Origin of the sequence: Prevotella sp. SGI.167 (genome assembly GCF_050313615.1) — a bacterium.
GTDB lineage: Bacteria > Bacteroidota > Bacteroidia > Bacteroidales > Bacteroidaceae > Prevotella.
Window position 1 is genome coordinate 1 of sequence record NZ_JBNPLT010000026.1, and the last position, 48,784, is coordinate 48,784.

The following is a 48,784-nucleotide window of genomic DNA, read 5'->3' on the forward strand; positions in this document are numbered from 1 at the left end:
TATAAGTGATAAAAATATGGCAACTATTATTCGTCAATCATATATCGACAAGATAGAAAAGTATCTTGGTAAGGAGACTATCATCGTATTAGTAGGTCAACGTCGTGTAGGTAAAAGCTGCATGATGAAAATGATTCGTGACCGCAAGAAGGCAGATGACTGCAACAATATCATCTTTATAGATAAGGAGAAAAGAGAGTTTGACAACATTCAGACCTATCAAGATCTCAACGACTATATCGGAGAGCACTTTTTATCTGATAAACATAACTATATCCTTATCGATGAGATACAAGACATCAGGGAATTTGAACGCTCCATTCGAAGTTATCGCACAGAACCCAACACCGACATTATCATCACAGGTAGCAATGCTCGCATGCTGAGCAATGAACTGAGCACACTCATCGGTGGCAGATATAAGGAAATCTATATCCAATCGCTGAGCTATAACGAGTTTCTGGAATTTCATCAACTATCAGATAATGACGAAGCACTTGCTCTGTACATTCAGTATGGTGGCCTGCCTGGTCTGGCAAAGATAGGGCTTGAAGAGGATGATGCACGTGAATATCAAATGGATATTTACCATACCGTCTTACTTAAGGATGTCATTATGCGCAACCAGATAAGAAACGTGCCATTCTTAGAGAATTTAGTACGTTTCCTCGCAGACAACACCGGTAAGTTGATTTCCGCCAACAGTATCGCCAAATATATGAAATCACAAGGCGAATCTATAACGTCCACAGCTATCATCAATTACATATCCTTCCTTTGTGAAGCCTATATCCTGCACAAGGTGAACCGCTATGACATCCACGGCAAACGTATCTTTGAAACCAACGATAAGTTTTATTTTGAAGACAACGGCATTAGAAATGCCATTGCCGGGGGAACACGTGAAGGAGACATCGAGAAAGTGATAGAGAATATCATATATCAGAACCTCATACGCTTGGGCTATCAAGTTTATGTAGGACAACTGCAAGCTGGAGAAATCGACTTTGTTTGTACTAAGCCAGGAGGCGAACGCATCTACGTGCAAGCTTCCTACATCATAGCCGACGATGCAACCAGAGAGCATGAGTTTGGCAATCTCCGTGCCATCAAGGACAACTATCCGAAGTACGTTATCTCCATGACTCCTCTGCTCACCAAAAATGATAATGACGGGATCACGCACCTGCATCTTCGCAAATTCCTGACAGAAGGAATATAAATAACAGGAATTTCTCAGATTGGGCACACAGTGTGTTCCCGATCTGAGGATTCTTTTATTCCTCCCCATTCAGGCATTCGCCCGTCTCATAACTCTTCGTCATATCCTTTAAGATATCAATCATCTCCTGCCTCAAGCTCTCAGGCTTCAGTACGATGATATTTCTGCCATGCCACAACAGTTCCTGAAGAAAATCACGGCTGGGGCGAACGGTGAGGGTATATTCCCGATACATTCCGTCTTTCGACTCCTTTACTGTCTGCTGACTCTCGTGCAGCGGAACCTCCTCGATATAATTGTATTCCGGATAGAAGGCACGGATGCGGATTTTCTCTACGGGCACATCTTCCATCCGATAGATACCAAAGCAATCTTCATAATAATTCTCTGGAGTCAGGAACTTCTTCATCTTTGCCGACAACGGATGCTTCTCGCAAATAAGCTTAAGGAAACTGATGCGGTCGAAAGGAAGACAGCGAACGAGCTTCTTCTCATCCTGTTCAGCACTTGAATTGGCTTTCCCTTCGGACGCCGAACGTTGTTTCTTCACTCCCACAACATACCACCGTTGTTTGAAATATCTCACGAAAGCCGGTTGCAGAATAATATCACTCTCCGCTCCAAATCCCGAAACATACTTAAACTTCAGCAGATATTGCTTATCTATCGCTGCAAGAATATCATCCAGATATTCCGTGTTGTATGGCGGTGTATCAAGCATCACCTTATTGTGAAACTTCAGCATATCACCTAACGAAGCCAGCCGCAGGGAACTCAGCATCCATTCCGTCACATCATCATTAGCGATCGGATCACGCTTCAGATAATACCGATAGCCGTCGCTCTTGTCGCATTCCACAGTAATGCCAAACTGCGACTGGATATTTTCACGATAACGATGAAAGGTACGTTTGTCCAGCTCATCCTCATCCTGATTAGCGTTGGCATCACGCCACTCATTAGCAATCTCCTCAAAGGTAAGATGCTTACGATCCAAGAGGCCTATCAGCCAACTATAGAATTTTACACGATTGTCCATAATCTCTAAAAATCTAATGAATATTTACGAGAAATGCCTAAAAAGAAAAGGAGAAAAGATAGCCAACAAAATGGTAATGCTAAATGCTGGCGTTTCTGACTTTTGTCATATACCAATGCGCGATACACTTGTGCCCGATGCTTGAAATGAACTGTGAACAAACTCGTCTCTTTGCATGAAACACATGAATTTTTAATAATGCTAACACAGACCTATTGCCTGATGTCAGCCTCTTGCTGCCTCTATCTTTTCTCCGAAAGTTTTAATCTACTTAATGAAAATTTCAATCCTCGCTCCATTATCGGGGCAAGTCTTGCAAATCTACCAAATCTACAGTCCAGTTCAAACTCTGAATTTTCAGGTCGAGTTCCCGATACTGCTTGGCATAGGTATCAGCCTCCTTGCGAAGAACCTTTATATCTATGGTTCTAACATATTTCAGTTCGTTTCTGCCAAAGCGAGTATCGTTGGCTGCTACATAGTTCACCACCTCTTTCAATGCCTTGACACGCATCGACAAGACGTCTCTCTTGGCTATCAATCGAGTCAAGGAGTCTCCGTCCTGAACTATCTGAACGTTGGTGATGTTAATACGATAAACCAGATCTTCCAACTGAACGAGTACGTCATCCAGTTCCTTGTACAGTTCCTCCACGTTATCGCAAGGTTCATCGCCCTCCTGTACCTTGGCGCTCTCCTTGATACGTTCTTTCAGTTGAGCCACTTTCTTCTGCAAATCGGCTCTGATGCTCAATGCTTCTGCTAACTTCATAATCTTCTATTTTTTATATATGACGTTAAACTTCTTGTTTTATTATATATGCTATTTCTTTCTTGTCGGATTCAGCGTATGTTTTCCTCCGAACTCTTTCACATCTTCCTCTACAAGTTTTTGGAACCACGATGGTTCATAATCGAGCGGTCCAATCTCTGCATCTCTCGTATCACAAACTTCATTCTCATATTGCAAATGAACCTTTACCACGAAATCATCCATGCGAAGAATGTCGGGCAGGCTATAGTCTTGATGCGTATGCAGAGCATGCATGGCATAACAAACGCAAATATCAGCAAACTCGGGTTTATGAAGGCTACACTCATCCCAGGAATCTCCATCGTCCAACATGTTGTTTATCTGCTTATACCCATCCTCGGTAGCCCCATCAAATGTGCCAAAGACTCCATTCAAAATTGTATCCATCTTACAGCGTCCTGCACTCATCAGTTCATCTAACAGATGAATCATATATTGAAAATCAGATCCGTAATAATCATCGTTCTCCATCTTTACTACAGCATCGTCATCTCCATACTCGAAACGCAACACTCCTTCCACCTCATAACGATAGCGATCATCCACCTTATAAGGCGTATGAAACAAAGTGCGCCACATGTTTCTGCACTGGGCATAACATTCCTGAGTCAATTTGAAGAGTTTATCATTCTGATAGCGAAATCTCTCCACTTCGGCAGGAGTCGGATGAAGCATCATCTCATTCAATACAACATATCTTACTCCCATCAAGTCTTCGATGACATCATGCTCGCTTTCACTCATGCGACGTAGGAACCATGCCTTTGCAAAATCATAGTTCACGATTTTCTTCACACGTTGCTCCACATTTTGTAACACCTCACGTTTCTCATCAACAGTAGCCACCTCTCGGATATATTCTAGAATCTCTGAATAAGCATCATCGTCGTCAAATCCCTTATCCTCAATTCTGTCCAAGCATTTTTTCCAATCACAATTTTCCTTCATATTCCCCTACTATTTTACCATTATCAATTTCCTTTATCTTATCGTCGCCAAAGCTTCCTCCCCGTACCTTGTAGGGAGAGTTTCGCTTCAACGTCTTCTCCAAATACTCCAGATCCTTGGGACGAAGGTGAGTGAGAGCGAAATCCACCTCATTCAGTTGCGACTGATTGCTCAAAGCGAGATGCTGAAGATTGTGACACATGAAGATGTCCAAGCGACGCAACTTGTCGTTCTTACTCAAATCCAAAGACACCAAATCTTCGGATCCATCAATATGCAACTCCTCCAAGAGAGGATTGGCAGAGAAATCCAACTTCTCGTTTCTTATCGCGCTGAAGTCGATGAACTCCAGCAAAGGATTTTTGCTTACGTCGAGCCATTGCCCACCATATCCCGAATATCCCAGGATACGCAAGCTAGGACATTCCGTGAGAATCACATCAAAGGTTTTCACCTCGAACATGCCACAGCCATCAAATCCGATAATGGCATCTTCCTCTTCCGAGCAGATGGTAATGGTATAGTTCACGCCCTTCTCAGGATAGGAATGACCAGCCTTAACCCAAGTCAACTTCTCAGAATTCTGTTCCTGTTTGCCTGTCACGACCTGTACCCTTCCATCGCCCCATGCAATCCCTGCCTTGCTGTCTTTCTTCAACATCAAGTGCAAGCCTACGGTTTCCCCCATTGTCCAGTCCAAAGTCTGGATATTGATTGTAATCTGTGCCATAATTCCTTGTTTTATGTTTACAGCTGCAAAGGTACAGGTCAGGTGTGTCAAATCGTGACGCAAGCGAGAAAATTATCTCAAAAATCTTTGTATCACCTTGTACCAATAGTCCCAGGAATAGCCTACGGAAGGATGATTCACCACAAGAGCCTTAACATGCTTGCCACCAGGCATCATGTAGAAGCCATTAGGCACCCAAGTGCCTTCCACTTCCATGTCATTGCAATCCACCCAGTGAACATCAGAAATTTGCTCTTGGCGCCAGTGACCGCCAGGTAAATTGTTCCAAAGCCTCTTACCCCATACAATGATGTACTGAGGCTGATACTTTTCGATGACCTCAAAGAAAGCCTTCCCAGCCTGGTGATATTGCTCGGCAGTGCCAGCCTCGCGAGGGCCACCCATCGCCACTTGCAGATAGTTGAAGAAGATGACCGAATTCCAGATCTTCAGCCTCATTGCTTGATTGGTCTCCTCTCCCACTAACGAACGCTCAAACTTCAAGAAAGTCCGCATCCAGTTTTGCCGTTCCTTATTCTCATTGAGATAATCATCAAGCACCTGCTGCGTAAAGTTCATACACTCCCGATGTAGCTGGCAGTCGCCACAATCCGTACAACTCTCATCACAATAATGACTCTCGCCCAATATCATGATTCGCTTGCCGAATATCCCCCCGTTGGCATAATCCTTGCCAACGAAAGGCTGAAAGAAAATGTTGCTATTCATATTTTAAAATAATGAAACAATCCAATTTCCCAAGCGAATGGCCCACGAAATCACCACATAAATCAACCAGCAAAGCACTACGATGAACACAGCCGTCCAGAATGCCTTCTTATTCACCTTATTGATAATCTCCTTATCATCCTCGATATAGCCTGTAATCAGCTTCAAGTTTTCTACATACGAACGCTTGAATACATCCAGCACATCACCTATATAGAAAGGTATGGCACCTATCAGCACATCCATCAAGATATTATAGATGACAGCCAAAGTCAGCGGAATAGACTTAACCACGCAAAGACTGTAATAGATAAATGGGAATGCAAACACGCTCGTCAAAGCATCACCGATACCGACAGGAAGGATGAAGCCAAGGATAGGATCCAAGAACCACTTGTCCATATACTTCGCCGTACCTACCATCAGACGATAAGATGGCATGTTCATCATCTTCTCACGCTTTGCAGCTTTTTTATCAGCCCTCGCCTGTTCTTTGGCAAGAGCCGCCTCTCGCTTTTGATCTTCTTTTGCGAAATCCATGCCCAAATCAGCCTGGGCCTGCTGTCTTCTTGAACTTTCCATACGCCTTATAATTCTATTTGTTTCTTACCATTTATAAATTCCATGAACTCCTGTTCCGAAAGAGAGAAACCGCTCAAGTCGCTCATCAACTCCATAGCTTGCTTACGTTCCTCCTCACTACCAGCCAGATTGATACGCTTGAACACCTCACGAAGATAAGCACTCTTGTTGTCTATCTTAGCCATTTCACGCTTAAACTCATCAGCATGTTTCTTCAACTCCTTATCGTATGCAGCCGAAGCCAAGCTACCGTTGAGCTGCTGCGCTTTGAGCTTAGCGAAACTATCAAACAGAGCAATACCTTTCTGTAAGGATTGTTCCATAGCACCAGTTAACTGCGCCAAGTCTTCCTCGCTATACTCAGCAGGTTTGTTCTGTTGTGCGGTCTTGCCCTCTATCTTCTTATGGTCTTTCGTGTATGCTTCCACTCCATCGAGCAAATTCTTAGCCATATCCTTGTCGGCATGAAGATTGTCTGCCAACATTCCAGTAAACAGAGAAAGGTTCTGCTCCACATCAGTAGGAAGTTTGGCTGCCTCCCTATAATCAGGAATATCGACCGTATGCACCAACTTCTCATCAATCTTGCTCTCCATGATTTCACGTCCGAGTTTCAGCATGGCAACCATATCACGAAGATGTTTCAGCATCTTCAGCTTCAAGTCGTCAGAGCAAACTATCTTGCTTCTGATTTCCTGAGAAACTTTATCCAGTTCACTGGAAAGTTTGGCATACTCATTTTTGATGCGGGTTTGTTCCTCACGATGCGATTCCAATTCCTCCTTATCCAACTTCAAATCTACCTGATAGCTCTCGTATTCTCTCACAAGAGGGAAGCATACCGCATTCCATTCAGCAAAGTCGCGATAGTAGTTCTTGTTGGCCATACCAAAGGTGATCCAGTTGACGAGGAAGAAAGGCTTGGAAGGCTTCTTCGCCTTCGCTTCCATATAGCTTCCCTGCTTAGACTCCAAGGTGGCGGTGATGTCATTAATCAGCGAGGTATAGACATCGATGTTCTGAAGATGGTCGTTCATTTCCATGTCCAGCGCCTTCATCTGCTGAAGCAGACATTTTCGTTGCTCCTCCAATGGACGAATAGTCTCATCCGCATACAAAGCATCAAGCGTCGCCTTCAAGTCAGAAGCCAACAGTTTTTCTCCATAACGCAAGAACACATTCGCCTTCGGGATTACCACATCATTGAGCGTTTTGCAGATTACCAACAATCGTCCCATATCAGCCTTGATGCGAGTGGCATCATGCTTCACGCTGGTTTGGAAAACTGATAAATCAGACTTCAAACGATTAGCGCGTTCACTTGCTCCCATATAGTGTTCGAGCATCGTCAGTCCTGCCATCGCCAATCCCAATGACTTGTTGCCGTTCGACAAAGACTTATAAGCCTGCAAAGAACCCTGCAAAGAAGTACGGAAACTATCAGAAATCTCACCAATCAAAGCTGCACATTTCTCCGTGAGCTTGTTATATTCCAGCTCCACATACTTAAGCATCTCGTCCACATCCAGCCACTCTATTCGCTTGAAGTCGAACAGATCAGGTGAAACCATCTTGATGGAGTCGCCATAGATATCAATCAGTTTCAGGGCATAGTCACGATAAACCGTCCCGATATCACTACGCAAGGAGGTAAAATCTTCGATGTTTCCACGAACGCTATCCTCAGCATAGTGATAAGCCTCCACCATCTTGGTATATTTATCAAACATGGTAGACGCCTTACTTCTTACATCTTTCACGCCATTCGTACCCATGACAATATCAGCCATCTTCGACGTTCCCTTAGCAAGAACCAGGTTAAGGTTCAATTCCACTTGCTCTTTCAACTGCTCCAAAGCAGATGAAGACAACGTCAGTTCCGTCTCGGCTATCTTCAAGGCCTCCTCCTTGTTGCCCTGTTCCAGGCTGTCATTCAACTTGTATTCAGCCACAAGGGTTGTACGTGAATTATTGGAAACAAAAGCAATGGCGATATTGCCATTATCATGGAAATATCTGTAGGCATCAAATACCAGCTTACTCACCTCCGAGGAATCGGAAGCTATACCATACTTTTTCAGTTCAAAAGCCAAATCTGCACGAAGATACGTCTTGTTCTCCTTGCAGAGTTCATCAGCAATCGTCTTGATTGCCTGATATACTTTTTGATTATCAGCCATACTGTTCATCGTATTTATATTTATTTATTCTTTATCACTTCCTACAAATGCCGATGCCTTCATAAAAGAGAAGGTTGCATCAACGAGCCAACCGATGCACGAACCGACTGTAGCTATCCACCAGGCAACAAGATAACCTGTAGTACAATTGGTAGCCTTGAAAAGGACATCGCCGTCAAAGAGATGCCTCACCAGATTAGGCAGGAAGAACAATCCATGCGCCAAACCAGCTTGCCATCCATACAATTCCGTACCATTGATGTTGACAAACAATACTGCTGCCACTATAGCAACGATTGGTCGCCAGGGTAGGAACATGAAAACCATTACAAGAAGCCCTATAATTTTATTCATTTTTCGTTACACTTTATTTATGCTATGATTTCATCTATACAGACAATTATCTTTTAGATACATCTTGTTGTTCCTAATCTCAGTTGGAGTAAGTTTCTCTTTACGATAATCCTTCAAGGAATCCTTCTGCACCTGAAATCTACTCGATTCCACAAAGATCAGGCTCTTGTGAATCCTCGTCTTGGCACGCTCCTCCATCCATTCTCTGCCTTTAGCGAGAGAAGACATATACCAATATCTCGTCTCAGCCCAAGCATTCCTTGTAGGTTGCGCAGTACCATAAATGAAGTCACGATAAACGGGAAGCGAGAGACCAGTTAGCCAACAAACCAGGACCGAATCCCCCTTAGCCATTAGCGTCATGTCCGACAGCATCTGTTGCATGGTCATTTTCTCCGACTTCCGCCAAAGCATTCTCCTATCCATATATTCATTCTTCTCTGCCTCCTTCTTCTTTTGCCAATAGCCATAAGGGTTCAAGAAAAACCAATAGCCAAATAATACTACCAGCCCGGCACTCAATACCGCAGCCAACCTACATACTCTTTTCCTGATGTTCTTTTCCATTGTTACATTACCTTATATAGTTATACATTTGATTTCGGCTGCGAAATAACTATACAGATATGTCAAATGATAGCAGAAGTCCAAATATTATTATTTCTATTTAAAACTTTCTGTGATACAGACTATTTGCTTATATTTTTTATTAACAAAAGACATAATCAAATATTGCCTTAGAATATCTTTAACTCATAAGCATTCAGTTTTTAAGTTATTGTATGATGCTGAGTCTGCTTTTCAGCCGAAACAGCGAATAGTTAGTTTCAATGGTTAAGAGATAGTGCAAACAAGCACAATGAAAGTGACGTTTAGATTACTGAAAGCCTTATCCATGACAAAGATATTGAATTGTTGTGAACAATACAAGTCCATATTAGAAGAGAGCGGACGATACCAATACTCCCATGAATAGCCTGCGGTGGGATAATTAACGGACATGAGAGAGAGTGTAAAATTAGATGTTTTTTACACTCTCGTTTTGCTATTCATACAGCTTGGCAAGCTCAGCCGTACGTTTTTTGAACTCACTCCTCACTTCATCAGGACCAACAATCTCAAGACCAGCTCCCATTTGCAGGATACGACCTATAAACTCATTGTTTAGCTCAACATAGACTGTAAACTCGCCATATTCTCCATCTTCATGCTTACCGAAAGGGATGGTTGTCTGCTGGCTTTGGTGTATAGGCTTAGTTTCTGTCAGTTTAAACATATAATTGCTATGAGCTCGCACACGAATCTGAAATGCCGTTGCTTTCTTATAATGAGTTACGCCAACAAGATTCTTGAAATATTTATCGTAGAATCCTTTTGGTACTGACTGGTATGTCACGCCATTACATGTTTTCGGCTTCGCACATATCCTATCTAAGGCTATATTGCAAATATGCATAGGTACATCACCTTCCTCATAACCGAACAAATACCATCTTCCATTAAATTCCTTCAACATATGGGGATGAACGATCTGTGTTTGGCATTTCTTGTTGTATGGTTTGTATTCAATCTGCAGGACCTTCTTTTGGATGATTGTTTCATAAAGAAACGGCAGCAATTCTATATTCGTTAGCTTTCTATCCAAGCTGGCACTCAACACCTGTTCGCCATCTTCCTTTTTCTTCTTAATCTCCAAAAGGTCTTGACATTCTTTGAAGAAGTATTCCAACCATGATTCAGGAAAGAACCCGGCAGAGTCTTGGCAGAATTGCCAATACGTTTTCAAATCACGGATAACCCTACCATAATTGTACAAGTCGGACAAGGGATCGTCTATATTGCCTTTATATCGAAAACGCTGGTTGCGATTGTTGCCTTCTACCTCAATGCTGTCTTTACCCACTTTCTCTATAATAAGCTGCTTTATCTCACCGAAAGCCTTTTTAAGTTCTCCATAGTGCTCTTCTTTCGATGGATTCTCGCATGGCTCTCCAAGATAGTCACTCATTATCTCTGCAAGAGTAACCCACTCACGACTCATGAGTCGCTTGTAGATTGCCCGTGCAAAAATCGCTTTATAACTATCTCCATTAAAAATATTGCCTTTTACTTGATGCATCTTGCCACTTGTTTTAATTACCACCAGTCACGGACACGTTCTACCGCATCCTTTCCAAACACTCGAATATCACAATATACCTCATCCATATTTAAAGAGGTAACAGGTTCCCAGTCGCCTTCCGTACCCTCAATCCTAGCTAATACAATACAAAAGTCGGGTTTCTCAGAGTTTTGCAAATACATGGGCAATAAATAGTTATATTTATAAGCCTCAGTATCTTTTTCTGATGTATTTTTTTTATCCTCATTAGAATCTTTAGGTGGATTTATGTAAAAAATTATGGGCAGATATTCTTTGTTACAAATCTGTTCGTTTATTGTATCTATAATTATCTGCTGATAATATTCGAAACGTATTTCTTTATTTTCAATATCCGTTTTTAAATATTTTTTAATCTTATCCCAATTAATTTCGTTTTTTCGTGGTATATTGAAAAAACTTTTTACAAAATCCTCTGGTACATTGTCAATACCATCTTTTAATAAATGAAGCCAACGTTTACCAGCTATTTCTTCCCTAATATCAGAATGACTTTTATGTGATATATTATATGCAGTATCAGAACTCATGGGATCCACTTTTACATCTGAATTTATTGGAGTATTAAGGATTCTAATATTTACTAATTTCAGATCTTCATTACCAACCAATTCATTTTCAAAAGAATCTCTATGGTCTATATGCTTTAACACCTCGTTTCCATCAAACTCAGATGCTTCAAGAATTTCTTTCCTTGTCATTACAGAAAAGCCATTTGAAGGATTACCGACAAAATACAATCCGTTCTTTAATCCTTGGTATGTTTTAGGGGTATATAAACCTGTAAAATACACATTCAAATGGTTCTTTTTATAAAGATTTATTTTGTTTTCTTCTGTTGCATTAACGTTGGTATTTAAGGTAATACACAACTGATATGCCGCATTCACATAATTACGCAATAAATAATGCGTCCATTTCCTATAAGGCTCTCTCTCTACTTTTTGGAGTAGTGTATGAAATAGCTTTATGACATATGGATTAAATCCATACTTATCAGGTTTTATTCTTAAGTAAACTCTTTCAAAGTCCGTAAGTTTCATAACAAACTATTTTAAAAAATCAACAATAACCTCATGCCAATAATCCCAAGAGAAACCAACAGATGGATGATAAATTGGTAAAACTTTAATCGTATGACCATATATCTGATAGTTCCAAGTGCAGGAATCAATACTCGGCATATATTCACCTTCCTCTCCATGTTTATAAGGCAAATTTGCAAAAAGCCTACGCCCCCAAACTATTACACAATCTGGTTTAAACATCTTCAAAATTGCATAGAATGGGGTTGCGGCATTCTCATAATCTTTCGAACCACCTGCCATTCGTGTTCCTCGCAATGGACGTTGGAGGTAATTATAGAAGATTAAATGGTTCCAAATGCTATTACTATCGATATTTGGATCAGCATTAGACAATGCACGTTCAAACTTTAAGAAGGTTCGCATCCAGTTCTGACGCTCCTTGCTCTCATCAAGATATTCATTGATGACATTCCGAGTAAACTCGGCACATTCCTTATGTAGCTTGAAGTTGCCACAGTCGCAACAATCCCCATCACAATAGTGGCTTTCACCAAGAACCAGCACCTTCTTTCCCTGATTTTCTTCCGTTCCAAGCACAAGGTTTCCATCCTTGTCAAAGGAAATGCCATGCTCATAATTATCGCCTACAAAAGGTAGGAACTTGACACTTGCCTCTTGCAACTCTTTATCTTTTGTATCTTTTTTATCGTCTTTAATCATATCTTATTTATATGCCTATTTAACATTGTAAGTTTCTAATATGCAGAGATGTTCCCTCTGTCGATTGCAAAGATATAACATTTTGTCGGTCTAACAAAATATTAATTCTTATTGTTAGTGCCACACATTGGTGCGGCACTAACACTCTGTCTGATTTATTCAAGCAGACGTTTTATCACTTTATGCCAATAATCCCAGGAATATCCCCCGGAAGGATGATATACAGCCACGACCTTTGCTCGCTTGCCATTGCTCAAGAGATAATATCCCGTAGCAATGTGATTGCCGTCCACTACGATATCGTCGCCATCCTGCCATCGTTCGTTTGGCATATTGTTCCATAGTCGCTTACCCCAAACGATAATACATTCAGGTTCATACTTATCTATAACCTCAAAGAAAGCATTGGCAGCCTGTTTGTATTGCGCTGACGTACCAGCCTTACGAGGACCACCCATCGCCACTTGCAGATAGTTATAGAACATAACAGAATCCCATATCTTCCGTTTCAACGCCCAATCGGTCATCTTTCCAACAAGCGACCGTTCGAACTTCACGAAAGTACGCATCCAGTTCTGACGCTCCTTTCTCTCATCGAGAAAGTCACGGAGGACATTCTGCGTAAACTTTGCACACTGCCTCCATAGACGGCAGTTGCCGCAGTCGCAGCAACCTCCGTCACAATAGTGGCTCTCGCCCAATATCATTATTCGCTTACCGAACAAGCCTCCATTGGCATAATACCTGCCAATAAAAGGCAAGAAGAAAATGTTGCTATTCATATTTTAAAATAATGAAACTATCCAATCATAAGCCATGGTTCCCAAGCGAATGGCCCACGAAATCACCACATAAATCAACCAGCAAAGCACGACGATGAACACAGCCGTCCAGAATGCCTTCTTATTCACCTTATTGATAATCTCCTTATCATCCTCGATATAGCCTGTAATCAGCTTCAAGTTTTCTACATACGAACGCTTGAATACATCCAGCACATCACCTATATAGAAAGGTATGGCACCTATCAGCACATCCATCAAGATATTATAGATGACAGCCAAAGTCAGCGGAATCGACTTAACCACGCAAAGACTGTAATAGATAAATGGGAATGCAAACACGCTCGTCAAAGCATCACCGATACCGACAGGAAGGATGAAGCCAAGGATAGGATCCAAGAACCACTTGTCCATATACTTCGCCGTACCTACCATCAGACGATATGACGGCATGTTCATCATCTTATCACGCTTTGCAGCTTTTTTATCAACCATACTATTCATCGTATTTATATTAATTTATTCTTTATCACTACCTACAAATGCCGATGCCTTCATAAAAGAGAAGGTTGCATCAACGAGCCAACCGATGCACGAACCGACTGTAACTATTCACCAGGCAACATGATAACCTGTAGTACAATTGGTAGCCTTGAAAAGGACATCGCCGTCAAAGAGATGCCTCACCAGATTAGGCAAGAAGAACGATCCATGCGCCAAAAACGTCTATACTCTTTTCTCTGTATATACTAATTAAAAAGTGTACCACTCCAAACCGCTTGCAAAGGTATGCTTAAATAATCAAACAACCAAATAAAATCCATAAAATCATCTGTTTTGCTCATTAAATTTCTTAGTTTCTTTTAATCTGTATGACTCCCCATTCATGTTTACCAAGAAAGCATTGTGTGTGAGTCTGTCAACCAGAGCAGTCACCAACACCTTATCCTTTATGATTACTCCCCATCGATCAAAGGCGAGGTTTGTCGTAATGATGGTGGACTTGGTGTCAGCCCTAAGCGAGAGGTGGTTGAAGAGCACGTACATCCCCTCCAGACAGGTACACTTTTAAGTTAGAATCTACACTTTTCTCCTATCATCAAACTCTTTATCAGTAGATTTACCAAAAGCTGGATACATCTTGTTATATTCAATCTCCGTATGAGTAGGTTTCTCATTGAGATAATCCTTCAAGGAATCCTTCTGCACCTGAAATCTACTCGATTCCACAAAGATCAGGCTCTTGTGAATCCTCGTCTTGGCACGCTCCTCCATCCATTCTCTGCCTTTAGCGAGAGAAGACATATACCAATATCTCGTCTCAGCCCAAGCATTTCTTGTTGGTTGTGCAGTACCATGAATGAAGTCACGATAAACGGGAAGCGAGAGACCAGTTAGCCAACAAACCAGGACAGAATCCCCCTTAGCCATTAGCGTCATGTCCGACAACATCTGTTGCATTGTCATCTTCTCCGACTTCCGCCAAAGCATTTGCTTTTCCATGTATTCATTTTTTTCAGCTTCTTTCTGCTTCTGCCAATAGCCATGAGGGTTCAAGAAGAACCAATAGCCAAATAACACTACCAGCACTGCAATCACTACCAATGCCAACCTACACACTCTTTTCTTGATATTCTTTTCCATAATTTCTATCTTTTATTTGTTATTACTCACAAAACACTTACATATCCATCATATCATCATTGACATGGTAAGTATCTTCACTAAAGCTTTTCTCGCACGTAATGGCTGTTCTGCTGACAAAGTTGTTCATCCTCACAATATCTGGAATACTATAAGGCAAAGAACAATGCAAAGCAAGTAGTGCAGGACATATCTTGATCTTTTCAAAAGCTGGAGTAAAGAGCACACTTTCATCCCAACTAGTGACCTCAGATGGCAAATCCTCCGCAGCCCAACCTTTATCTGCAAGAGCATCCAATATCAGTTTTTTCTTCATCAAGTTATTGTCAAACAGATTTATCTGTTCACCAAGAGTGTAAATCAGCCGATGTATGAAAGGAAAAGCCGAACCATAGACATCATCGTCTTCCAAAGCCAATACCGCCTGACAAGAATCAGCCTTATATTCTAAGACATACTCCCCATATTGCAGATAGTCATTCTCCTTAAAAGATGAAGAATTCTTAACAGCATTCCACATCTCAGTACCTTGCTTCAAACATTCGCCCATCAGTATTGCCAACTTATCACTTTGGTAAGAGACACGTTCCACGTAATCCTTGCTTGGCTCACCCATCATCTGATCCATCAGATAACGTCGAGCTACAAGAAGCGAATATAGCGCAAACTTATCCTTATCACTTATCCTAACTGTAATATCTTCTTCCTCGAAGAAACCAATCTCTTTAGCAATATGCTTGATTTTCCGTTCTATCAAAGCTAATGCATCTTGTTTTTCAGAAAGTGATGTATTAGGATTACTCACAAAATCGTACAAAGCATCTTCTGCCAAATCGCTCTCATGGTCATCCAACTCACAAAGTTGCCTTACTAATATGCTCACTAAATCTATCTTGCTCATAATTTATCCTTCTAAGTGTTCTACAAAAAACTAAAAAAACTTATGCTTTACAGCGAGTATTCTCACTTAAAAAGCGAGAATACTCCACGTACAACGGAAGAACCAGCAAGGCCACCTGCAACTCCACCGACAAGTCCACCTATAACTGTTCCAACTCCAGGACAAACAAAAGTTCCTAACGCTGCGCCAAAGGTTCCACCAGCATAGCCTGCACCAATTCCGGCTGCATTACTTGTTGTGTTTTCGGCAAACTCGCCAGCCGACATCTTTCCCTTACACATTTTCACAGCATCAGGTATCGTCTGTGCTGCCAACATGATTCCACCTGTTATCATGTTAGTTCGCATACCCTTAGCGATTACATTCTTCGCAGCCTGTCCAACGACTTCCTTGCCAACTAACGCCGAAGCCGTCTTCTCGACAACAGTCTTCCCGACTTGAGTTGTTGTTGCAACATCAAGTATGGTCCTGGCAGAGCTTGTTGCAGCCGATGCCATTGAACGACCGACAGTTGTACGGAGTAACTGTTGTGTTCCAACACCTACAACCAAAGAAGTACCTCCAGACTTGGCCATTTGCACAGACGCTGTTTTGAGGGCTTCACCATGACTTTTACCACTACGGATAGCATTAGCATATCCAAGCACAAAGGAAAAACCACAGGTGATAGAACAAGAAACCGATTGAGTCTTTACATCAAACTTAACAGAATCCAAAGTTCCAGCTTTGGCAATGTTCACCGCTTGATTGTAGGTACAATTGCCCTTAATGACTATATCTTTTGCCACTGCAGGATCTGTTATACCTGGAACTTGACCAGAACGAATCTTATCAGCCATCAATCGAACACATTCATCGTACTGCTCCTTTGGAACTTCAAGTTTCATTCCACCATAGCGATACGAGCCATCAGAAAAAGCAGCCCCTATAGTCTTAGATGGGGAAGAACAATACTTCGTCTGAATTTCTATACCATTGCTAATGCGATCTGCACCGTTAAGGCAGTTATCACGACCAACCTGTTCTACTTTCTTTCCAGAAAGACGGTCTGCCATTGCATTAGCATCTTCTGCAGCCCAACCATGTCCTTGTTTGTTACGGTACTTTGGGTACTGCATATAGTTGTTTGTTGACTGAGCGCTACATGTTGCTGACGCACTATTGATTACTGTTTTTTCACTTACTTTCTTCATATCTTTGATTTTTTAAATATTCTTCAAAATGTTACATAACTCACTTACCATTTTTTGCATGCTTCTACACAAACATCGTCTGTATAGAAGCGATGCAAAATGAGGGCATTAAAAGAATGCGTGTCCTCGCAACCAAGATGGGATTGTCTTAGAACAAACAAGCCCAATTCCTCCGATTACAGGAGTTGTAGGTGCAAGCATTGCTGCTACTGCAAGACAAGAACTAGCCAACGCTACAGTTCTCAACACATTCTTACCATTGATGACACTTTCTTTTCTGTTGTTTTTTTTCATGACTTTGTTGGTTTTATGTCAGCTAAAGCAAGTAATTATTACCTACTATTCGCCAACGGTTTGATAAAATTGAAAATTAATAATAAATAATATACACAACGCATCATGTGTTAGACAACATCAAATGTCAAATCATGTCCACCATTCTGAATATATCTCCAATATGTCAAAGACCTTTGCACTCCCTATGTTTGGAATTGCGCTGCAAAGATAGGCAAACTTTTCAAAACGAGCAAGAAAAAATGAAAAAGAATTGGTTCCAAGAAGACATGAAGAAAGGAACCAATTCTATCATATAGCACGCAAGGATTCCTGCGTGCCAATGGTTAAGTTTCTATCAAATTAGAAACAGGAATATTACATCAAGTCACACTTCTCCCCAATGTTCTTCTCAACCTTCTCGCCATCTTTCAGGATGCGAGCCTTATAGCCAAACTTCTCAAAACCTTTCTGGAGTTTCTCTGGGGTTGTCTTGTCGGCATTATACTGTACTGTGACTGTCTGGTCTGGCACAGAGGTCTCTATGCTCTTGATACCCTTTTCGAAACGAAGGTTGCTCTTGATTTTATTCTCACAAGCCGCACAGTGCATCTGTGGGGTTGTGGTGAACACTACGGTCTTGATGTCCTTGGCAAAGGTTACCATTGCCACCATCATCATTGTGAACATTACTAAAATCTTCTTCATAACTTTTCTATTTGCTTTAATCATTCAACTTTAAACATTTTCAATTAAAAGTGTACCCTCACTCCTGCGTAGAACATCCTGCCCTCTACTGGTCCCCAAACCAAGGTTGGTTCGAAATCGCTTCCCCATGGGTTGCTGGCACCATAGATAGGAGTTTTCTGCTTGAAACCAGTAAGGTTTTCGCCTCCCACATAGATACTCCAATGGCGGAACCATCTCGTAACCTGTGCACTCACTTGCCCGAAGCTATGGAAACGAGGAGACCATGACTGGCTTCCATCTGCCAACTGGTAAGGCTCAGGATTTCTGCCTCCACCATTCAACTGCACGGTGGCATCAAAAACTGACATAGGGAGAAGAAAAGATGAAGAGGAAAGATTAAATTGCAGATGAAATACAATATGCATACTGCCCAGAAAAGAATATGACCTCAATTCTGACAACTCCATCATTTTTACTTTCGAAACCGCCATTTCGGAAAAACAAGAAGCACACAAACAAATAAAAAAAACTTAAATTAGCAAACAAACAAACTGATATTCAGGCATTTTTATTACCTTTGCATTCGAAACCGCCATTTCCGAAACAGCGGTTTCGAAAAATAGCATCAAAAAGAAACTGTAAAATTATAGAAATATGAAGTTCTTTGGAAGCAAAATGAAATAAAAGAATTGCAAGAGATAAGAAATCTATCTTTGCAAACGGCCCGTTTTACAATCGTAACCGGACGCCGACGTAGCGGTAAGACATCCTTATTGATAAAAGCATACGAGGATGTTCAGGATATGCTGTATTTCTTTGTTGCAAGAAAATCAGAAGCAGAACTCTGCAGAGATTTTATCGAAGAGATGACGAGCAAACTTCAGCTTCCTATTCTCGGCGAAGTAACACGCTTTGCTGATATCTTTAAATATCTGCTTCAACTATCCAAGATTCGCCCTATCACTCTCATCATTGATGAGTTTCAGGATTTCAAGCGGGTTAATCCATCAATCTTTTCAGATATGCAAAAGATATGGGACCTAAACAAACAGGAAGCTCATATTAATCTTGTGGTCTGCGGTTCTGTTTATTCACTTATGAACATCATCTTTAAAAATAACAAGCAACCTCTTTATGGTAGGCAGACTGGAGAAATAAAAGTCACTCCATTTCCCCCTTCTGTCATTAAGGAAATTCTCTCTACATATAATTCTGCCTATACCAATGATGACCTACTGGCTCTCTACAGTTATACAGGCGGAGTAGCAGAATATGTAGAAATGATGATGGATGCAGGAGCCACGACCAAGGAACAGATGACAGAGCGGTTTATTGCAAAAAACTCTTATTTCATCTACGAAGGAAAAAATATGCTGATAGAAGAATTTGGCAAAGACTATGCCCGCTATTTCGAGATACTGCAACTTATCGCTTCAGGCTACACAACCCGAGGTGAAATAGAAAGCATCATGAAAATAGAACTTTCGTGCTATCTCACCAAACTGGAGAACGACTATAGCTTGATCTCCCGTTATACACCGATGTTTCAAAAGACCAATCGCAACATTCGCTATCAGATAGAAGACAACTTCCTTCGCGTCTGGTTTCGCTACATCTACAAATATGGATACATGATAGAGGTTGGCGCCAATAAAAAACTAAAAATGGTCATGGATAAGAGCTACACCACATACACCGGCAAGGTTCTGGAAAGATATTTTATTGCCAAGATGATAGAGAGCGAAGAATATACCCAGATAGCCTCCTGGTGGGACAGAAAGGGAGAGAATGAAATCGATATTATCGCTGCCGATGAACTGGAGCAGAAGGTTATTTTTTATGAGGTAAAACGCCAAGCTAAGGATATAAATCTCGGCATTTTAAAAGATAAAGCCGAGCATTTCTTCCAGGCTACAGGAAAATTCAAGAAATTCGATATCGGATACCAAGGATTGTCGATGGAAGATATGTAAAGCAAGCACATACAGAAGCTGGAGAAGGATATGGGGTGCGACTGTTCGACAGAATCGGCAATCGCATCCAGCTCACCCGTGCCAGACTGTTTGCTGATTTCAGAAAACAACATTCTGACACTTAGAATACTTTAAAAAGTAGCCTAAGAAACCCCGTACCTTTTCTTCAGTTATTTCAAACGTTCTATGAGCATATTGAAGTTCTTTTTTCCAAGATTATTCTCAGATAAAGACTGGCTCATGTTCTTATTAACGATAAGACGTGATTGCATCTTTTCCCAAACATCAGCATCTAGTAATTCCTTCCATTTAGCTGCACTTCGCATGATAACAAACACTACATCTTCTCTTTCGTAAGCCAAATATCTAATTAGTTTCTTTGTTAATTCCTGAGATGGCAACACAACACCCCTTGGAAAATCCTTAAAAGAAACAGAAGTGTAAGCACAATACTGAACTATTGCAAAGTTTCGGAAAAACTCATATTCTTTCTGATGATTTATATTGAGGCGATTAATATTGTTATACCAATAATAGTCACCGATCTCATTCAACGCATCGCCATAATCTACATTACTTAAGTTTATGCTACATTTCTCTTTGTATTCTTCATGCCCCTTAACATAATATTCTTGAGGAAACAGCAAGCCATCTACCTTAAATGTCAACGTATCGCACAATTCGGACATAGCACCCTCTCGCAAACGAATGTCAACATTATCTTTCACCTCATCATTCACACCTAACTTAAATCCTGGATTTAGGCTAAGAATAACGACTTTTGCCTTGAGTGGGTTACCTCTCCATGGCTCAGCAGGAGCACCAAGGACATACTTATAATCTTCCTTTGCATTTCGGTTGAACTCATCTATTACCTGTTCTTCATAAGAATTTGGATAGACTATCTTTATATTTTCATTATACCAATGAGAGCGCATATAATCCCCTTGTAGCTTAGGCCAAAGATTTTCTTTAACAATATCTGATTCTGAAACGCAGTAAAATCCTGACGGATTGACAATTCGTTTGAGTAGCTCTTCACCTTTCAAAGACTTTTTCAATGAAGCCAGACTATCCCACCTTAGGTATTTCTGCGTAAAAGTTACAGACTTATCGTCTTCTGTATAAGAGAATCTCAATCTAATCTCCATCATGAGAAGATCCAACACTTTCTCTAAACTAAGTGTTTCTTTAAGATAATTAGCCATTGCAAACTGGTCATCTACGTATCTATCACCGTCAGGATATCTAAGATGCGAAACGAAATACGCCAATGTTTGCTTGATACTATCTTGGGCAATCTCAGGATGATTGTCTAAAAACTCACGAATATGCGATAAGATATCAAAGCCCTTGTCGGCAACATAAAGCAGATGCATCAACTTTGTGTCTGTATCCGTCTGTCCAAACTCGTGACAATAATCGTCTACATAAGCCTTGATATGCCTCTCTGGTAGACTAACACGCTCTCCTCCTACTGGATAAAATGCAATTCTTCTCATAATTAATCGTTTTGATGTTACACTTTTTGCTTCAAATCTTACTACATCCACAAAGATTATCAGCATTTTCGTTTTTGCGGATTACTATATAACGGATTATCTAAAACTATATTGCATAAGGAACTCATTTTTTTTTAAATTAGGAAGCAGCTTTAGATATTCCTGCCGATTCTCTCCTGAAATTTGCAGATAAAATACAATATGCATACTGCCCAGAGAAATATGAAGTTCTTTGGAAGCAAAATGAAATAAAAAGATTCGCTACATAAACAAAAAATGCAGACGCATTTCTGTATATAAACTTACCGCACAACAGGTGGATGACGAGCGCACAACAGCTGATGGACGAGCGCACAACAGCTGATATGCAAGCGCACAACAGCTGTTGTGCGGTTCATGATAGTAACTTTTCCTACGACATATACTATCTCTTCCAACAACTTATCCTATATCTTCCAACAACTTATGCCGGTACTTTCAGCACCTCTTCCTATATCCATCAACGCCCCAATCCACTATCGAGAACAGACGGAGGCACATCTATATAGAACAGCAAAGGCTTAAGAATGAGCATGAATGACCCCACACTTTCTGTTAATCTTTACTATATTCCAGCGGAAAAACTTGCAGGATAATGGGAATATGAGTAACTTTGCATACGAATTTCTGAAACGATTGTCTCACAAAGACATAAAATTAAGAGAGAAACTTTTTTTAGGATAATATAGAGATTACAAAAACAAATGAAAAAAGGACTTTTTGCACTCGCTTTGGGTACATTCACCCTGGGCATGACTGAGTTTATCATCGAGGGTATCATTACCGATGTTGCCCACAACATGAACGTATCCATTCCAGAGGCAGGCCACCTCATTTCCATCTATGCGCTGGGCGTCTGTGCTGGAGCCTTTTCACTGATACTCATGCACAAGTATCGCCCCAAGAAGATATTGATGTTCCTGGCTTCCATCATCACCATCGGAGCCATCATCGCATCCGTAGCCCCAACTTACTGGCTGTTGCTCTGTGCCCGGTTCATTCAGGGTCTGCCTCATGGTGCCTACTTCGGAACGGCTACCATCGTGGCTGTGAAGATGGCAAAGGAGGGAAAGGGAACCAAGGCGGTGGCAATGATGTGTGCTGGAATGCCGGTAGCCAATCTGGTGGGCGTACCTATCGGCACCTTCCTGAGTCATGCGTTCAGCTGGCGAGTACCATTTGTCAGTTGCATATTGCTCGGTATCATGACGATGTATATGATTCACAGATGGGTTCCGGACGTGGCAGCGTTGCCTAATAAGGGAATGAAAGCACAGTTCCACTTCCTCCGCAGCTTGGCTCCCTGGCTCATCATCGCAGCCACCTTCCTGGGCAATGGCGGCATTCTCTGCTGGTTCAGCTACATCTCTCCTCTGCTTCAGATGGAGGGCGGATTCAGCGCAGCCAGCATCTCATTGCTGATGATTCTTGCCGGCGGTGGAATGGTAGTTGGTAACCAGGTGAGTGCGTTGCTTGCCGACCGTTTCAAGCCGGGGCGCTTCACCTGTTATCTCCAGTTTCTTGCGGCAGCATCGTTATTGCTCACCTTCTTCCTCGCTCCTTTCGGCTGGATATCAGTAGCGTTGATGTTCGTCTGCTGCGTCTGTCTTTTCGGCATCGGTTCGCCAGAGCAGTTCCTCATTGTAAAGCACGCCAAAGGTGGCGAAATGCTGGGTGGATGCTGCATTCAGGGTGCCTTCAACCTGGGCAATGCCGTGGGTGCTTTCCTCGGTGGTATTCCGGTAGCAATGGGATTGGGCTATAACTATCCAGCCCTCATCGGAGTGCCGATGGCATTGGCTGGAGCTATCTGTTTGCTGGTTTTTCATAAGAAATATGAATAAAAGGTGCGATAATCCGAAATAAAAGTGTATCTTTGCAGAAGATAAGCTGCACTCGGCAATTTGAAAGCAAGCTTTCATTGCGCTCGTTTGCATTATCTTTGCTAAGTAATTGCAATATAAACAAAAAACATGATGAAACTTAACAAGACATTCTTAACACTCGGTCTGGCAGCTGCCCTGCTGCAGATGCCAGCCTCATCGTTCGCCCAAAATGCGGGCGGCAGTCGTCAGAATCCACTCTTGCAGAAGAGCTGTCTCCCATTCGGAGCTCCAGATTTCAGCAAGATTCAGGAGAGTGATTATCTTCCTGCTTTCGAAGCAGCCATCAAGGATCAGCGTGCCAACATCCAGAAGATTGTAAGCAACAAGAAGAAGCCTACCTTCCAGAACACCATCCTCGCTTATGAGAACAGCGGTATGTTGCTGGATCGTGTTTCCAACGTATTCTTCGGTCTTACCAGTGCCCACAAGACTCCAGGCATTGCAGAAACCCAGAAGAAGGTAATGCCTCTGCTCACCAATCTGGACAACGAGATTTCATTCAACCAGAAACTCTTCGAGCGCATCAAATATGTTTATGACAACGAATACAAGAAGCTCAAGGGTGAGGACAAGCGACTCACCGAGGTCATCTATAAGGGTTTCGTCCGTTCAGGAGCCCTGCTTTCTCCAGAGAAGATGGAGCGCATGAAGCAGATCAACTCACGCATCTCTGAACTCCAGGAGCAGTTTGGCAATCTTCTTCCTGCAGCCACCAACAACGCCGTGGTTTGGGTAAACAGCAAGGAAGAACTCGCAGGCCTGAGCGATGCTGACATCGCACAATGCAAGAAGGATGCAGAGAGCCGTGGAGGCAAGGCACCTTACTGCATCGTCATCGTGAACACCACCCAGCAGGCTATCCTCACCAATCTCCAGAACCGTGAGCTCCGCCGCAAGGTTTATATGGCAAGCATCCACCGTGCTGACGGAACCAATCCTGAGTTCAACACCTTCCCTATCGTAACCGAGATTGCCAAATTGCGTGCCGAGAAGGGACAGCTGATGGGTTACAACAACTACGCCGAGTACTCATTAGAGAAGACAATGGCTAAGAACACCAAGAATGTAAACGCATTCCTGCAGCAGCTGATCAAGGAATATGCGCCAAAGGCTGATGCTGAGACCCACGACATTGAGGCTTATGCTCAGAAGACTGAGGGCAAGGACTTCAAGTTGCAGCCATACGACCGCTTCTACTATTCTGCAAAGATGAAGAAGGAGATGCTCAACATCTCTGACAATGAGATCAAGCCATACTTCAACATCGACAGCGTGCAGGTGAACGGTGTGTTCTATGCAGCTCATCGCGTATACGGCTTGAACTTCAAGCAGCGCAAGGACATTCCTACCTATCACCCAGACATGAAGGTGTTCGAGGTAAGCGACAAGAACGGCAAGCCTATCGCCCTCTTCTACAGCGACTACTTCCGTCGCCCTACCAAGCGTGGCGGTGCATGGATGAGTGCCTTTGCCAAGCAGAGCGACAAGTGGGGACAGTTGCCTATTATATATAATGTATGCAACAATGCCAAAGCTCCAGAGGGTCAGCCTACCCTGATTACATGGGATGAGGTTTGCACCCTTTTCCATGAGTTCGGTCACGCCCTCCATGGAATGTTGTCAAAGTGCGGTTACAATACGCTTTCAGGAACAGCCGTGGCTCGCGACTTTGTGGAAATGCCATCCCAGTTTAATGAGTCATTCGCCAGCATTCCAGAAATCTTCGACCACTACGCCCGTCACACCCAGACCGGAGCAGCCATGCCAGCCGACCTGAAGGAGCGCATGCTGAAGAGCATCAACTTCCAGCCAGCCTATGCCCTGGGTGAGAATCTGGCAGCCACCTGCCTCGACCTGGCTTGGCACGAGTTGACACCAGACGAGATTCCTTCACCATATATGGCAGGCGCCTTCGAGAAGGAAGCCCTGAACAATGTAGGTCTGCTCAATTCTCAGATTCCTCCTCGCTACTCTACCACCTATTTCAACCATGTATGGGGCGGTGGTTATGCAGCAGGTTACTACAGCTATCTCTGGACAGAGGTGCTTGCCGTGAATGTGGCAGATTACTTTGCCAAGCATGGTGCCTTGGATCCAGCCGTTGGTCAGGCATTCCGCGATAAGGTTCTGAGCCGTGGCAACACCAAGGACCAGATGGAAATGTTCACCGACTTCACCGGCATGAAGCAGCCAGATGCTTCCGGCTTGTTGAAGGCAAGAGGAATGTAAGACAAGAAAATCATATAAGAAAAAAGCGTCTCCCTGAGAAATCAGGAGGACGCTTTTTCTTTTATAAGACTTTATCAACTATTTTACCGCCTTAGGAGTCCAGTTCTTCAAGAAGCGGAGAACCTTCTTCTCATCATAGCCTTTACCTTCTTCCAGGAAGCTGGAGTCCTGGATATGGAGAACAGTTCCCTTCTCATCCAAAACCACAAAGACTGGGAAACCGAAACGGGCAGGATTGTTCAGGCGCTTCATCAATGACTCTGCCTTCTTCACAGCCTCAGCACCCGCAGCTTTGCGAGGATTGTAATTCACGTGGATGTACTCGAAGCTGTCATTCACCGCCTTGTTTACCGCAGTATCCTTCTCTACGAAATCGGCAAACTTCAAGCACCAAGGGCACCAGTTGCCACCCACCTGACAAATCACAAACTTGCCTTCAGCCTTCGCCTTGACCAAGGCCTCATCAATCTGAGTCATCGGATCAATGCTCTCATTATACACTTTCTTCAATGCTCCCTGAGCATGCGCCATCACAACAACCATGGTCATCATGAAGGCAAGAGTTACGAGTCTTCTCATACGAAATACTAATTATTGTTTCTCTAAATTATTGTTTCTCTATTATTGTTCTAATTCATCCTTTCGTTTTATCTCTTTAAAAGAGGCAACACCCCAGGAAGGAATCAACCCATGTCAAACGGAGTCAATACATTCCTGAGCTTTTCGAAATCAGCCTTCGTGATGCGCCTGCCCCGAAGACTGCGCACCTGCGGGAAATCAGCGAAATAAGACTCCTGCGTAGTGTACCAGTTATGCGAACTCAACTCACTAACCGTCAACAGCTGGCGTTCCAGACTGCGGGCGAACCTGGGACTTACCCTAGAAAGGAAATGCTTGCCATCCTTCAGTTCTACAGCCAGAATCAGATAGGTCTGAGGTCCTGCTGCCTTCTTCCTAGCCACCACATTCTCGCTCACCTTCCAGCCTTTGGTAGAAGTCATCACCCGAATATCCCAACCGTATTTACGATTCAGACTGTCCATCATGCCCCGGAACACGACACCATGAGGAGCCGTATCCTTCAGTCCCGTATAACCGATGATATAATGTATCATCTCGTGCAGAAGCACACTCTTTGCCTGCTTGTCGGTCATATCATAATAGGTAGACATGGAGAGTTTGAAATCGTAAAGCTTGGTACGTCCCCATCGGGAAGAACGCTTGAAGGCAAGTTGTCCCAACCGGGTCTTGGCACGAGTCAGTCCCAGCTCCGGCAACGGCAGTTTACCCCCGAAATATTCCTGGTCAAAACGTTTGAACCACTCCTCCATCCAGTCTATAGTTACTATCATATCTGTATATTTATCGTATATTTATTCAGACGAATCGTCTACATATTACAAAACGAGTGCAAAGATACATTTTTTTCCGGAAAAACATTCATATTTATTAGAAAATGAGTAACTTTGCAGCCAAATTTTAAAACGAGAAATGAATAAAACAGCACAGCACATCATTGACATACAGAATGTGTCTAAAAGATTTGGCGAGAAAGTAGCCCTCAACGACATCAACCTCTTTGTGAGAAAGGGCGAATTCGTGACCATTCTCGGTCCTTCGGGATGCGGAAAAACTACTCTCCTGCGACTTCTGGCTGGATTCGAGACAGCCACAGAGGGCGTCATCACCATAGCAGGGAATGATATTACCAACCTGCCACCCTACAAACGCAACGTAAACACGGTGTTCCAGAAATACGCCCTGTTTCCTCACCTCAATGTATTTGACAACATCGCTTTCGGCTTGAAACTCAAGAACACGCCGAAGGACCAGATCATGCCTAAGGTGAAGCGTGCCTTGAAGATGGTGAACATGAGCGATTACGAATACCGCGACGTCAACTCGCTTTCGGGTGGACAGCAGCAGCGCATTGCTATCGCCCGTGCCATCGTGAACGAGCCGGAAGTACTCCTGCTCGATGAACCACTTGCAGCACTTGACCTGAAGATGCGCAAGGACATGCAGCTGGAACTGAAGGAAATGCACGAGCGACTGGGCATTACCTTCATCTACGTAACCCACGACCAGGAAGAAGCCCTGACCCTGAGCGACACCATCGTGGTGATGAGCGAGGGAGAGATTCAGCAGATAGGAACCCCTACCGATATCTACAACGAGCCAGCCAACTCTTTTGTGGCAGACTTCATCGGCGAGAGCAACATCTTCTGCGGAACGATGGTCCACGACTGTCTGGTCAAGGTGGCAGGAGCAGAAATTCCTTGTGTGGACAAGGGATTCGGCTGCAACCAGGAAGTGGATGTAGTGATCAGACCGGAAGACATTGAAGTTTCTACCGACACAGAGCACGCCCAGTTTGTAGGCAAGATAACCTCATCCATCTTCAAAGGCGTGCACTACGAGATGCTTGCCGAGAGCGACAAGGGCTACGAGTTCCTGATTCAGAACTACAAGCATTTCGAGGTGGGACAGACCATCGGCATGAGCGTGATTCCCGACAACATCCACATCATGAAGAAGGAGCGCACCACGAACACCTTCCAGGCGAAGGTGAACGGCGACGGAACCATCGAGTTCCTGGGCTGCGAATACCAGATAGAGATTCCGGAAGAGAAGAAGAGCCAGATTCATACCGATGAAGAAGGCAAGGAAGTGATCAACGTAAATGTAGATTTCGGAAAGATTGAGCTTTTCGACAACGAGAGCGAAGGAACCTTTACCGGTGACATCTGCTTCATTCTCTATAAGGGCGACCATTATCACCTGACCGTAGACACCGACTGGGGCGAGAAGCTCTATGTAGACACTCAGGATGTCTGGGACCTTGGCGACCATGTGGCAATCACCATTCCAAGAGAAAGCATTTCGTTTGAATAAAAATTATAAATTATTAATTATCAATTATAAATTGAACATTATCAAGTTTATATCCTCTCGACAAAGCTGGTCTATTCCATACGCCATCTTTGCGGCAATATTCGTGGTGCTGCCGTTGATTCTCATCGTAGTGTTCGCATTTACTGATGAGAACGGGAGTTTGACGCTCTACAATTTCCAGAAATTCCTGGCGCACCCGGAAGCCATCAATACCTTCGTGTATTCTATCGGCATTGCCTTTCTCAACACCCTGCTCTGCATTCTGTTGGGTTATCCGGCTGCCTATATTCTGACCCAGACCAAGATGAAATACGCCAACACCATCGTGATGCTCTTCATCCTGCCGATGTGGGTGAACATCCTGGTGCGCACACTTGCCACCGTGGCACTCTTCGATTTCGCCGACCTCCCGTTGGGCGAAGGCGCCCTGTTGTTTGGTATGGTCTACAACTTCATCCCATTCATGATTTATCCTATCTATAATACGCTGCAGAAGATGGACCGCAGCTACATAGAGGCAGCCGAAGACCTGGGCGCATCGCCCTGGCAACAGTTCATCAAAGTCATCCTTCCCCTCTCCATGCCGGGCGTGGCTAGTGGCATTCTGATGGTTTTCATGCCCACCATCTCCACCTTCGCCATTTCGGAACTGCTGACGATGAACAACATCAAGCTCTTCGGAACAACCATCCAGGAGAACATCAACAATTCGATGTGGAACTATGGTGCAGCCCTCTCGCTCATCATGCTCTTCCTCATCGGCGCATCAACATTGATTGCCGGCGACGGCAGTAAGCAGGAAGGAGGCATCAGATGATGAAAACATTATTCAGCAAGGAAATGATGAAGAAAGTATTCTGCCAGGGCTATCTGTGGCTGCTCCTGCTGCTGCTCTATTCCCCTATTCTCATCATCGTCATCTTCTCGTTTACCGAGGCAAGGGTGATGGGCAACTGGACCGGCTTCTCCCTGCAGCTCTACAAGAATCTCTTCGTAGAGGGAACCCACCATTCGTTGACAGCGGCACTCGTCAATACGATTAGCATCGCGCTGATTACCGCCACCGTTTCAACCCTCTTCGGAACCCTCACCGCCATCGGAATCTATAATCTGCGGAACCGTTATGCGAGAAACGCCATCCAGTTTGTGAACAACATTCCGATATTGAACGGCGACATCATCATCGGTATTTCGCTCTTCCTGCTCTTCATCACGCTGGGCATTCCGCAGGGCTACACCACGGTGGTCATCGCCCACATCACCTTCTGTATGCCCTACGTCATTCTGAGCGTAATGCCTAGATTGAAGCAGATGAACCCGAACCTCTATGAGGCGGCACTCGACCTGGGAGCTTCACCGATGCAGGCTTTGCGCAAGGTGATTATCCCTGAAATATTGCCGGGAATGATTTCGGGCTTCATGCTCGCCATCACCATGAGTATCGACGATTTCGCCGTGACCATCTTCACCATCGGCAACGAAGGTCTGGAGACGCTCTCCACCTTTATCTATGCAGATGCGAGAAAGGGAGGACTGACGCCGGAACTCCGTCCGCTGAGTACGATTATCTTCGTGCTGGTGCTCGTGATGCTGATTATCATCAACCGTCGTTCAGAAAAAAACAAGAAGAAATAAGATGAAGAACAAGATATTTTTGGGAGTTAAAGGAGTCAAGGGAGTTAAAGGAGTCAAGACAATAGCTTTTCTTTTCCTGAGCCTGCTGATGATTCTGCAGCTCTCTTCCTGCTACAACAAGGAGAATAGGGAGGAGATTCTGAAGGTTTACAACTGGGGAGACTACATTGACGAGGATATTCTTGCAGAATTCCCGAAATGGTATGAGGAACAGACCGGCAAGAAGATCCGGGTCATCTACCAGACCTTCGACATCAATGAGGTGATGCTGACCAAGATAGAGCGCGGTCATGAAGACTACGACGTGGTGTGTCCGTCGGAATACATCATCGAGCGAATGCTCCGCAAGGACCTTCTGCTGCCCATCGACACGGCGTTCGGCAAGACTCCGAACTATCTGAAGAACTTGTCGCCCTACATCGTGGAGCAGATTGATGCAACTTCCAATCACGGTCGCATCGCCCACAACTATGCCGTTCCCTATATGTGGGGAACCTGCGGAATCTTATATAATAAGGTACACGTACCGCAGAAGGACGCACAGACCTGGGGCACGCTCTGGAACAGGAAGTATCGTGGCAAGTTGCTGATGAAGGATTCCTACCGCGATTCCTACGGCACGGCTCTGATCTGGGAACACCGCAAAGACCTGGCTGCAGGCAAGGTAACCGTTCCGGAACTGATGAACGATTATTCGCCAAAGGCTATTGCCACCGTAGAAAGACAGCTGAAGGCGCTGAAGCCCAACATCGAGGGATGGGAGGCAGACTTCGGCAAGGAGACGATGACCAAGGGAAAGGCTTACCTGAACATGACCTGGAGCGGTGATGCTGTATGGGCGATAGAGGAAGCCGGAAACGTGGGTGTTGATTTGGGTTATGAAGTGCCGGAGGAAGGCAGCAACGTATGGTTTGACGGTTGGGTGATTCCGAAATACTCCCGCAATCCGAAGGCTGCCTCCTACTTCATCAACTATCTCTGCCAGGAAGACGTGGCACTTGCCAACATGGAGACCACGGGTTATGTGAGCAGCGTGGCTGGCAGGAAGGTGCTGGAAGCGATGAGCGACAAGGAAGCTTATCCTGAGACCGTGAACCTGGCTTACTTCTTTGGAGAGGAAGGCAGAAAGGCGCACCTGAATCCAATCATGTATCCGGACAGCACAGTGGTGGCAAGATGCGCCATGATTCATGATGCTGGCGATCATACTCCAGAAGTTTTGGACATGTGGTCGAAGGTGAAGGGCGACAACCTGGGTGGCGGAATCGTTATCTTCCTCTTAGCCGTAGTCCTTGCCCTGACCGTCTTCGTAGCCATCAAGAAATATGAGCACTACAAGCACAGAAGATTGTCAAGAAAGCATCGCAGAAGACACGTGGTAAAGGTAAAAGGGTAAAAAAGTAAAAAGGTAAAAAGCTTTACTTTTTATGGGTAAATTGAACTTTTTTGAAGAAAAACAGAAAAAAGTTGCAGAAAAATTTGGTGGAATGAAAAAAAAGTACTACCTTTGCACTCGCTTTTAAGAACAAAGCGTTTGGGTAGTTACCAGAGTGGCCAAATGGGGCAGACTGTAAATCTGCTGGCTATGCCTTCGGTGGTTCGAATCCATCACTACCCACTTTTCCCAAAATAACTCAAAAAATTTAAGAGTCCGGTTTTCGAAAGAGAATCGGATTTTTTTGTTTTACAGATTCACTGGAACACAAACAACATAAAAAAGCGATGGATTTCTACAGTCCATCGCTTTTCTTATTTCAAGATTATCCCAATCAAAAGATTAGTCCTTCAGGCTCTCCTGATACCAGTCGAAGAGTTTCTTCACACCATCCTCGATTTCTACCTTATGAGTCCACCCTAGGCTATGGAGCTTATCTACGGAGATGAGCTTGCGCATGGTTCCATCTGGCTTGCTGGCGTCAAACTCAACCTCACCTTCGAAACCTACTGCCTTTACTACAAGCTCTGAAAGCTCACGGATGGTAAGTTCCTTACCGGTTCCCACGTTGATGTGGCAGTTGCGAATCTCACCGAGAGATGGGATTGCACCACCTCTACCTTCAGAATTGTTTCTATCCACAGCACCATCCACCTTGGCACCATAGAATACAGAGCTGTATTTCTCAATGCCGATGATGTCCTTGAAGTCCACATTCAGGAGCACATGAACACTGGCGTCAGCCATATCCTCGCTCCAGAGGAACTCACGCAAAGGCTTGCCGGTTCCCCAAAGCACCACCTTGTTGTCGTAGATTCCGTAGAACTCCAGCGCCTTCAGAATGCGCTCGTGAGAGTTGCTGCCGTCCACATTACCCTCGCCGATAATGGCGCGAAGCTTGTCAGTAGGGTTGATAGGACGCTTGTTCATATCTACCTCAATACTGTGCCAGTCGCCGTCATGGATGAGCTTGGCAAGATAAATCTTGCGCATCATCGCAGGCATTACGTGACTGTTCTCCAGGTGGAAATTATCATTCGGACCATAGAGGTTGGTTGGCATTACTGCGATATAGTTGGTTCCATACTGAAGGTTGTAGCTCTCGCACATCTTCAGTCCGGCAATCTTGGCAATGGCGTATTCCTCGTTGGTGTATTCCAAAGGAGAAGTAAGGAGCACGTCCTCCTTCATAGGCTGCGGTGCATTCTTTGGATAGATGCAGGTAGAGCCCAGGAAGAGGAGTTTCTTCACGCCATGAGAATAGGCATTGCTGATCACGTTGCACTGAATCTTCATGTTCTGCATGATGAAGTCGGCACGATAGAGCGAATTTGCCATGATTCCGCCCACGAAGGCAGCAGCCAGAACCACTGCATCTGGCTTCTCCTCATCAAAGAACTTCTCTACTGCATACTGGTCGGTCAAGTCGAGTTCTTTATGAGAACGACCCACCAGGTTATGATAGCCTCTCTTCTCGAGGTTATTCCAGATAGCAGACCCCACAAGTCCGTGGTGTCCTGCTATATAAATCTTTGAATTCTTATCCAACATAATTACCTAACAATTCCCTTTTCCAAGTATTCCACGAGGTTGCAGCGAACCTTCTCGCCAGCATCCTCGGCAGCCACCTTCGCCATATCGCTCTCTACCATAATCTTGACGAGATCCTCGAAAGAGGTAGAATTAGGATTCCAGTTGAGCTTAGCCTTAGCCTTTGTTGGGTCACCCCAGAGGTTCACCACGTCGGTAGGACGATAGAAGTCAGGAGAAACCTCAACGAGTGTCTTGCCGATGAGTTCCTCAGGACCCTCAACGCAGATACCCTTCTCGTTCTCATTCTTGCCTTCCCACTTCAGTTCGATTCCAACATAGTGGAAAGCCAGCTGGGCGAACTCACGGACAGAGTGCTGCTTACCGGTAGCAATGACGAAATCCTCTGGCTTCTCTGCCTGGAGAATCAGCCACATGCACTCTACGTAATCCTTAGCATAACCCCAGTCGCGGAGAGAATCCAGGTTACCGAGATAGAGCTTGCTCTGCTTGCCCTGCTTGATACGGGCTGCAGCCAGCGTAATCTTGCGGGTAACGAAAGTCTCGCCACGGCGCTCACTCTCATGGTTGAAGAGAATTCCTGAGCAGCAGAACATGTTGTAAGCCTCACGATATTCCTTGACAATCCAGAAGCCATACTGCTTGGCAACAGCGTATGGAGAATAAGGGTGGAACGGAGTGTTCTCGTTCTGTGGGACCTCTTCTACCTTACCGTAAAGCTCGGAGGTAGAAGCCTGATACATGCGGCAGGTTTCTGACAAACCACACTGGCGGATAGCCTCCAGGATGCGGAGAACGCCCGTTGCGTCTACATCGGCAGTAAACTCCGGAGAGTCGAAACTTACCTGTACATGGCTCTGTGCCGCAAGGTTGTAAACCTCTGTAGGTTTCACCTTGTTCATCACCTGGATGATACTCATGGAGTCACCGAGGTCGGCATAATGAAGATGGAAATTTGGGGTACCTTCCAGATGAGCGATGCGCTCGCGATAGTCGGTAGATGAACGTCGGATAGTTCCGTGAACATCATACCCCTTACTCAGCAGCAACTCTGCCAAATAAGAGCCATCTTGACCTGTAATACCCGTGATTAAAGCTACTTTTCTTTTTTCCATTTATTTTTTATATATGATAAATTAATAAATTTCTTATACCTTTGCATAAAAACCCCACACGCCCTTTCATGGCGTGCGGAACACACTTCATATTTATCCGGATGCAAAAGTACGATTATTTTTTCAAACCAACAAATATTCTGATGTTTATTTGCCGAAATCGCTGATATTGAACCAATTTGAAACTAAGAAGTAGCGGTTTGCGTCTCCGGCCAGTTGACCAGATACAACTTCTCGGTGGCACGGGTGAAGGCGGTGTAGAGCCAGTGGATATAATCGGGCGTGAGCATGTCGTCCGTCATGTAACCCTGATCCACATAAACATGCGCCCACTGTCCGCCCTGCGCCTTATGGCAGGTCACGGCATAGGCAAACTTCACCTGCAGGGCATTGAAGAACTGGTCCTGGCGAATCGCCTTCATCCGATCCGCCTTGAGCGGAATGTCCTGATAATCTTCTTCTATCTGACGGAAGAGCTGCTCCTGCTGCTCATGGGTCAAGGCTGGCGCCTCGCTCGTCAAAGTATCCAGCAGCACCGTTGCCTCCAGCTCGTAATTGTCATAATCGGGGAACTGCAGCAGAAGCGTGGCGAAACGGAAACCGTAAAGGTCGATGCGGCGACGAACCCGCAAGACCTTGGCACGGTCGCCATTCGCAAGAAAAGCAGGAAGTTCTTTACTTTGAACTTCGTTACTTAGAACTTTAAACTTGGAACTTGGAACTTTATGATTACTTTGAACTTCGTTACTTTGAACATGGAACTTTGAACTTGGAACTTTATGATTAGCTAAACCATTGAATTGACTTTCCCTTCGGCCGCCGAACGCTGTTTCTTCACTCTTCACTCTCCGTTCTTCACTTACTTTCTTCCTCTCCTCTTCCATCCAGTAATAATTGTTTTTCACAATCATGAGGATGTCGCCCTGCGAAAGTTCCTCATCCCTGTCAAGCACCATATTACGAATGCCCTGGTTGAAGATGTTGGCACGCTTGTTACTGCGAGTCACGACGATGGTGTCGTCCAGACCCACATGATGATAACTGTCGGCAAGCGCCTCTATGAGTTCGGCTCCAGGCATCTGCTGGATGTCGGAGAATCCGGAGAAATGGATTTTCGGAAGCTGCGTAATGTCATCGTGCGTAATCATCTGACGAATCATCGTGGCATTATACAGAATGCCCGACTGTTCACTCTGGCGGAGCACCTCGTTCAAGTCGCATTCATAAACCGACAAGCCGTAACCTTCGAGCATGGCAGCATGAAGGGCAGGCGATTCCTCCTCGCCGATAGGTGGCAACTGCGCCTTGTCGCCTATCAGCATCAGGCGGTCGTTATGACCCTGATAAACGAAATGAACCAGATCATCCAGCAAACAGCCACTTCCGAAAGTAGTTCCACCCAGTCCCAGATTGGAAATCATCGAAGCCTCATCCACCATGAAGAGCGTATCCGTATAGAGATTGTCGTTGAGATTGAACTGGCCGTCAACGCCCGAAAATGCTTTCTCGCGATAGATGCGGCGATGGATGGTGAAGGCAGGCGAACCGCTGCTCAGGGAGAAGACCTTGGCAGCCCTGCCCGTAGGAGCCAAGAGCATCACCTTCTGACCGATGGCCTTCATCGTGCGGACGATGGCACCCGAAAGCGAAGTCTTACCCGTACCCGCACTACCCCGCAATATCATCACAGCATGAGGATTGCGATCGGTCATGAAGCGGGCGAAGACATCCAGCGCATTCGCCTGTTCGGGAGTTGGCGGAAAGCCAAACTGCTCCAATATCTTATATTTTAGTTCATCTACAATCATGAATGTATAATTTATAATTAATATTTAATAATTTCAACACCAAATATTTTGTGTTGTCTCGGTTTTGCTGTATCTTTGCAGAAGCAAAAGCTGCACTCGACAATTTGAAAGCAAGCATTCATTGCGCTCGCTTGCAGTATCTTTGCAGAAGCAAATGCAAAAGTAATAATACTTTTTGAAATGAGAATGAAATTAAGGAAAATAAACAATAATGCGGTCCTGGGAGCATGCGTCATCGTCATGATGACCCTCTGCGTACTCAGCATCTGTCAGCCCCTCATCTTCCAGAAACGGATGAAGAGCAGAGAGGCAGAGGTGAAAGCCAGGCTGATGACCATCCGGGAAGCGGAAGAGAAGTACAAGGACAAGCATGGGGTGTATACGGGCGACTTCAATACCCTCGTCAAGGGCAAGTATCTGAAGGCTGCCGATTCCTTCATCCCCTACTCCGACGGCAAGAAATTCTCGCTCGCCGCTACCACGATTGTCAGTAAGAGCGGCAAGCAGATTCCGCTCATGGAATGCGGAGCCGCCTATGAAGATTTCCTCGACGGGCTGGACGAAAACGCCATTCAGGAAATCACCGAGCAGGCCAACTATGCCGGAGAATATCCGGGACTGAAGATTGGCGACATAACAACAGATAATAACAACGCAGGCAACTGGTAAAACAACAAGATGATCATGCAGCTAACAGGCAATAAAACACTTCAGGCACGCCTCACGATAAGAGTGAGCAAGAACACACTCAGCTTTTCGGTAGTTGACCGCGAAGCTGAGCATCAGGTCATTTACGAGCCTTATACCGTGAAGAGCGGTGTTTCCATGGCAGCCAACTTGCGTCAGGCTTTCAAGGAAAGCGAACTCCTGCAACGTGGTTATCAGAAGGTGCGAGTCTACATCGACTCTCCAATCCTGCTGGTTCCGATAGAGGAATTTCATGAAGAAGACCTTGACGTGCTCTATCAGCACGCCTTTGACGGTCATCATTCCGACGCCATTCTCTACCGTGTTCAGCCGGCTCTCAACGTAGTGGCTGTGTTCCCTATCAACAAGGATTTCAAGATGGTGGTGGAGGATAATTTTCGGGATGTGCGCTTCACTCCTATCATGCAGCCGATGTGGCACTATCTGCATCAGCGCAGTTTCACGGGCATTCACCGCAAGCTCTATGCCTATTTCCACGACAAGAAGCTGGACCTCTTCTGTTTCGACAAGAACCGCTTCAAGTTCTTCAATTCGTTCAATGCGGCTCATGCCAAGGATGCGCTCTATTTCATCCTCTACGTATGGAAGCAGATGGGATTGGATCAGATGCAGGACGAGCTACACGTTTCGGGCGAAGTTCCTGACAAGGACTGGTTCCTTTATAACAGTAAGCTTTACATCAGGAAGACTTTCCTCCTGAATCCTGCCGCCGAATTCAACCGTGCCCCTATCACGGAAATCAAGGGAATGCCTTTCGACTTGCTGGCACTGTACTTGAGTAAGTGAAGAGTAAAGAACGAAAAGTGAAGAAACAGCGTTCGGCGGCCGAAGGGAAAGCCAATTCAACAGCATAGCTAATCATAAAGTTCAAAGTAATAAGTTCAAAGTAAAAATATGAGAATCATAACAGGACAATATAAGGGTCGCCATTTCGACATTCCACGTTCGTTCAAGGCGCGCCCTACAACAGATTTTGCAAAGGAGAATATCTTTAATGTTTTGCAGGGTTACATCGATTTTGAGGATGCAACCGCCCTCGACCTCTTTGCCGGCACGGGCAGCATCTCGCTGGAACTCGTTTCCCGAGGTTGCCAGCGCGTCATCAGCGTAGAGGCAGACCGCGACCACGCCAACTTCATCCGCGAGTGTTTCAAGAAGCTGGGCGAAGACAAGGATCTTCTGATTCGTGGCGATGTGTTCCGCTTCCTGAAGACCTGCAAGCAGAAGTTTGATTTCATCTTTGCCGATCCGCCATACGCGCTGGAGAAACTCCCGGAGATTCCAGACCTCGTACTGAATGGCGACCTGCTGAACGAAGATGGAATCTTCGTTTTCGAACATGGCAAGAATTATGATTTTTCCGAGCATCCCCGATTCCTGGAGCACAGAAGCTATGGAAGCGTCAATTTCTCGATATTCAGATAAAAGCAAATTTTAGGCACGGATTACAAGGATTACAAGGATTTTGTATGAGATTATAAATTCGGGATATTGAATTTAGCTCATAACTCCGTGTAATCCGTGTAATCCGTGCCTAAATAAATCCATACTTAAATAAAAATCCATTCTTAAATAAAAATCCGTGCCTAATCACAGCAGCGGCGAAAGCAATCTGACGATGCTTTCGAACAATCGCTTCATGAACGGGCGCTTCACGAAATAGGCAACATCATCCACCAGGATGCTCTGCGATTCATCCTTCAGATAAATCGCCTTGATGCGCTGCGCCATTTCCTCATCATAGAAAAAGGCATTCGCCTCGAAATTATTCTCGAAACTGCGGAAGTCGATATTCGTACTTCCCACCGTGCAGAGATTATCATCACTCACCAGCAGCTTGCTGTGGTTGAAACCACCCATATAGAGATAAACCTTCACTCCAGCCTCTATCGCTTCCATCACATACGAACGCGAAGCCCATTCCACCAGCTTCGCATCTGCCTTACGGGGAATCATCAACCTGATGTCCACTCCCGCCAATGCCGCCGTTCTCATCGCAAACAATACCGGTTCGGTTGGCAGGAAATAAGGAGTCTCCATATACACATACTTCTGCGCCTGAAGCAGGATGCGCACATAGCCCTGCATGATGTCGGGCCATGGAGCAATAGGACTGCTCGTCACAACCTGGACCAGACAGCTGTTGTTGATATGAATATCCACCGGAGGATAATAGACGCGGTTGGTAATCAGCGTGCGGTCCACGAAATACCAGTCGATGAGGAACGCACGCTGCAACGCATAGACACCGCCACCCTGGATGCGAAGATGCGTATCTCGCCATGGTTGCTTTCCCGTTCCCTTCACATATCTCTTGGCAATGTTCATGCCCCCGATGAATCCCACCTTGCCGTCAATCACGCACAGCTTGCGGTGGTTGCGATAGTTCACCTTGCTGGTAAAAGCCGGGAAGCGCACGGGCATGAAGGCGTGCACGTCAATGCCCGTATCTCTCATCCTTTCGAAGAAGGCGTCCTTCACCTTCCAGCAGCCCACGTCGTCATAAATCACTCTTATTTCCACTCCCTGCTCCGCCTTGTCTATCAGCGCATCAGCCACCAGATAGCCCAGTGCATCGTCCTCGAAGATGTAAGTATCCAGGTGGATGTGATGCTGAGCCTTACCTATATTATATAATAAGGAACAGATGAATTCATAACCATCGGTAAAGATGTCCACCCTGTTGTCCTTGAACGGGAACGCCCAGTTCTGGTTGGTGAAGAGATTCATCAGCGGCTTGTTGTTGGCAGGCAGGTGCAGGTTCTCCTGCTCTACGAATTCCAGCATCGAGCGCTTGGTCAGCTGGTCCATGCTCCGGTCGCTGATGTGACGCTCCTTCCGGGTGTTCTGTCCGAAGAAGATATAGAAGATGATTCCCACGAACGGCATGAAGGCGAGCACGAGAATCCAAGCCATCGTCTTCGCCGGCTGTCGGTTGTCGAGCAAGACGCGGATGATCGCAGGAATCATGATTGCGACATAGAGCAACAGATAAATCCAATGGAAATAAACCATATCCTTATTCTAATTAAATACTGAGTTCGTCTGACTTGCCACAAGTGCATTCATCTGCTTGAGTTTCACAAACTCCTGCAGCAGCTCGCGGTTGGTCGGGTTCTTGGCAAACTCCTGCTGCACTTCGATGATGCGCTGGGCGATGTAATGCGTGCGGAAGCTGAGCAGGTCCTTGAACACATACTGGCGCAGCTTCTCCGGACTCAGTTTCAGCTGCAGACTGGCCGTGGCAATCTCCTGTTCGCCCAAAGGCATTCCGGCAATGCGACTGATTTCCGGATTGGAATGGGTAGTGAAATAGGTCTCTGCCACGAATCCCTCCTCATCGAGATGATCCAGAGCCTCCTGCAGAATCTGATTATACAAGTCCTTGTGAAACTTGAATCCGTCGCCGCCCATATCCAGGCTGATGTATTGAGCCACGGGCAGCTGCACCTCGTTTTCGTCCACATCCTTCACCGTGATGATCTTGTCGCCATAATGAATAATCAGCTTCACCAGCAGGTCTTCCACCTCCAGCAGCTTGTCCAGCGGCGAGGTTCCCCTTATCCCCTGCTGCAGTCCCGGCTGGGGTGTTCCGGCCACCGGTTCTCTGAGTCCGGCAGCTCTGCGCTCAGCCTTCACCTGCTCGCTCATTCCGTTGCGCACGAAGTTGTTCAGGGCGTTGACGATGATAGCCTCGTTCACGCCCAGGCGATGGGCACAGTCGGTGATGTAGGCTGCACGGGTAATCTGATTCTTGATTTTCGAGATGCTCTCTACAATGGAATTGATTGCCTGGCTGCGCTTCACGGGGTCAGTGACGCCCCTGAGCGAAATGTCGGTCTTGAACTGGATGAAGTCTACCTGATGGTCTTCAATATATTTTCTGAAGTCTTCTGCCGTATGGTTGCGGGCAAAGCTATCCGGGTCGTCGCCTTCGGGCAGGAGGAGCACCTTCACGTTCATCTCCTCTTCCAGCAGCATGTCGGTTCCTCGCAGCGCCGCATGCACGCCCGCAGCATCGCCGTCGTAGAGCAATACGATGTTGCTGGTGAATCGGTGGAGCAGTCTTATCTGATGGATGCTCAGGGCTGTTCCCGAGTTTGCCACCACGTTCTCAATGCCGCACTGGTGCATGGAGATGACGTCCGTATAGCCCTCCACCATGTAGACGCAGTCTTCCTTGGCGATGGCTTTCTTTGCCTGATACAGTCCGTAGAGCTCCCGTTCCTTATGGTAGATTTCGCTGTCGGGCGAATTGACGTATTTCTGGTTCACGCCCTTGGTCCGGGAGTCCAGCACGCGTCCTCCGAATGCCACGATCTTGCCACTCACACTCGTCCACGGGAAGATGGCACGGCCGGAGAATCGGTCCAGGTACTGGTCCTGTCCGCTCCTGTTGCCAGCCTCGTCCTTGTCCACCTTGAAGCAGAGTCCGGTGGCGGTGAGATATTTCGGATTGTATCCCTTCTTCACCGCCTCGTCGAAGAGTGCCGTGCGCTGTGGCAGGGCGAATCCCAGCTGGAACTTCCGGATGATGTCGTCACGGAATCCACGGCTGCGGAAATACTGCATTCCGATGGCCCTTCCGTCCACGTCGTTCTGCAGAATGTCCTGGAAATACTTCGCAGCCCAATCGTTCACGATATACATGGATTCGCGTTCGCTCTCCCTCTGTTTCTCCTCGCTGGTCATCTCGCGTTCCTGAATCTCGATGTTGTATTTCTTGGCGAGCCAGCGGAGCGCATCGGGATAGCTCATCTGCTCCAGCTCCATCAGGAAGTTGACGGCGTTTCCACCCTTGCCGCAGGTAAAGCAGTGGCAGATGCCACGGGTAGGCGAAACGGAGAACGACGGATGGGAATCGTTATGGAAAGGACACAAGCCGATATAGTTGATGCCGCGCTTTTTCAGCGTCACGAATTCAGACACCACCTCTTCTATCTTGGTGGAGTCCATAATACGGGCTATGGTCGGTTTGTCTATCATATTTTTCTATCTTATTCAAGTTTCGCAAGTTCAGGAATTAAAGAAGTTAAAGGAGTTATCGCTCCCTACGGTTGCTGAGGAGTTAAGACAATAGTCTTTTTTGCGTAGTTTATAAGCTGCAAGACATACGTCTTAACTTCTTAACTTCCTTAACTCCTTTAACTTCCTGATATGCGAAAGTTCTGTTTTTTACGTTGCAAAATTAATACTTTTCTCTGAAAACACAAAACATTTAGGGGAAAAGACGTACAGAAACCGCATGGAAAGCCAAAATGAAACAAATAATAAAGTAAAGGGGACATCTAATAAAGAACTTTCCGGAGAATATTCCTACCTTTGCAGCTATCAAACAACAAACACAATTAAATAAGTATGAGACTTAATGACATCAAGAAAGCATTTTTAGCTTCCGCTGCCCTCCTCTCAGCCATGAGCATGAGCGCAGCTGAGAGATTCGTAAGTTTCCAGCAGGGCGACTTACTCATCAACGGTAATGATAAGGTAGAAATCTATATGGACGCCAACGACTGCCGCGGCGTGAGCTATGCTGCCAATGCCCTGGTCAAGGACATCAGCAAGGTGAGCGGCTCCCAAGCCACCATCACCTCCAACCGCAAGGCAACCATCCTCGTGGGAACCATCGGACATTCTGCTGCCATCGACCAGCTCGTCAAGCAGAAACGCATCAACGGAAATCTGCTCAAGGGCAAGCGCGAGAAATTCATCATCACCGTGGTGGACAACCAGCTCATCATCGCCGGAAGCGACCGCCGAGGCACCATCTACGGCATCTACGAACTCTCGCAGCAGATGGGCGTATCGCCATGGTATGACTGGGCAGACGTGCCTGTAGAGCACCACGATTCTATTTTCGTAAACAAGGGTATCTATACAGATGGCGAACCAGCCGTACGTTATCGCGGCATCTTCCTCAACGATGAGGCACCTTGCCTAACGTCATGGGTAAAGAACACCTACGGCACCGGATATGGCGACCACCGTTTCTATCAGCGCGTTTTCGAATTGGTATTGCGACTGAGAGGTAACATGATGTGGCCTGCCATGTGGGGTTGGGCTTTCTACGCAGATGACCCGGAGAACGAGAAGACGGCAGATGAGATGGGCGTGGTGATGAGCACCTCCCATCATGAGCCGATGGCACGCAATCATCAGGAATACGCCCGCAACCGAAAGGGATGGGGACCTTGGAACTATCAGAAGAACAAGGCTAACCTGCAGAAGTTCTTCCGTGAGGGAATAGAGCGCATGAAGGGAACCGAGCAGATCGTGACCATCGGTATGCGTGGCGACGGTGACGAGGCGATGAGCGCAGAGGCTGATACAAAGCTGATGAGCCAGATCATCAACGACCAGCGCAAGATCATCGCTGATGTAACGGGAAAGAAGGCCAGCGAAACACCGCAGGTTTGGGCACTATATAAAGAGGTGCTGGATTACTATGACAAGGGAATGAAGGTGCCTGATGACGTAACCCTCCTGCTCTGCGACGACAACTGGGGTAACGTGCGCCGTGTGCCGAATGCCAAGGAACGCAAGCACAAAGGCGGTTGGGGCTTATACTATCACGTAGATTACGTAGGTGCTCCAAGAAACTCAAAGATGCTCAATGTAACTCCTGTACAGAATCCTTGGGAGCAGTTGACACTTGCTTACGAGAATGGCATCGACCGTCTCTGGATTCTCAATGTGGGCGACCTCAAACCGATGGAATATCCTATCAGCCAGTTTATGGACATGGCTTGGAATCCACGTAAATACGATGTAAACAACATCACCCGTCATACCCGCGACTGGTGCGCACAGCAGTTTGGTGAATCGCAGGCCGATGAAGCAGCCCGCATTCTTAACCTCATCTGCAAGTACAACGGCCGCTGCACTCCGGAGATGCTCGACAAGAACACCTACAGTCTGGAGAACGGCGAATGGCAGGAGGTGGTGAATCAGTATCTCCAGCTCGAGGCTGATGCGCTGCGCCAGTACAACAGTCTGCCAGCAGCCTATCACGATGCCTATCGCCAGATCATCCTCTTCCCTATCGAGCTGATGAGCAATCTGCATCAGATGTACTTTGCCCAGGCTCAGAACCATGCTCTCTACAAGCAGAACAATCCGAAGGCGAACATCTGGGCGGATGAATGCGAGCGCCTCTTCAAGCGCGATTCCCTCATCTGCAATATTTACAACCACAAGATGTCGGGCGGCAAGTGGAACGGCATGATGACGCAGAAGCACATCGGCTATAAGAGTTGGAATGATGCCTTCGAAAAGGATACCTGTCCGGAGCTCTTCCGGGTAACCTCCAAGAATGGAGTGATTATCAGCGAAAACAGCGGCGTGGTAGAAATCGAAGCTCCTTACTACAGCAGCAAGACGGATGCTGCCGAGGCAAAATGGACAGAGATTCCATTCATGGGCAAAAGCGTATCGGCAATGACTCTGATGCCGTATACCAAGAGTGTAAAAGGAGCCAGCATCACTTACAAGTTTAAGATGCAAGTTAGCAAGACTTCGGATGACAAAACTTCGGATGACAAGGCATTTAATAGCAATGTTTCCAATGGCAAGCAGAAGGTTCGCATTCATGTGATTACTAAATCAACCTTGGATTATCTCAACAAGGGCGGCTTAACCTATGGTGTAAGTTTAGATGGTGCTTCTCCTGTAGAGGTTAACTTCAACAAAGATTTGAACGAGAAGCCGGAGAACATCTACAATATCTATTATCCAACGATAGCCACTCGCATCGTGGATCAAGTGATAGAGTTGGAACTGCCGGCTACTACCGATGGCATCCACAGCCTCACCCTCACTCCTAACGACCCAGCCATCGTCTTCGAGAAAATCGTGATTGATGGAAGAGAAGGAAAAAAGAGTGTCAAGGTGATTTAAAAGTAGCATATAATAAAAAGGTATAGGCACGCACCCACGAAAGGATGCGTGCCTATTCTTTTTACGCAAACTATCACTATCTTCTTATGTTCCATACTTCGTAGCATTCATTTTTACATAAACAATCACAATAGAAACAAATAAATGAAAAAAAAGAGTATTTTTTAAATCTTTTTTGAGAAATATACGTTTATATGAGTAAAGTTAGAAACATAAAAACAAGAAACGAATGAATATAGGCAACCCAAAACTCATAAAACAACTGGAGAGTCTTGTCGACAATCGGCAAGACTGGCTATTTCGTTTTGCCTATATTCGAATCGGGCAACGTGAGGATGCAGAAGATATTGTGCAAGAGGTGCTGCTTGCAGCTTTCAAGAAACTGAAAGAAGGGCAACAAGTGGAAGAGTTGGACCGCTACATCATTCGCTCTGTTAGCAACGCATGCCGAGACTACTTGCGCAAAAATCGTCCGCAAATCATAGCTATCAATGAAGCGGCAAGCATACCTAACAGCAATGGTGACAAACAAATACACGAGGAATTTCTCAGAATATCAAAACTGCTGGAAGATATTCCACAGGAGCAAGCGGAAATCGTAAGAATGAAATGTTACGACAACTTGACGTTCCGAGAGATAGCCGAACTGGAGGAGATACCAGAAGCTACCGTGAAATCTCGCTATCGCTATGCCATCCAACATATCCAACAACGACTCAGAAAGGAGAAAAGTTTATGAAAGATCAAATGAACATACATAATGACAAAGGATTTGAGGATATAGAGCAACTGCTCCAACCTCAATGTGATTTCCATGCCTCCTCCCAAACCAAGCAACAAGTAATAGAGAAGGCAAGGAAGAGCTTGGTCAGCCATCGCACCTTGCGTATCTTTCCATGGATTTGCGCAGCATGCGTGACTGGCATCATCGCTATCATCCTGCAACCACCCAAGGATACCACTTCTGCGTCGGGCAATGCGACAATGGCTGTGAGAAAGGCTACACAGCCGATGCAAAAAGCTATGATGCAAGAAAAGAATTTGACGGCAGAAAAGGAAAATACAGCAGAAAAAGCCATCACAGAAGAGAGCAGAACATACGAGAAGAAAAAGACTTTCGCCAAGCTCAATGCTCCCAAAAGGGAGGCTAAACCTAAAGCTGAGTTTGGAGATGACATGCCAGACACCGAAGAAAAAAGTCCGGTACTCTTCCCTATGTCAACCTTGCCCGAAGAGCATCTTTTCAAAATGCAGACAGCAGAAGCTCAAGCCACTACAAGCAATGCCGTGCAAAGTGAGGATGACCGCCAACAAATACGGCGAATCACCGTAAAACTCTAAAGAAAGTATATATAATAAGGTATAAACATTAAAGAACAAAGAACATGAAAAAGTATGTCATATATTTATTACTCATGATGTTCTCATCAATGGGAGCACAGGCACAAAAGTCTTATTTCAAAGAGGCTTTGGAGAAATTGGTAAGCAACAAGGCGTTCACCATGAATCAATCAGGAGCAAAAAATGAGGTTGGTGACACAGCACAATGGAGTTGGAAAAAATATCGCTTTAAAACTCTCAAGAAAGACAAGTTTCTCAAGGAACTGGACAGAATCAACAAGGCTTTTCAAAAAGATTGCAATCAGCCTGTAACTGACTTTTACTATATGGTAGATGGAAACAACAACCCACTTAAAACATGGATGAACTTTGACATATCTGTAGGCAACGACCTTATTATGGTTGGAAATTTCTCGGCATATAGCGTCCTTATCAATCGCCAACAAATGGGTCACTCTGGCATGCGCAGAGTCTGTGCCATAGAATGGGGCCATATCGTAGAGAATGGTTGGGTCAACGAAAAAGGCTATGAAGGAAACATCAGCATCGTAGAAGGAAAAGCTCCTTTAAACAAGCATCACGTAGCAGATGAAATAAACCAGCAAACGTATAAAGCCACACAATTTACAGGCGATTTAATAATCCCAAAAGACACCATAAACGAAAAGGCTGCTCCTAAAGAAGAGACTAAAGAAGAAAAAGAAGTGCCTAATGAGCAGTTGACCAAGATGCTTAAAGATGCTCAGACCAACCTGAAAGGCAACTTTGAGATTATTGGCAAACGTGACCCTGAACTTTGGGACCGTGGCTATTTTATCTGCTACAAAGACGAAACAGATATGTATGTAGAACCCATCCTTGTGGCTACCAACGGCACTAACTTCTCATACAAGCACGACCTGAAGGACATTACCATTGGAAGAGTGAGAGCACTGATGAAAGATGGAACCATCTGCTCGGAATGGATAGACATTCCTTTTGTACCAGGAGAGATAGCAGAGCTAAGCGTACACAATGGTTACTACAGCCTCACAGGATCAAGTTTCTATAAGCAGTGGGTGGAAGAGGAAAGCAAGAACCATGATGGATGGGACGAGCGCAAGTATACGGCTTACGCACTCAGCAATATCCATTCTCCTGGCATCATCTGCTATCTGTTCTATCAGCATTTGATAAAAGGTTCTTCGAATCAAAAGAAAATATTCAAAGCCCTCCCAACAACTCTACAAGAGAATCATGTGGGTCGCTTTATCAAAAAGCATATGAACAATAAATTATAAAAATCTCAACTTTCAGTCACATTCATTTAATACATATGTGATGTAAGAAAGGACATACTGCATAGAACCCAATGCCACCTCTATCAGTTTTGATGGAGATGGCATTTTTGCTTCAAATTAGCGCATCCCCAATAGAGGTAAATGTCAATGCCGACATGAATGAGAAGCCAGAGAACATCTACAGCATTTACTATCCTACGATAACCACTCGCATTGTGGACAAGGTGATAGAGCTAGAGCTGCCTGCCTCATCCAATGGCATCCGCACGCTCATAGATAACTTCTGCCGCTGTATGCCCATGAGCAGCATAGTGCAACTTATTTTGCACGATTCTTTCCAATAGTTGCCACCACCAAGATTTTTGAGTCGTTCATCGTCCATCGTAAACCCTTTTACGATGTACTCATTCAGTCGCTCTGTAGCCCATTGACGGAAACGCGTGCCTTGAATAGATTTTACACGATAACCCACAGATATGATAACATCAAGATTATAGAACTTCACTTCTTTGCTTTGGTTTTTTCCTGTCATGGCACCATGCTGAGTGGTTATTCGGAATTTCCGAACAACCACTTTTTCATCAAGTTCTCCCTCCTTAAAAATATTTGATATATGTTCTACTATCGTAGACTTACTCTTATTAAACAAGGAGGCGATTTGATCTTGGTTTAGCCAAACCGTCTTATTCTCCAATCTCACATCAAGCTTCACGCCATCATCAGATTGGTAGATAATCATTTCTCCCACATCAGTTTGGGGTGCGTCCTCCCATTTATAGCCACAGATGCAAAACACCCTCTGTCTGCACATTGTCTGAATTGCACTTTGGACATTTTATATTATTATTCATCATTGTTTCGTCTTTGTTATTATCTAAGTCAAAAAATGATATTCTTGCATGACTTATGCTTAGACATTATTATATTTGAATTTGTCAGACGCTGTCTAGAATATTTAATTAGTCTTTATTCATCTTGAACTCTTTTATTAAACTATACCAGATGTCAATATTGCATGAATCATCTTATCTATATATCTCCCATCCTCTTTCATGAAATAAACATGATGGTCAACAAACATATTTTTTACATCTTCTATTGTAGCCTCAGGCTTAACAACAAGCCCCCAACGCATGACTTCGCCAAAACGAGTGGGTGAAAGAATAAAGCTATTCAACGACAAATTCTTGTCGCCTATTTCTGGTTCTGTTTCGTGTTGAAGCATCTGAAACAGTTGCACTTTTGGATCTGCAAATCCTTTAGCTCGACCCAATCCATGGGGATCTATAAATGAAACATACTGATGTCTTCCTTTTACTATCCACAAGATGAAATCTGGATAGAAGCCAGCCTCTGCAAAAAAGCCAACTCCAGTTTTACTTTGGTTTCGCAACAAATACACCTCATGATCTTCCAACACTTTCGGCTTAGAATTAACATATTCGGTCAACTTGTTCACGAACTCAAATTCACTATCTACTAAGGCTACAGGAGATATTTC

Annotated in this window: 43 protein-coding genes, 1 tRNA gene and 4 pseudogenes; 17 read left to right on the forward strand and 31 right to left on the reverse strand. The window is 44.8% G+C overall.

The features are described 5' to 3' along the window. Window positions 1–16: 16 nt before the first annotated feature. Window positions 17–1,222: an ATP-binding protein gene (locus ACQRBJ_RS12135; RefSeq protein ID WP_445303757.1), complete on the forward strand. Its 1,206-nt coding sequence runs from the start codon at window positions 17–19 to the stop codon at window positions 1,220–1,222. A gap of 55 nt (window positions 1,223–1,277) precedes the next feature. Here the strand turns inward: ACQRBJ_RS12135 and ACQRBJ_RS12140 are convergent, their stop codons facing one another. From ACQRBJ_RS12140 to ACQRBJ_RS12240, 21 genes and pseudogenes are all read right to left on the reverse strand, one after another. After that, a complete protein-coding gene (locus tag ACQRBJ_RS12140; protein WP_445303758.1) occupies window positions 1,278–2,261 on the reverse strand; it encodes a helix-turn-helix transcriptional regulator in 984 nt (327 codons plus the stop codon). Between the two features lie 298 nt (window positions 2,262–2,559). Beyond that, window positions 2,560–3,033, reverse strand: a complete 474-nt coding sequence (locus ACQRBJ_RS12145) for a DIP1984 family protein (RefSeq protein ID WP_445303759.1) — start codon at window positions 3,031–3,033, stop codon at window positions 2,560–2,562. Window positions 3,034–3,084: 51 nt separating this feature from the next. Continuing rightward, entirely contained in the window at window positions 3,085–4,023 is a 939-nt protein-coding gene (locus tag ACQRBJ_RS12150; protein ID WP_217745215.1) for a hypothetical protein, read from the reverse strand. After that, a complete protein-coding gene (locus ACQRBJ_RS12155; RefSeq protein ID WP_445303760.1) occupies window positions 4,007–4,753 on the reverse strand; it encodes a hypothetical protein in 747 nt (248 codons plus the stop codon). Before ACQRBJ_RS12155 ends, ACQRBJ_RS12150 begins: the two co-directional genes overlap by 17 nt. Window positions 4,754–4,825: 72 nt before the next feature. Beyond that, window positions 4,826–5,482, reverse strand: a complete 657-nt coding sequence (locus ACQRBJ_RS12160) for a hypothetical protein (protein ID WP_296971564.1) — start codon at window positions 5,480–5,482, stop codon at window positions 4,826–4,828. Between the two features lie 3 nt (window positions 5,483–5,485). Next, window positions 5,486–6,064, reverse strand: coding sequence for a DUF4112 domain-containing protein (locus tag ACQRBJ_RS12165; RefSeq protein ID WP_445303761.1), 579 nt, complete (start codon window positions 6,062–6,064; stop codon window positions 5,486–5,488). Between the two features lie 5 nt (window positions 6,065–6,069). Further along, a complete protein-coding gene (locus ACQRBJ_RS12170; RefSeq protein WP_445303762.1) occupies window positions 6,070–8,244 on the reverse strand; it encodes a hypothetical protein in 2,175 nt (724 codons plus the stop codon). Between the two features lie 24 nt (window positions 8,245–8,268). Beyond that, window positions 8,269–8,598 (reverse strand): hypothetical protein, encoded by a 330-nt coding sequence (locus ACQRBJ_RS12175; protein ID WP_218483062.1) that lies wholly within the window; start codon window positions 8,596–8,598, stop codon window positions 8,269–8,271. 30 nt (window positions 8,599–8,628) lie between these two features. Next, window positions 8,629–9,165 (reverse strand): hypothetical protein, encoded by a 537-nt coding sequence (locus ACQRBJ_RS12180; RefSeq protein ID WP_445303763.1) that lies wholly within the window; start codon window positions 9,163–9,165, stop codon window positions 8,629–8,631. Window positions 9,166–9,643: 478 nt separating this feature from the next. Continuing rightward, on the reverse strand, window positions 9,644–10,717 hold the full coding sequence (locus ACQRBJ_RS12185; RefSeq protein ID WP_445303764.1) for a helix-turn-helix transcriptional regulator: 1,074 nt from the start codon (window positions 10,715–10,717) through the stop codon (window positions 9,644–9,646). Window positions 10,718–10,734: 17 nt separating this feature from the next. Next, window positions 10,735–11,802: a hypothetical protein gene (locus ACQRBJ_RS12190; RefSeq protein ID WP_445303765.1), complete on the reverse strand. Its 1,068-nt coding sequence runs from the start codon at window positions 11,800–11,802 to the stop codon at window positions 10,735–10,737. A gap of 6 nt (window positions 11,803–11,808) precedes the next feature. Continuing rightward, window positions 11,809–12,507 (reverse strand): hypothetical protein, encoded by a 699-nt coding sequence (locus tag ACQRBJ_RS12195; protein ID WP_445303766.1) that lies wholly within the window; start codon window positions 12,505–12,507, stop codon window positions 11,809–11,811. 155 nt (window positions 12,508–12,662) lie between these two features. Next, window positions 12,663–13,289 carry a hypothetical protein gene (locus tag ACQRBJ_RS12200; RefSeq protein WP_445303767.1) on the reverse strand — a complete coding sequence of 209 codons (627 nt, stop codon included), beginning with the start codon at window positions 13,287–13,289 and terminating at the stop codon, window positions 12,663–12,665. 3 nt (window positions 13,290–13,292) lie between these two features. Beyond that, window positions 13,293–13,784: a DUF4112 domain-containing protein gene (locus ACQRBJ_RS12205; RefSeq protein ID WP_445303768.1), complete on the reverse strand. Its 492-nt coding sequence runs from the start codon at window positions 13,782–13,784 to the stop codon at window positions 13,293–13,295. 333 nt (window positions 13,785–14,117) lie between these two features. Next, a pseudogene (locus ACQRBJ_RS12210) lies at window positions 14,118–14,342 on the reverse strand (ATP-binding protein); the annotation flags it as partial. A 27-nt stretch (window positions 14,343–14,369) separates the two neighbouring features. Then, on the reverse strand, window positions 14,370–14,933 hold the full coding sequence (locus ACQRBJ_RS12215; protein ID WP_445303769.1) for a hypothetical protein: 564 nt from the start codon (window positions 14,931–14,933) through the stop codon (window positions 14,370–14,372). Window positions 14,934–14,970: 37 nt separating this feature from the next. Then, a complete protein-coding gene (locus ACQRBJ_RS12220) occupies window positions 14,971–15,834 on the reverse strand; it encodes a hypothetical protein (RefSeq protein WP_445303770.1) in 864 nt (287 codons plus the stop codon). A 62-nt stretch (window positions 15,835–15,896) separates the two neighbouring features. After that, window positions 15,897–17,027, reverse strand: a complete 1,131-nt coding sequence (locus tag ACQRBJ_RS12225) for a hypothetical protein (protein ID WP_445303771.1) — start codon at window positions 17,025–17,027, stop codon at window positions 15,897–15,899. Between the two features lie 108 nt (window positions 17,028–17,135). Further along, window positions 17,136–17,321 carry a hypothetical protein gene (locus ACQRBJ_RS12230; protein WP_445303772.1) on the reverse strand — a complete coding sequence of 62 codons (186 nt, stop codon included), beginning with the start codon at window positions 17,319–17,321 and terminating at the stop codon, window positions 17,136–17,138. Window positions 17,322–17,678: 357 nt separating this feature from the next. Continuing rightward, complete coding sequence (locus ACQRBJ_RS12235) at window positions 17,679–18,008, reverse strand: heavy-metal-associated domain-containing protein (protein ID WP_302508070.1); 330 nt, start codon at window positions 18,006–18,008, stop codon at window positions 17,679–17,681. Between the two features lie 44 nt (window positions 18,009–18,052). After that, window positions 18,053–18,385, reverse strand: a pseudogene (locus ACQRBJ_RS12240) (TonB-dependent receptor); the annotation flags it as partial. 294 nt (window positions 18,386–18,679) lie between these two features. On the opposite strand from ACQRBJ_RS12240, the gene ACQRBJ_RS12245 reads away from it, so the two are divergent. After that, the gene (locus tag ACQRBJ_RS12245; RefSeq protein ID WP_445303773.1) at window positions 18,680–19,963 is read left to right on the forward strand and encodes an ATP-binding protein; all 1,284 of its coding nucleotides are present in this window, start codon (window positions 18,680–18,682) and stop codon (window positions 19,961–19,963) included. A 170-nt stretch (window positions 19,964–20,133) separates the two neighbouring features. Here the strand turns inward: ACQRBJ_RS12245 and ACQRBJ_RS12250 are convergent, their stop codons facing one another. Beyond that, window positions 20,134–21,465: a hypothetical protein gene (locus ACQRBJ_RS12250; RefSeq protein ID WP_445303774.1), complete on the reverse strand. Its 1,332-nt coding sequence runs from the start codon at window positions 21,463–21,465 to the stop codon at window positions 20,134–20,136. Window positions 21,466–21,785: 320 nt separating this feature from the next. Here ACQRBJ_RS12250 and ACQRBJ_RS12255 point away from each other — a divergent pair, with 320 nt between their 5' ends. From ACQRBJ_RS12255 to ACQRBJ_RS12265, 3 genes are all read left to right on the forward strand, one after another. Continuing rightward, on the forward strand, window positions 21,786–22,013 hold the full coding sequence (locus ACQRBJ_RS12255; protein WP_445303775.1) for a hypothetical protein: 228 nt from the start codon (window positions 21,786–21,788) through the stop codon (window positions 22,011–22,013). 195 nt (window positions 22,014–22,208) lie between these two features. Continuing rightward, window positions 22,209–23,348, forward strand: a complete 1,140-nt coding sequence (locus ACQRBJ_RS12260; RefSeq protein WP_294971231.1) for an MFS transporter — start codon at window positions 22,209–22,211, stop codon at window positions 23,346–23,348. Window positions 23,349–23,477: 129 nt separating this feature from the next. Continuing rightward, window positions 23,478–25,619 carry a M3 family metallopeptidase gene (locus ACQRBJ_RS12265; RefSeq protein WP_445303776.1) on the forward strand — a complete coding sequence of 714 codons (2,142 nt, stop codon included), beginning with the start codon at window positions 23,478–23,480 and terminating at the stop codon, window positions 25,617–25,619. A gap of 78 nt (window positions 25,620–25,697) precedes the next feature. Here ACQRBJ_RS12265 and ACQRBJ_RS12270 read toward each other — a convergent pair whose 3' ends face one another. Further along, window positions 25,698–26,198, reverse strand: a complete 501-nt coding sequence (locus ACQRBJ_RS12270) for a thioredoxin family protein (RefSeq protein ID WP_294971227.1) — start codon at window positions 26,196–26,198, stop codon at window positions 25,698–25,700. A 104-nt stretch (window positions 26,199–26,302) separates the two neighbouring features. Beyond that, window positions 26,303–26,971 (reverse strand): SprT-like domain-containing protein, encoded by a 669-nt coding sequence (locus ACQRBJ_RS12275; protein ID WP_294971225.1) that lies wholly within the window; start codon window positions 26,969–26,971, stop codon window positions 26,303–26,305. A 139-nt stretch (window positions 26,972–27,110) separates the two neighbouring features. On the opposite strand from ACQRBJ_RS12275, the gene potA reads away from it, so the two are divergent. From potA to ACQRBJ_RS12300, 5 genes are all read left to right on the forward strand, one after another. Then, complete coding sequence (gene potA / locus ACQRBJ_RS12280; protein WP_295346645.1) at window positions 27,111–28,514, forward strand: polyamine ABC transporter ATP-binding protein; 1,404 nt, start codon at window positions 27,111–27,113, stop codon at window positions 28,512–28,514. A 31-nt stretch (window positions 28,515–28,545) separates the two neighbouring features. Then, a complete protein-coding gene (locus ACQRBJ_RS12285) occupies window positions 28,546–29,331 on the forward strand; it encodes an ABC transporter permease (RefSeq protein WP_264951671.1) in 786 nt (261 codons plus the stop codon). Between the two features lie 23 nt (window positions 29,332–29,354). Further along, window positions 29,355–30,149 carry an ABC transporter permease gene (locus tag ACQRBJ_RS12290; RefSeq protein ID WP_294971248.1) on the forward strand — a complete coding sequence of 265 codons (795 nt, stop codon included), beginning with the start codon at window positions 29,355–29,357 and terminating at the stop codon, window positions 30,147–30,149. Between the two features lie 88 nt (window positions 30,150–30,237). Beyond that, window positions 30,238–31,545, forward strand: coding sequence for an ABC transporter substrate-binding protein (locus ACQRBJ_RS12295; protein ID WP_445303784.1), 1,308 nt, complete (start codon window positions 30,238–30,240; stop codon window positions 31,543–31,545). 140 nt (window positions 31,546–31,685) lie between these two features. Next, window positions 31,686–31,767: transfer RNA gene (locus ACQRBJ_RS12300), tRNA-Tyr, on the forward strand. Between the two features lie 159 nt (window positions 31,768–31,926). Here the strand turns inward: ACQRBJ_RS12300 and ACQRBJ_RS12305 are convergent. From ACQRBJ_RS12305 to ACQRBJ_RS12315, 3 genes are all read right to left on the reverse strand, one after another. Beyond that, window positions 31,927–33,135, reverse strand: coding sequence for a GDP-L-fucose synthase family protein (locus ACQRBJ_RS12305; RefSeq protein ID WP_441932712.1), 1,209 nt, complete (start codon window positions 33,133–33,135; stop codon window positions 31,927–31,929). Window positions 33,136–33,137: 2 nt separating this feature from the next. Continuing rightward, entirely contained in the window at window positions 33,138–34,250 is a 1,113-nt protein-coding gene (gene gmd, locus ACQRBJ_RS12310) for a GDP-mannose 4,6-dehydratase (protein ID WP_294971213.1), read from the reverse strand. 185 nt (window positions 34,251–34,435) lie between these two features. Continuing rightward, window positions 34,436–36,058, reverse strand: a complete 1,623-nt coding sequence (locus ACQRBJ_RS12315) for an ATP-dependent DNA helicase (protein ID WP_445303777.1) — start codon at window positions 36,056–36,058, stop codon at window positions 34,436–34,438. A gap of 186 nt (window positions 36,059–36,244) precedes the next feature. On the opposite strand from ACQRBJ_RS12315, the gene ACQRBJ_RS12320 reads away from it, so the two are divergent. The 3 genes from ACQRBJ_RS12320 (at window position 36,245) to rsmD (ending at window position 38,191) form a co-directional block, all read left to right on the forward strand. Further along, a complete protein-coding gene (locus ACQRBJ_RS12320; RefSeq protein WP_445303778.1) occupies window positions 36,245–36,727 on the forward strand; it encodes a hypothetical protein in 483 nt (160 codons plus the stop codon). Window positions 36,728–36,736: 9 nt separating this feature from the next. After that, window positions 36,737–37,552: a DUF3822 family protein gene (locus ACQRBJ_RS12325; RefSeq protein WP_445303779.1), complete on the forward strand. Its 816-nt coding sequence runs from the start codon at window positions 36,737–36,739 to the stop codon at window positions 37,550–37,552. 108 nt (window positions 37,553–37,660) lie between these two features. Continuing rightward, entirely contained in the window at window positions 37,661–38,191 is a 531-nt protein-coding gene (rsmD, locus tag ACQRBJ_RS12330; RefSeq protein ID WP_153125463.1) for a 16S rRNA (guanine(966)-N(2))-methyltransferase RsmD, read from the forward strand. A 165-nt stretch (window positions 38,192–38,356) separates the two neighbouring features. Here the strand turns inward: rsmD and cls are convergent, their stop codons facing one another. Both cls and dnaG read right to left on the reverse strand, forming a co-directional pair. Beyond that, on the reverse strand, window positions 38,357–39,781 hold the full coding sequence (gene cls / locus ACQRBJ_RS12335; RefSeq protein WP_445303780.1) for a cardiolipin synthase: 1,425 nt from the start codon (window positions 39,779–39,781) through the stop codon (window positions 38,357–38,359). Between the two features lie 9 nt (window positions 39,782–39,790). Continuing rightward, window positions 39,791–41,752 carry a DNA primase gene (gene dnaG / locus ACQRBJ_RS12340; RefSeq protein WP_445303781.1) on the reverse strand — a complete coding sequence of 654 codons (1,962 nt, stop codon included), beginning with the start codon at window positions 41,750–41,752 and terminating at the stop codon, window positions 39,791–39,793. A gap of 372 nt (window positions 41,753–42,124) precedes the next feature. Between dnaG and ACQRBJ_RS12345 the strand changes: the two genes are divergently transcribed. From ACQRBJ_RS12345 to ACQRBJ_RS12360, 4 genes are all read left to right on the forward strand, one after another. Continuing rightward, window positions 42,125–44,662: a glycosyl hydrolase 115 family protein gene (locus ACQRBJ_RS12345; protein ID WP_445303782.1), complete on the forward strand. Its 2,538-nt coding sequence runs from the start codon at window positions 42,125–42,127 to the stop codon at window positions 44,660–44,662. A gap of 229 nt (window positions 44,663–44,891) precedes the next feature. Beyond that, a complete protein-coding gene (locus tag ACQRBJ_RS12350; protein WP_295347316.1) occupies window positions 44,892–45,401 on the forward strand; it encodes an RNA polymerase sigma factor in 510 nt (169 codons plus the stop codon). A gap of 8 nt (window positions 45,402–45,409) precedes the next feature. After that, entirely contained in the window at window positions 45,410–46,003 is a 594-nt protein-coding gene (locus ACQRBJ_RS12355; RefSeq protein ID WP_445303783.1) for a hypothetical protein, read from the forward strand. A 44-nt stretch (window positions 46,004–46,047) separates the two neighbouring features. Then, window positions 46,048–47,283 (forward strand): hypothetical protein, encoded by a 1,236-nt coding sequence (locus ACQRBJ_RS12360; protein WP_441217943.1) that lies wholly within the window; start codon window positions 46,048–46,050, stop codon window positions 47,281–47,283. Window positions 47,284–47,540: 257 nt separating this feature from the next. Here the strand turns inward: ACQRBJ_RS12360 and ACQRBJ_RS12365 are convergent. Together ACQRBJ_RS12365 and ACQRBJ_RS12370 are read right to left on the reverse strand one after the other, a co-directional pair. Beyond that, a pseudogene (locus ACQRBJ_RS12365) lies at window positions 47,541–48,022 on the reverse strand (virulence RhuM family protein); the annotation flags it as partial. 249 nt (window positions 48,023–48,271) lie between these two features. Further along, window positions 48,272–48,784 (reverse strand): annotated as a pseudogene (locus tag ACQRBJ_RS12370) (hypothetical protein); the annotation flags it as partial.

Bases quoted from the DNA above. Each gene is read 5' to 3' on its own strand.
- ACQRBJ_RS12135 (WP_445303757.1), top strand. From the start codon at position 17: ATGGCAACTATTATTCGTCAATCATATATCGACAAGATAGAAAAGTAT.
- ACQRBJ_RS12140 (WP_445303758.1), bottom strand. From the start codon at position 2,261: ATGGACAATCGTGTAAAATTCTATAGTTGGCTGATAGGCCTCTTGGAT.
- ACQRBJ_RS12145 (WP_445303759.1), bottom strand. From the start codon at position 3,033: ATGAAGTTAGCAGAAGCATTGAGCATCAGAGCCGATTTGCAGAAGAAA.
- ACQRBJ_RS12150 (WP_217745215.1), bottom strand. From the start codon at position 4,023: ATGAAGGAAAATTGTGATTGGAAAAAATGCTTGGACAGAATTGAGGAT.
- ACQRBJ_RS12155 (WP_445303760.1), bottom strand. From the start codon at position 4,753: ATGGCACAGATTACAATCAATATCCAGACTTTGGACTGGACAATGGGG.
- ACQRBJ_RS12160 (WP_296971564.1), bottom strand. From the start codon at position 5,482: ATGAATAGCAACATTTTCTTTCAGCCTTTCGTTGGCAAGGATTATGCC.
- ACQRBJ_RS12165 (WP_445303761.1), bottom strand. From the start codon at position 6,064: ATGGAAAGTTCAAGAAGACAGCAGGCCCAGGCTGATTTGGGCATGGAT.
- ACQRBJ_RS12170 (WP_445303762.1), bottom strand. From the start codon at position 8,244: ATGGCTGATAATCAAAAAGTATATCAGGCAATCAAGACGATTGCTGAT.
- ACQRBJ_RS12175 (WP_218483062.1), bottom strand. From the start codon at position 8,598: ATGAATAAAATTATAGGGCTTCTTGTAATGGTTTTCATGTTCCTACCC.
- ACQRBJ_RS12180 (WP_445303763.1), bottom strand. From the start codon at position 9,165: ATGGAAAAGAACATCAGGAAAAGAGTATGTAGGTTGGCTGCGGTATTG.
- ACQRBJ_RS12185 (WP_445303764.1), bottom strand. From the start codon at position 10,717: ATGCATCAAGTAAAAGGCAATATTTTTAATGGAGATAGTTATAAAGCG.
- ACQRBJ_RS12190 (WP_445303765.1), bottom strand. From the start codon at position 11,802: ATGAAACTTACGGACTTTGAAAGAGTTTACTTAAGAATAAAACCTGAT.
- ACQRBJ_RS12195 (WP_445303766.1), bottom strand. From the start codon at position 12,507: ATGATTAAAGACGATAAAAAAGATACAAAAGATAAAGAGTTGCAAGAG.
- ACQRBJ_RS12200 (WP_445303767.1), bottom strand. From the start codon at position 13,289: ATGAATAGCAACATTTTCTTCTTGCCTTTTATTGGCAGGTATTATGCC.
- ACQRBJ_RS12205 (WP_445303768.1), bottom strand. From the start codon at position 13,784: ATGGTTGATAAAAAAGCTGCAAAGCGTGATAAGATGATGAACATGCCG.
- ACQRBJ_RS12215 (WP_445303769.1), bottom strand. From the start codon at position 14,933: ATGGAAAAGAATATCAAGAAAAGAGTGTGTAGGTTGGCATTGGTAGTG.
- ACQRBJ_RS12220 (WP_445303770.1), bottom strand. From the start codon at position 15,834: ATGAGCAAGATAGATTTAGTGAGCATATTAGTAAGGCAACTTTGTGAG.
- ACQRBJ_RS12225 (WP_445303771.1), bottom strand. From the start codon at position 17,027: ATGAAGAAAGTAAGTGAAAAAACAGTAATCAATAGTGCGTCAGCAACA.
- ACQRBJ_RS12230 (WP_445303772.1), bottom strand. From the start codon at position 17,321: ATGAAAAAAAACAACAGAAAAGAAAGTGTCATCAATGGTAAGAATGTG.
- ACQRBJ_RS12235 (WP_302508070.1), bottom strand. From the start codon at position 18,008: ATGAAGAAGATTTTAGTAATGTTCACAATGATGATGGTGGCAATGGTA.
- ACQRBJ_RS12250 (WP_445303774.1), bottom strand. From the start codon at position 21,465: ATGAGAAGAATTGCATTTTATCCAGTAGGAGGAGAGCGTGTTAGTCTA.
- ACQRBJ_RS12255 (WP_445303775.1), top strand. From the start codon at position 21,786: ATGACGAGCGCACAACAGCTGATGGACGAGCGCACAACAGCTGATATG.
- ACQRBJ_RS12260 (WP_294971231.1), top strand. From the start codon at position 22,209: ATGAAAAAAGGACTTTTTGCACTCGCTTTGGGTACATTCACCCTGGGC.
- ACQRBJ_RS12265 (WP_445303776.1), top strand. From the start codon at position 23,478: ATGATGAAACTTAACAAGACATTCTTAACACTCGGTCTGGCAGCTGCC.
- ACQRBJ_RS12270 (WP_294971227.1), bottom strand. From the start codon at position 26,198: ATGAGAAGACTCGTAACTCTTGCCTTCATGATGACCATGGTTGTTGTG.
- ACQRBJ_RS12275 (WP_294971225.1), bottom strand. From the start codon at position 26,971: ATGATAGTAACTATAGACTGGATGGAGGAGTGGTTCAAACGTTTTGAC.
- potA (WP_295346645.1), top strand. From the start codon at position 27,111: ATGAATAAAACAGCACAGCACATCATTGACATACAGAATGTGTCTAAA.
- ACQRBJ_RS12290 (WP_294971248.1), top strand. From the start codon at position 29,355: ATGATGAAGAAAGTATTCTGCCAGGGCTATCTGTGGCTGCTCCTGCTG.
- ACQRBJ_RS12295 (WP_445303784.1), top strand. From the start codon at position 30,238: ATGATTCTGCAGCTCTCTTCCTGCTACAACAAGGAGAATAGGGAGGAG.
- ACQRBJ_RS12305 (WP_441932712.1), bottom strand. From the start codon at position 33,135: ATGTTGGATAAGAATTCAAAGATTTATATAGCAGGACACCACGGACTT.
- gmd (WP_294971213.1), bottom strand. From the start codon at position 34,250: ATGGAAAAAAGAAAAGTAGCTTTAATCACGGGTATTACAGGTCAAGAT.
- ACQRBJ_RS12315 (WP_445303777.1), bottom strand. From the start codon at position 36,058: ATGATTGTAGATGAACTAAAATATAAGATATTGGAGCAGTTTGGCTTT.
- ACQRBJ_RS12320 (WP_445303778.1), top strand. From the start codon at position 36,245: ATGAAATTAAGGAAAATAAACAATAATGCGGTCCTGGGAGCATGCGTC.
- ACQRBJ_RS12325 (WP_445303779.1), top strand. From the start codon at position 36,737: ATGATCATGCAGCTAACAGGCAATAAAACACTTCAGGCACGCCTCACG.
- rsmD (WP_153125463.1), top strand. From the start codon at position 37,661: ATGAGAATCATAACAGGACAATATAAGGGTCGCCATTTCGACATTCCA.
- cls (WP_445303780.1), bottom strand. From the start codon at position 39,781: ATGGTTTATTTCCATTGGATTTATCTGTTGCTCTATGTCGCAATCATG.
- dnaG (WP_445303781.1), bottom strand. From the start codon at position 41,752: ATGATAGACAAACCGACCATAGCCCGTATTATGGACTCCACCAAGATA.
- ACQRBJ_RS12345 (WP_445303782.1), top strand. From the start codon at position 42,125: ATGAGACTTAATGACATCAAGAAAGCATTTTTAGCTTCCGCTGCCCTC.
- ACQRBJ_RS12350 (WP_295347316.1), top strand. From the start codon at position 44,892: ATGAATATAGGCAACCCAAAACTCATAAAACAACTGGAGAGTCTTGTC.
- ACQRBJ_RS12355 (WP_445303783.1), top strand. From the start codon at position 45,410: ATGAACATACATAATGACAAAGGATTTGAGGATATAGAGCAACTGCTC.
- ACQRBJ_RS12360 (WP_441217943.1), top strand. From the start codon at position 46,048: ATGAAAAAGTATGTCATATATTTATTACTCATGATGTTCTCATCAATG.